Origin of the sequence: Pseudactinotalea suaedae (assembly GCF_009733815.1) — a bacterium.
Taxonomy (GTDB): domain Bacteria; phylum Actinomycetota; class Actinomycetes; order Actinomycetales; family Beutenbergiaceae; genus Pseudactinotalea; species Pseudactinotalea suaedae.
Window position 1 is genome coordinate 55,833 of the sequence record NZ_WNXY01000005.1, and the last position, 57,671, is coordinate 113,503.

Genomic DNA, 57,671 nt, shown 5'->3' on the forward strand with positions numbered 1-57,671 from the left:
CCACGGCGTGCTGCGCATCGTGCTGGAGATCGAGGGCGAGACCGTCACCGAGGCGCGTGCGGGTATCGGCTTCCTGCACACCGGCATCGAGAAGAACATGGAGTTCCGCAACTACACGCAGGGTGTGACATTCTGCACCCGCATGGACTACGTGGCTCCGCTGTTCCAGGAGGCCGCCTACTGCCTCGCGGTCGAGAAGCTGCTGGACATCACCGACGACATCCCCGAGCGCGCGACGCTGATCCGGGTGCTGATGATGGAGCTCAACCGGGTCTCCTCGCACCTGATCGCCATCGGTACCGGCGGCAACGAGCTCGGCGCGACCACGATGATGACGGTCGCGTTCCGTGAGCGCGAGGAGATCCTGCGGATCTTCGAGGCGGTCACGGGGCTGCGCATGAACCACGCCTACATCCGCCCCGGCGGTGTCGCCCAGGACCTGCCGCCCGGCACTCCCGCGCGGATCCGCGAGATGATCCCGAAGGTCCGCAACGGCATCGGCGAGCTCGAGAAGCTCACCCTGGCGAACCCGATCTTCCTCGGCCGGACCAAGGGCGTCGGCTACCTGCCGCTGGCCGGTGCGATGGCGCTGGGCGCCGTCGGCCCGATCGCGCGCTCCGCCGGCCTGCCCTACGACCTGCGCAAGGCGCAGCCGTACTGCGGCTACGAGACCTACGACTTCGAGGTCCCCACCCACACTGACTCCGACGCCTACGCCCGCACGGTCGTGCGGTTCGCGGAGGCGCGTGAGTCGCTCAAGATCGTCGAGCAGGTCCTCGACCGGCTCGAGGCGCAGGACCGCGCCGGCAAGCACCCGGTGATGGTCGCCGACAGGAAGATCGCCTGGCCGGCGCAGCTGGCCGTGGGGTCGGACGGGCAGGGCAACAGCCTCGACCACATCCGCCAGATCATGGGCACCTCGATGGAGTCGCTGATCCATCACTTCAAGCTGGTCACCGAGGGCTTCCGCGTCCCGGCGGGCCAGGTGTTCCAGCAGATCGAGCACCCCAAGGGCATCCAGGGCGTCCACCTCGTCTCCGACGGCGGCACCCGGCCCTACCGGGTCCACTTCCGTGACCCGTCCTTCAACAACCTGCAGGCGCTCGGCATCATGTGCGAGGGAGGCACGATCGCTGACGTGGTCGTCGCCGTCGCCTCGATCGACCCCGTGCTCGGAGGCGTGGACAGATGAACGGTCCGATGACACGTCAGACTTTCCTGGGTTACGCACCCGAGGTGCGTGAACGGCTCGACGGCGATGCTCGCCAGATCGTGTCGCGCTACCCCGAGCCCCGCTCGGCCCTGATGCCGCTGCTGCACCTGGTGCAGTCCGAGGATGGTTACGTCTCGCCCGCGGGGATCGCGTTCTGCGCTGACACGCTCGGGCTGTCCCGCGCGAACGTGTCCGCCGTCGCGACCTTCTACAGCCAGTACAAGCGACGTCCCAACGGCACCTACACGGTGGGGATCTGCACGAACACGCTGTGCGCCGTCATGGGTGGCGACGCCATCTTCGAGCGGGTCAGCGAGCGTCTCGGGATCCACCACGACGAGACCACCGAGGACGGCTCGATCACGCTGGAGCAGATCGAGTGCAACGCCGCGTGCGACTACGCGCCGGTGATGATGATCAACTGGGAGTTCTTCGACAACCAGACGCCGGAGTCGGCGCTCGCCGTGGTCGACGCGATCCTCGCGGGCGATGCCGTGGCCCCGACCCGCGGTGCCGACAAGGTTCCGACCTTCCGTGAGATGGAGCGGGTCCTCGCCGGTTTCGAGGACGGCCACGTCGACGAGGGCGGTGCCGGTGGCGCCGCGACCATGGCGGGTCTGACCCTGTCCCGTGAGAACGGCTGGACCGCGCCCGCCATCGACGCCTCGCACATCGACATGGACGACGAGCCTGTCTCGTCCGAAGAGGCGATCGAGGAGGCGGGCACCGAGCCGGTGGCCGAGACCCAGTCGAGCGCCGAGCGCGAGGAGACGACCCCGGCCGACTCCGACCCCGACACCGTGAAGGCGCCCGACGAGGAGGACGAGTCGTGACCGAGCAGACCGCAGCACCGCTAGCACCTGTGCTCTCGGACATCTGGGATGCCGAGCGCCCGTGGACGCTGTCCACCTACACCTCGCACCACGGCTACGACGCGTGGAAGTACGCGATCCGCCAGGAGCCGGCCAGCCTCGTCGACACCGTCAAGAACTCGGGCCTGCGCGGCCGCGGTGGCGCCGGCTTCCCCACCGGCCTCAAGTGGTCCTTCCTGCCCCCGCCGGACGGCGGCCCGCGCTACCTCGTGGTCAACGCCGACGAGTCCGAGCCCGGGACCTGCAAGGACATCCCGCTGCTGCTGGCCAACCCGCACTCGCTGATCGAGGGCATGGCCATCACCAGCTTCGCCATCGGGTCCCACCACGCCTTCATCTACCTGCGCGGCGAGGTCGTGCACGTGTACCGGCGGCTGCTCGCAGCCGTGCGCGAGGCACGTGAGGCCGGGTTGCTGGGCAGCAACATCCTCGGCACCGGGTACGACCTGGAGATCACGGTGCACGCCGGCGCCGGCGCGTACATCTGCGGCGAGGAGACCGCGCTGCTCGACTCGCTCGAGGGCCGACGCGGCCAGCCTCGCCTGAAGCCGCCGTTCCCCGCGGTCGCCGGCCTGTACGCGCGGCCGACCGTGGTGAACAACGTCGAGTCGGTCGCCTCGGTCCCGGGCATCATCCGGGGCGGTATCGACTGGTTCTCCTCGATGGGCACGGAGAAGAGCAAGGGCCACGGGTTCTTCTCGCTCTCCGGCCACGTCACCCGCCCGGGGCAGTACGAGGCACCGCTGGGCATCACGCTGCGCGAGCTCCTCGACCTGGCCGGCGGCATCCGCGACGGCCACCAGCTGAAGTTCTGGACCCCGGGCGGCAGCTCGACCCCGATCTTCACCGCCGAGCACCTCGACATCCCACTCGACTTCGACTCCGTGGCGGCCGCCGGCTCGATGCTGGGTACCCGCGCGCTGCAGATCTTCGACGAGACCGTCTCCGTGGTGCGCTGCGTGACCCGCTGGCTCGACTTCTACAGCCACGAGTCCTGCGGCAAGTGCACGCCGTGCCGCGAGGGCACCTACTGGTTGCGCCAGGTCCTGCACCGCCTCGAGGCGGGGCAGGGTCGCGAGGGTGACGTCGACCTGCTGCTCGACGTCGCCAACAACATCGAGGGCCGCTCCTTCTGCGCGCTGGGCGACGCCGCGGCGACGCCGGTCAAGAGCGGCATCAAGTACTTCCGTGAGGAGTTCGAGCAGGGCATGCACACGCCTGCGTGGGAGCTCTTCCCCTACGGGGCGAACGCCCTGTTCACCGAGCTGGCCGGAGCCGCCCGATGACCACCACCGCCACGCCCAAGCCCGGCACCCCGGCCGAGGTCGAGGGCATCGCCGTCACGATCGACGGCGTCGAGGTCACCGTGCCCAAGGGCACGCTGATCATCCGCGCCGCCGAGCAGATCGGGATCCAGATCCCGCGGTTCTGCGACCACCCGCTGCTCAAGCCGGCGGGCGCCTGCCGGCAGTGCCTCGTGATGGTCGCGACCCCGGACCGCGAGGGCAACGTCCGCGAGATGCCCAAGCCCCAGGCCTCCTGCACGATGGAGGTCTCGCCCGGCATGGTGGTGAGCACGCAGCGCACCTCGGAGGTGGCCGACAAGGCCCAGCACGGGGTCATGGAGCTGCTGCTGATCAACCACCCGCTCGACTGCCCGGTCTGCGACAAGGGCGGCGAGTGCCCCCTGCAGAACCAGGCGATGAGCAACGGTCGCACCAACTCCCGGTTCACCGACGTCAAGCGGACCTACCCCAAGCCGGTCAAGATCTCGACCGAGATCCTGCTCGACCGGGACCGCTGCATCCTGTGCCAGCGCTGCACCCGCTTCCAGGCGGAGATCCCCGGCGACCCCTTCATCGACCTGCAGGGCCGCGGCGGTGGCGCCCCCGGCGGCGCCGACCACGGCATGCTGCCCCAGCAGATCGGCGCGTACGACGAGGGCGTGCTGGGCTTCGCGGGCATCGACGGCGAGGTGCGCGAGGCCGCCGAGACGGGCCAGATGGTCGGCCCGAACGGCGACCCTGCGCTGCTGTCCGGTATCGCCTACACGGTGGGGACCGCCGAGCTCGACGCGACCGGGCGTCCGTTCGCCTCGTACTTCTCGGGCAACACGATCCAGATCTGCCCCGTGGGTGCGCTGACCTCGGCGACCTACCGGTTCCGCTCGCGCCCGTTCGACCTGGTCTCGACCGAGTCGATCGCCGAGCACGACGCCTCCGGCTCGGCGATCCGGATCGACCACCGGCGCGGTGTCGTGCTGCGCCGGCTGGCCGGTGACGACCCTGCGGTCAACGAGGAGTGGATCACCGACAAGGACCGCTTCGCGTTCACCTGGCAGGCGCTGCCCGACGTGATCCAGACCCCGCTGGTGCGGGACGAGGAGACCGGCGAGCTGGTCGCGGCCAGCTGGTCCGAGGCGATCGCGCTCGCCGCGCGAGGTCTGGCACAGGCCGCCGACGACGGCGGGGTCGGGGTCCTCCCCGGCGGTCGCCTCACGCTCGAGGACGCCTATGCGTGGTCCAAGTTCGCGCGCGTGGTGCTCGGCACCAACGACGTGGACTTCCGCGCCCGTGCGAACAGCCCCGAAGAGGCCGAGTTCCTCGGCCACGCCGTGGCGGGCGTCTCGATGGACGTCACCTTCGCGGGCCTGGAGTCCGCGCCGCACGTGCTGCTCGTCGGGCTCGAGCCCGAGGACGAGGCCGGCACGATCTTCCTGCGGCTGCGCAAGGCGGTGCTGGCGGGCAGGACCTCGGTCAGCACCCTGGCGCCGTTCGCCACGCGCGGGTCGACCAAGGTCCGCGCGGCCCTGGTCACCACCGAGCCGGGTGCGGAGGCCACCACCCTGGCCGCGATCGCGGCGGGCACCGGCGATCACGCCGAGCTGGCCGAGAGCCTGCGGGCCGAGGGCGCCGTCATCCTCGTCGGCGAACGGCTCGCCCAGGTCCCCGGTGGGCTCACCGCGGTGCTGGAGCTGGCGAAGGCCACCGGCGCCCGGCTCGCCTGGGTGCCACGACGCGCGGGCGACCGCGGCGCCGTCGAGGTCGGGCTGCTGCCGGGCCTGCTGCCCGGCGGCCGCCCTGTCACCGACGCCGAGGCGCGCGTGGACGTCGCGAGCGCATGGGGCCTCGACGCCGACGCCGCCCTCCCCGGCGAGATCGGTCGCGACCACGCGGCGATCCTCGCGGACGCCGGGTCCGGCGAGCTCGCGGGCCTGCTCCTCGGCGGCATCGACATCGAGGACCTGCCGGGTGCCGGCGAGTCCGAGCGCGCGGTGCGCGAGGCAGGTTTCGTGGTGCAGCTGGAGGTGCGCACCTCGGCGCTGAGCCGCTACGCCGACGTCGTGCTGCCGGTCGCGCCCCCGACGATGAAGGCGGGCACCTTCCTCAACTGGGAGGGCCGCCCGCGGCCGTTCGGTCAGGTGTTCGCCACCAGCGCCCGCTCGGACGCCCAGGTGCTCGACATGCTGGCCGAGGGGATGGGTGTCGACCTCGGCACCGGTTCGCTCGAGGCCGTGCACCGCGAGCTCAGCGAGCTGGCCGCCTGGGACGGCGCCCGCCAGCCCGCGCCCGCCGTCGAGCCCTCGCCGGCCCCGGTCCCGAGCGCGGGCGAGCACACGGTCGCCACCTGGCGTCTGATGCTCGACGCCGCCCGCGGCCAGGACGGCGAGCCGTACCTGGCCGGGACCGCCCACCGGCCGGTCGTGCGCGTCTCGCCCGGCACGGCGAGCAGTCAGGGTGTCGCCGACGGCGACCGGCTCACCGTGGTCGGGCCGCTCGGCTCGGTCACGCTCCCGGTGCTGGTGACGCCGATGCCCGATCACGTGGTGTGGCTGCCGCTGCACTCGCCGGGCTCGTCGCTGTACCGGATGCTGGGTGTCGGCTCGGGCGGCTCGGTCCGCCTGGCCTCGGCCGAACGTGCGACGAACGGGGAGGTCATCCGATGAGCGCGGTACCGATCGCGGACTTCAGCAACGACACGATCTGGATCACGATCGTCAAGGCCGTCGTGATCCTGGTGTTCCTGCTGCTGTCCGTGCTGTTCGCGATCTGGTTCGAGCGACGTCTCGTCGCCCGCTTCCAGCAGCGGTCCGGTCCGAACTGGAACGGCCCGTTCGGGCTGCTGCAGTCCCTCGCCGACGCGATGAAGCTCCTGCTCAAGGAGGACATCACCGTCAAGGCGGCCGACAAGGTGATCTACCTGATCGCCCCGATCATCTCGGTGTTCTGCGCCTTCATGGTGTTCGCCGTGATCCCGTTCGGCCCTGAGGTCAGCATCTTCGGCGTGGTCACCCCGCTGCAGATGACCGACTTCCCGGTCGCGGTCCTCTACATCCTCGGCATCACCGCGCTCGGTGTGTACGGCATCGTGCTGGGCGGCTGGGCGTCCGGCTCGACCTACCCGCTGCTCGGCGCGGTCCGCTCGACGGCGCAGATCATCTCCTACGAGCTCGCGATGAGCCTCGCGCTGGTGAGCGTCTTCCTGTGGTCCGGCTCGATGTCGACCTCGCAGATCGTCGGCTCGCAGGAGAACACCTGGTGGGCGTTCACGCTGCTGCCCGCCTTCGTGCTCTACGTGATCTCGATGGTCGGCGAGACGAACCGGCTCCCGTTCGACCTCCCCGAGGCCGAGGGCGAGCTGGTCGGTGGCTTCCACACCGAGTACTCCTCGATGAAGTTCGCCTGGTTCTTCCTGGCCGAGTACATCAACATGCTCAACGTCTCCGCGGTCGCCACCACCCTGTTCCTCGGCGGCTACCGGGCACCGTTCGGCATCGGCCTGATCAACGACGGCATGTTCGACACCGGCTGGTGGGGCGTCGTGTGGTTCCTCGCCAAGCTCTGGCTGATCATGGCGTTCTTCGTGTGGGTGCGCGGCACGCTGCTGCGGTTCCGCTACGACCAGTTCATGAACTTCGGCTGGAAGGTGCTGATCCCGGCCGGCCTGGTCACCGTGGTCTTCTACGCCGTGCTCAAGGGCCTGTCCACCGGCCCCGACCCGGTGCTGAGCTTCGGTGGTGAGTTCCTCACCCTCGAGTGGCGACAGCTGCTGCTCGGCGTCGTCGGTGGTCTCGTGGTCATCGCGGTGCTGATGCTGCTGTTCCCGGGCGAGGACGAGGAGAAGCCGGCCAAGGCGGGCGCGAGCGCCCGCGGTGGTGCGGCCAAGGTCGGAGCGGGCAGGTCGGCCACCACGTCCGGCACGAAGCGTCCGGGCACGGACAAGCCCGGCAGGAAGCGCGCCACGGAGGAGCCGTTCGACGCCTTCGCCGGCGGCTTCCCGGTGCCCCCTCTGCCGGGCCAGGAGCTGCCACCGTCACCGCGCCGCGCGCGCGTCACCACACCAGCCGCCGCACCGGCAGCGAGCCCCGCTGCCGGCGCAGGGGAGGACGAGAAGTGAGCGACGAGACCACACCCATGCCGCACGAGCGCGGCGGGACCGACAAGCAGCCCGCCAGCTCTGACGTCGCCAAGCCCGCTCGTGGCGGCCAGGGGATCGGCGAGGTCAAGGGCGTGCACGCCGCCTCCCTCATCCCCGAGCCCAAGAACGCCGTCGAGGCCCTCGTGGCGCCGGTGGCCGGCTTCGGCGTCACGATGGCGACGCTGTTCAAGCCGGTCGTCACCGAGCAGTACCCCCGGGAGAAGGCCCCCGTGGAGCCCCGCTACCACGGGCGTCACCAGCTCAACCGGTACCCCGACGGGCTCGAGAAGTGCATCGGCTGCGAGCTGTGCGCCTGGGCCTGCCCCGCGGACGCGATCTACGTCGAGGGCGCGAGCAACACGCCCGAGGCGCAGTACTCGCCCGGTGAGCGGTACGGCCGCGTCTACCAGATCAACTACCTGCGCTGCATCTTCTGCGGGCTGTGCATCGAGGCATGCCCCACCCGCGCGCTGACGATGACCAACGAGTTCGAGCTCGCCGACCAGACCCGCGAGAAGCTGATCTTCACCAAGGACGACCTGCTCGCGCCGCTGCGCGAGGGCATGCTCGCCGCGCCGCACCCGATGGCTGAGGGCACCACCGACGGCAGCTACTACCAGGGTGAGGTCACCGGCCCGACCGCCGACGAGGTCGAGTGGGTGCGACGCAACCGCCCGGACGAGCCGTCGCTGGAGTCGGCGACCGCCGCCGCGAAGCGCGGCAGCGCCCGTTCCGAGGGCAGCGCGGGGGCAGCGTCATGACCGAGATGACCATCTCGAGCGGTGAAGCGGTCCTGTTCTGGATCCTGGCGCCGCTGATGGTGATGGGAGCGCTGGGGCTGCTGTTCGCGCGCAGGACCGTGCACATCGCGGTCGCTGTCGCCGGCGTCATGGTCGGGCTCGCCGTCATGTACATCGCGAACGAGGCCACGTTCCTCGGGGTCGCCCAGGTCGTGGTCTACACGGGCGCCGTGATGATGCTCTTCGTCTTCGTCATCATGCTGATCGGCGTCGACTCCACCGAGTCGCTCAAGGAGACCCTGACCGGGCAGCGCTGGCTCGCCGCGCTCGCCGGCGTCGGGCTGCTGGTGCTGATGGGTGCCATCACCACCCGGGCCGCGCTGCCGGCACCGGTCGGGCTGGCCGAGGCCAACGCCGACACCAACGCGGTCGGCGTCGCGCGGATCCTGTTCTCGGACTTCATCTTCCCCTTCGAGCTCACCGGGGCGCTGCTGATCACGGCCGCCGTGGGCGCGCTGAGCCTCACGCACCGCGTCCGGCTCGGGGCCAAGTTCGGGCAGAAGGAGATGGCCGCGGCCAAGCTCAAGGCGTACGGCGCCGGAGCCAGCTCCACCCTCATCACCAACCGGCCGAACCCGGGCGTCTACGCGCGGCACAACTCGGCGGACATGCCTGCCGTCGACGCGGCCGGTGAGCCGGTCGAGGCGTCGATCACCACGGTGCTCCGGATCCGCGGGCAGGAGTCGAACCTGCCCAGCGCCGAGGAGCTCGCCGATGCCGGCAGGCCCTACGGCCAGGGCGAGGAGCCTGCAGCCGTGCCCGGAGCTGCCGATGAGCGTAAGGAGCTCGAGCAGTGAGCATCCTCAACTACCTGGTCCTGTCCGGCATCCTGTTCGCGATCGGCGGCACGGCGGTGCTCGTGCGCCGCAACGCGATCGTCGCGTTCATGGGTGTCGAGCTGATGCTCAACGCCGCCAACCTCACCCTGGTGACGTTCGCGCGCATGCACGGAGACCTCACCGGCCAGGTGATCGCCTTCTTCGTGATGGTCGTCGCCGCCGCCGAGGTGGTCATCGGGCTGGCGATCATCGTGTCCATCTTCCGAACTCGCGGGTCCGCGTCGCTCGACGACGCCAGCCTGCTCAAGAGCTGAGGCGCGCATGAGCATCGACCTCGCCGCCATCCTGATCGTGGCGGTACCGCTGGCCAGCGCCGGTGTCCTGCTGCTGCTCGGTCGCCGCAGCGACGGCTGGGGGCACTGGCTCGGGGTGCTGGCCTCGGCCGCCTCCGCCGTGATGGCCTTCGTGATCCTGTTCGGGCTGCTCGGCCGGGGCGCGGAGGACCGCGCCGTGGACGTGCACCTGTTCTCGTGGATCCCCGCGGGTGAGCTGGACGTGGACGCCGGGTTCCTCGTGGACCCGCTCTCGGCGACCTTCCTCCTGCTGATCACGTTCGTCGGCACGCTGATCCACGTCTACGCGGTCGCGTACATGGAGCACGACGACGACCGGCGCCGGTTCTTCGCCTATCTCAACCTGTTCATCGCAGCGATGCTGATCCTGGTGCTCGCCGACTCCTTCGCGCTCCTGTTCGTCGGCTGGGAGGGCGTGGGTCTGGCGTCCTACCTGCTGATCGGGTTCTGGAACCAGCGCACCGAGTACGCGGTCGCCGCCAAGAAGGCGTTCGTGATGAACCGTGTCGGAGACATGGGCCTGATCATCGCGATGGGAGCGATGTTCGCCAGCATCGGCTCGGTCGACTTCGAGACCGTGTTCGCCGCGGCACCCGAGCTGAGCGAGGGCTGGGCGACCGCGATCGGCATCGCGCTGCTCATCGGTGCCTGCGGCAAGTCCGCGCAGTTCCCGCTGCAGGCCTGGCTCGGTGACGCGATGGCCGGCCCGACGCCGGTCTCCGCGCTCATCCACGCCGCGACCATGGTCACGGCCGGCGTGTACCTCGTGGTCCGCTCCGGTGCGATCTTCGAGGCGAGCCCGACGGCGCAGCTCCTGGTCGTCATCGTCGGTGCCATCACGCTGGTGTTCGGTGCGATCGTCGGTTGTGCGAAGGACGACATCAAGAAGGCCCTGGCGGCATCGACGATGTCCCAGATCGGCTACATGATGCTCGCGGCGGGCCTCGGCCCGATCGGGTACGCGTTCGCGATCTTCCACCTGCTCACGCACGGCTTCTTCAAGGCCGGGATGTTCCTGGGCGCCGGTTCGGTCATGCACGGCATGAACGACGAGGTGAACATGCGCGGCTTCGGTGGCCTCAGCCGGTTCATGAAGGTCACGTGGATCACGTTCGGTCTCGGCTGGCTCGCGATCATCGGCTTCCCCGGTCTGTCCGGCTTCTGGAGCAAGGACAAGATCATCGAGGCCGCGTTCGTGGGCGAGGGCTGGCAGCCCTGGGTCTTCGGCATGGTGGCACTGCTCGCCGCCGGCCTGACCGCGTTCTACATGTCGCGGCTGTTCTTCATGACGTTCCACGGCAAGGCCCGGTGGAACGACGGCAAGAACGAGGCTCCCGGCCCGGAGCAGCACCCCCACGAGTCGCCGCTGCTGATGACGGTGCCGATGATCGTGCTGGCGGTCGGCTCGCTCGGGCTCGGTGCGTTCCTGGCCTTCGGCGACCGGTTCTTCCACTGGCTCGAGCCGGTCACCGGTCACGCCGAGCACCACGACCCGGTGATCCCGATCCCGGTCATCATGGGCGCCACCGTCGTGCTGATGCTGATCGGCGTGCTGCTGGCCTGGCGCCAGTACTGGGCCTCCAGCGTCCCGCTGATGCCGCCCACAGGATCGGTGCTCACCCGCGCCGCGCGCCGCGACCTCTACCAGGACTCGGTGAACGAGGCCGTGTTCGCACGTCCGGGCACGCACACGGTGCGCACCCTGACCTACGCGGACACCGCCGTCGTCGACGGGGCCGTGAACGGCCTCGGCGCCGGCGCGGTCGGGCTGGGAGAGCGGCTGCGCAAGTTGCAGAACGGTCACGTCCGCAGCTACAGCGCCGCCATGTCCGTCGGTGTGGTCCTTGTCCTCGTCATCGTGCTCGTGGCGCGGATCTGAGCGGGAAGACCCGGGAGAAACAGATAACTGATGCCTGAGACTCTTCTCGGACAGTCCCCGCTGACCGTCCTGATCCTTGTCCCGGCCGTGGTGGCCGCGCTGGTGTGGCTCGTCCCACCGCTGCGCCGCCTGGCCCGTCCGATCGGCCTGGTGACGAGCGCCCTCGTGCTCGCCGGTGCGATCGCCCTCGCTGTCGGCTTCGACGTGAGCGCCGCGAACGAGACCCAGTTCGCCCAGGTGGCCGACTGGATCCCCGCCTTCGGGGCGAGCTACGCCGTCGGCGTCAACGGCCTCGGCCTGGTGATGGTGCTGCTGGCCACGCTGCTGGTCCCGGTCGTGATCGTCGCGGGGTGGAACGAGGTCACGCTGCCCGCCACCGTGGGCGACGGCGACGAGACCGCCGAGCGGAAGGCGTTGGACTACCGGCGTGCCGGCTGGGTCGCGCTGATCCTGGTCCTCGAGGCGCTGATGATCGCGGTGTTCGCCTCGCGTGACATCTTCCTGTTCTACGTCGTCTTCGAGGCGATGCTGATCCCGGTCTACTTCCTCATCGGCGTCTACGGCGGTGCGAACCGGCGCTACGCGGCGATCAAGTTCCTGCTCTACTCGCTCGCCGGTGGGCTGCTGATGCTCGCCGCGGTGATCGGGTACTTCTTCGTGGGGACCGACCAGGGGCCCCAGGCGTTCCTGCTCGACCAGGCGCCCGGCCTCGACGCCGCCGGGGTGCCGCTGATCACCGAGATGCTGCTGTTCCTCGGCTTCTTCATCGCGTTCGCGATCAAGGCGCCGATGTGGCCGGTGCACACGTGGCTGCCGGACGCGGCGCAGCAGGCGACACCCGGCACCTCGACCCTGCTGGTCGGCGTGCTGGACAAGGTCGGCACCTTCGGGATGATCGTGCTCTGCCTGCCGCTGTTCCCGAACGCCGCGGCCGCCGCGGCCCCGGTGATCATCGTGCTGGCGCTGATCTCGATCCTGTACGGCGGGCTGCTCGCGATCGGTCAGAACGACATGATGCGGCTGATCGCGTTCACCTCGGTGTCGCACTTCGGTTTCATCGTGCTCGGCATCTTCGTGGGCAGCGCGACGGCGGTCACCGGCTCGATGATCTACATGGTCGCCCACGGTGTCTCGACAGCGGGCATGTTCCTCGTCGCCGGGTTCCTGACGCAGCGCGGCGGAACGCAGGACATGGGTGCCTACTCGGGCATGCAGAGGATCACCCGCGTCATCGCCGGGACCTTCCTGGTGTCCGGCCTGGCGTCGCTCGCGCTGCCGGGTCTGTCCGGCTTCGTGCCGGAGTACCTGGTGCTGCTCGGGACGTTCGAGGTCGCGCCGTGGATGGCGATCGTGGCCGTGCTCGGCGTCGTCCTGGCCGCGCTCTACATCCTGCTCGCCTATCAGCGCGTCTTCACCGGTCCGCCGTCGGCGAACCATGCCGGCATGCCGGACCTGAACGGTCGTGAGAAGGCCGTCATGGGTGTGCTGATCGCGGCGATGCTCGTGCTCGGCTTCTATCCTGCGCCCGTCCTCGACCTGCTCACGCCGCTGAGCGAGACAGTCGCCGCACTCGTGACCGGAGGGGTTGCCTGATGTTCGTCGCGCCGCACATCGAGTGGGCTGCCCTCTCGCCGGTCCTGATCCTGCTCGGGGCCGCCGTCATCGGCGTCCTCGTCGAGGCGTTCGTCCCGCGCGGCTCGCGCCGTCTGGTGCAGGTGGTCGTGGCCGCGCTCGCGCTCGGCGGCGCTCTGGTCGCCGTCACCTGGCGCTGGACCGTGGTGCAGCAGGACGGCCCCAGCTCGCTGGTGGCCGGGGCTCTCCGCGAGGACGCACCGGCGCTGCTGTTCCAGGCGATCCTGCTGATCCTCGCGCTGCTCGCGCTGCTGGTGATCGCCGACAGGGCACGCGGCGAGGACGCGTTCACGCCCACCGCCTCCGCGATCCCCGGGTCGGAGTACGAGGGCCAGGCCCGGCGCGCGGGTCTCGCGCAGACCGAGGTGTTCCCGCTGACGATGTTCGCGGTCACCGGCATGCTGGTGTTCCCCGCAGCCGCCGACCTGCTGACGATGTTCATCGCGCTCGAAGTGCTCTCGCTGCCGCTGTACCTGCTCGCGGGGATGGCCCGCCGCCGTCGTCTGGTCTCGCAGGAGGCGTCGCTGAAGTACTTCCTCCTGGGCGCGTTCTCCTCCGCGTTCTTCCTCATGGGGCTGGCGCTGCTGTACGGCTACGCGGGTTCGGTCCACCTGGCCGACATCGCGACGGCGGTGCCGCTGGTCTCCGGCATGGACGGCCTGCTGCTCGCCGGCAGCGCGCTCGTGATCATCGGGCTGCTCTTCAAGGTCGGTGCGGTGCCGTTCCACTCCTGGACCCCTGACGTGTACCAGGGCGCGCCGACGCCGATCACCGGGTTCATGGCGGCCTGCACCAAGGTCGCGGCGTTCGCGGCGCTGCTGCGGTTCGTCTACGTGGTCACGCCCGGGCTCGGCTGGGACCTCGCGCCGTTCCTGTGGATCGTCGCCATCCTCACCATGGTGGTCGGCACGGTGCTCGCGATCGTGCAGACCGACATGAAGCGCACGCTCGCCTACTCCTCGGTGGCGCACGCCGGGTTCCTGCTGCTCGGGATCATCGCGCTCGACGAGCGCGGCATCTCCGGGATCCTCGTCTACCTGCTGGCCTACGGCCTGGCGACGGTCGGGGCGTTCGCGCTCGTGACGCTCGTGCGGACCAAGGACGCCGAGGGCAACCTCGTGGGCGAGGCGGGGCACCTGTCGGAGTGGGCCGGTCTGGGCCGGCGCAGCCCGGTGCTGGCCGTGTGCTTCGCGCTGTTCCTGCTCTCGTTCGCCGGTATCCCGCTGACCGCGGGGTTCACCGGGAAGTTCGCGGTGTTCGGCGCGGCGGTCGCCGGCGGCGACTGGCCGCTCGTCGTGATCGCCGTGCTGGCCTCGGCCGCGGCGGCGTTCTTCTACGTGCGGATCATCGTGCTCATGTTCTTCACCGAGCCCGCGACGGGTGAGGACGGCTCCGCGACCACGGTCGTGCGCAGCGAGGGTCTCACCGCGGTGGCGGTCGTCGTGTGCGCGGTCGGCACCGTGCTGGTGGGTGTGGTGCCGACCGCCGTGCTGGCGGTGGCGGCGCAGGCGTCGAAGTTCTTGCTGTGACATCCCCCCTGCCGCTGGGCGACGACCGGCTCGAGGAGGAGATCCTCGGCGAGCTGGAGAGCATCGAGCGACGCCTGATCGAGGCGGCAGCGAACGCCAACCCGCTGGTGCAGACGCCGACCCGTCACCTCATGGAGGCGGGCGGCAAGCGGCTGCGGCCGGTGCTGGTGCTGCTCACCTCCCACTTCGGGTCGGGCATCAACGAGGAGGTGCGCACGGCCGCCGTCGCCACCGAGCTGACCCACCTGGCGACGCTGTATCACGACGACGTCATGGACGACGCGCCGCTGCGCCGGGGCGCCCCCAGCGCGCAGCAGCTGTGGGGCAACTCGGTGGCGATCCTCACGGGCGACCTGCTGTTCGCCAAGGCCTCGCAGATGGTCTCCGCGTTGGGGCCGGTCGCGGTGCGCATCCAGGCGGACGCGTTCGAGCGCCTCGTGCTGGGCCAGCTGCACGAGACGCTCGGTCCGGGGGAGGGCGAGGACGCGGTCGCCCACTACATCGGCGTGCTCTCGGACAAGACCGGCTCGCTGATCGCAGCGGCCGCGAAGTACGGGACGCTGTTCTCCGGTGCCGACGAGCTCTCGGGTCGCGCCTCGATCGCCTACGGCGAGAAGGTCGGTGTCGCCTTCCAGCTCGCCGACGACGTCATCGACCTGATCTCCGACGCCGAGACCCTCGGCAAGGAGCCCGGCACGGACCTGCGCGCCGGCGTCGCCACGATGCCGGTGCTGCTGCTGCGAGCCCGCGCCGCCGCGGGGGACGTCGACGAGGTCGGCGCCGGCATCCTGCGCGACCTGGACTCCGACGACGAGGACGTGCGCGCCTCCACGCTCGAGCGGCTCCGCCGGCACGAGGTGCTGGAGGAGACCCGCGTGCTCGCACGCCAGTGGGCCACGGACGCCGTCACCGAGCTCGAGACCCTCCCCGACTCCGCCGCCCGGCGCGCCCTCATCGCCTTCGCCGACATCGTCGTCGACCGCCTCGCCTGACTCCCCTTCCGGTTTCAACGCACTTTCGCCCCCCCCCCTTCGGTTTCAACGCACTTTCGCCCCCCTGCCGGTTTCAACGCACTTTCGCTCCCTGCCGGTTTCCACGCACCGAGAGCATGTCGGGGGTGGGTGGGAGGCTGGTGCCGTGACGACGATGCTGCGGGTGGTCGAGGTCGCGGAGGAGGTGGCCGCGACGTCCTCGAAACGCGCCAAGGTCGCCTCGTTGGCCGGGCTGCTGAGGGAGCTCGAGCCCGATGAGGTGGTCCCCGCGGTCGGGATGCTGGTCGGGCGTCCGAGGCAGGGGCGGACCGGGGTGGGCTGGCGCACCCTCAGCAGCGTGCGTGGCGAGCCCAGCCCGACGGCGACCCTCACGGTCCTCGACGTCGATCTCGCCCTCCAGGCGCTCGCCCAGGCCGGTGGGAGCGGCTCCGCCGCGGTACGGACCGAGACGCTGCAGGCGCTGCTGGCAGCGGCCACGTCCGCCGAGCAGGACTTCCTCACCCGCGTGCTGCTCGGTGACATGCGCACCGGGGCGCTGGACGCCGCCGTGCTCGATGCCGTGGCGGCAGCGACCGGGATCGCGGCGACCACCGTGCGTCGCGCCGCGATGCTCACGGGCGCGGTCGCGGAGACCGCGCGACTCGCGCTCGCCGGCGCCGATCTCGGCGCGATCGGCCTGACGCCCGGCGTCCCGGTGCTGCCGATGCTGGCCGGCACCGCGGCCACGGCCTCCGAGGCGGTGGCGACCGCGGGCGAGGCCTCGGTCGAGGCCAAGCTCGACGGTGCCCGGCTGCAGGTGCACCGCACCGGCGGCACCGTGCGGGCCTACACCCGCAGCCTCGCCGACATCACCGACCGCGTCCCCGAGGTGGTCGCGCTGGTCGAGTCCTTCCCCGGTGGTGACCTGATCCTCGACGGCGAGACCCTCCGGCTCGGTGAGGACGGCAAGGCGAAGCCGTTCGCCGAGACGATGAGCAGGTTCGGCCGCCACACCGAGGTGGCCGGGCAGCCGGCCTCGCACCTGTCCACCTTCTTCTTCGACATGCTCCACGCCGATGGCGAGGACCTCCTCGGAGTGCCACTGGGCCGCCGTCGGGAGCTGCTGGCACAGCGGGTGGGCGCGCACCTGGTGCCGGGTGAGGTGACCGATGACCCGGAGGTGGCCGAGCGCGTCCTCGCAGAGGCGCTGGCTGCCGGGCACGAGGGCGTGGTCGTCAAGGGGATCGACTCCACCTACGAGGCCGGTCGCCGCGGCAAGCGGTGGCTGAAGGTCAAGCCGGTGCTGACGTTCGACCTGGTGGTGCTCGGCGCCGAGTGGGGTTACGGCCGCCGCACCGGCTGGCTGTCGAACCTGCACCTCGGAGCGCGGGACCCCGAGGGCGAGTTCGGCGAGGCCGGTGGTTTCGTCATGGTCGGCAAGACGTTCAAGGGCCTGACCGATGCGCTGCTGCGCTGGCAGACCGAGTACTTCCCGACGATCGCGCGCCCCGGCCCCGGCACACCCGGGGTGGTCATGGTGGAGCCGAGCACCGTCGTCGAGATCGCGATCGACGGCGTGCAGCGCTCCACCCGTTACCCGGGCGGGGTGGCGCTGCGGTTCGCGCGCGTCAAGCGGTACCGCACCGGCGCGCACGCCAAACCACCCGCGGAGGCCGACACGATCGACTCGCTCCGAGCGTTGCTGCGCTGACCTCGGCCGGTCCCCGGCGGTCAGGACCGATGGGGAGCTCTGCCCTCGACCCCGATCCGGGCACCACCTAGCGTGGCGGGCGAGATGGCGGCGACGGAGGGCCAGGCGCAGTGACAGCAGGGACCTCGAGGCCGGAGACGTCGGCGTCGGCGCTGGGGCGGCTGCGAGCCGACGTCGAGGGTGTGGTCGAGGTGCTGGCAGCAGGCCGCGCCGCACTGCCGGCGCTCGCGATGGGTACCGACGCCGAGAGCCTCGTGCACGTGGGCATGGACCGGCACGGCACGGTCGTGCGCCTGGATCTCGACCCGCAGTGGCGACGCACGCTGCCCAGCGACGGGCTGGCCGGCGCGGTCTCCGACGCGCTGCAGCAGGCCGCCCAGGTGCGGACCGGCGACTGGGCTGCCGCGATCGCCGCAGCCGTCCCCAGCGGGTCGAGCACGGCACGTCACCTCGGCTCCTCCCAGCAGCGCGTGCGCGGGCCCCAGCCTCCGATGGCCGGGCCGGTCCGAGTTCGCCGCGAGGGCTACGCCCCGGTGGTCACCATCGCCCCCGGCTGGGCCGGCACGGCCGACGACGGCGCGGTCCACGAGGCGCTGCTGGCCGCGCTGATCCCCACGCCGCCGGTACGCCCACGCGCGCCGAGCGCGCGTCCCGGCGAGGTGGTGGACCTGGCGCTGGAGGCGCGAGAGTCGCTGCTCGAGGCTGCCACGGGCCTGCCGGGATTCATGCGCGGCCCGATCCAGGACGCCGTCGAGCGTGTGCACGACGACGTCGCACAGGCCCTGACGCTGCCGCTGGCGAGCGAGGGGCTCGCCTCGGGCGAGCTCGGCGCCTACGCGTCCCGGTTGCACGAGTGCCTGTGGCTGGCGGACCGGCCGGCGGGGTTGCCCGAGGCGTCGGAGGTGTGGGCGGCAGCGGCAGCGGGACTCGCGGACGGGTTGGCCACGGCGCGCAGACCGTCGCGGCCGATCCTCGCGCGCCTGCGGCGCCGCGCCCCGGTCTGACGGCTCGGCGTGATCGCCACCCAGCGGGCGCTACGGAGCGTCTGTGGCGGCCCTCGGCGTGACCTGGAAGAGGTGCTCGGGGATCCCGGTCATGGCGATCGTGCGCGGTGTCGGCTCGCCCTGGCCGCTGGCGATCACCGACCCCCACTCCTGCGGGTGGACGCTCGTGCCTGACTCGAGCGCTGTCCGGAGGTCGTCGAGGCGATCGGGATGGATGCGCACGAACGCGTAGATCTGCGCACCCTGCTCGTTACGGCCCTCGAGGAGCAGCGTCTCGTCCTCGAGCGACCAGGGTGGCAGCCACACCGGCGGCGCCGGTGGCTCGCCCTCGTTCAACGCCTCGGCGAGATCGCGGTACATCCTGGCCCGCAGGTGCTCGCCGCCGAGCACGTCGTCCGCGGTGGTGACGAGCCGGTCCGCGACCTCGCGCGCCAGGCTCGCCGCGCCGGCCCGCCAGGCGACGTGGGCCAGCGTGGCGAGCGCCTCGAGCGTCAACGGGTGCCGCGGGCCGTGCCGGGTGCTCGCGAGGTGGGCCGAGCTCTGGCTGAAGAAGATCGCGTGCTCCAGGTCGTCGGTGCTCGCGTAGCACTGCGCGAGGTTGGTGCGCGCGGTGTCGAAGCTGGCGCTGGCGGGGTCGACGCTGCCGATGTCGGCGACCAGCTCCTCCAGCAGCCCGACCGCTTCCTCGGTCCGGCCGAGCTCGTCGAGGGTCATCGCGATGTTGTTGCGCGTGATCCACAGCTCGGGGGAATCAGGCCCGTGCTCGGCGGTCAGGATCTGGCGCACCGTGCCGAGCAGCTCGAGTGCGCGGTCCGGATGACCGCTCTCGCTGAGGGCGAGCGCGAGTGCGTTGAGGTCGACGGCGTACGCCACGCCCAGGTCACCGGCCTCGGCTCGTGACTCCACGACCGAGGTGAGGACCTCGATCGCCTCCGGGATGCGGCCCAGCCGGTCCAGGGTCTCGCCGAGCAGGCGGCGGTCGTTCAGCCGCGCGGTCCGGTCCGGCCGCTCCGGCGCGCTCGCCAGCAGCGCGGCCACGGTGCGGAGGCTGTCGACGTCGGGCTGCTCGCGCGCCTCGTCGACGAGCAGGTCGAAGGACTGCCAGACGCCGTCGGTCCAGTCGACGAAGCCCTCGGAGGCGAGCGAGACCAGCACCTGCGCCTGCCACCGCCGGGCACTGGGTGACAGCGCGGGGGAGCGGGGGTGCAGGTGCCCGGCGAGCGCCTCGTGCACGGCCTGTCGACGTCGGCGTCCCAGGCTCTCCTGCGCGGCGTCGGCGGCGATGGCGAGCTGAGCCGGCTCGTGGAAGCGGCGCAGCCACTCGTCCACCCGGCGGACCCAGGCGTAGGCGTTCGTCTCGTCACCGGCCTCGGTGAGGACCACCCGGACGGCGTCGTCGAGCCACGGCAGGGTGGCGATCGCGGCTGCCACCACGTCGGGATCCCAGCTCCCGTCCCGGAACAGGTTGCCCACCATGCGCGGCGTGGTCATCGCCGCCAGCATCAGCGCCTCTCGCGTCGGCTCCGGGAGCTGGTTCCACACCACGCGGTACAGACCCTCGACGTCCCGAGGCAGCTCGTCGACGTCCTCGGCCTGCAGGTCGCCGTCGGCGACCGCCTCCCTGATGCTGCGGACCGAGCAGGCGACCTCGATGGTCAGGGGCGTGGTGAACCGCGAGGTCAGCAGCCTGCGGTCGCCGGCGCTCGCCTCAGGGAGCAGATGCGCCACGAGGTCGAGCAGGGCGTCCTGCTCGAGGTCGGGCAGGTCCTGCGGCTGCTGCAACCGGTGGACGCGTGCGGCCGGGACCTCGGCGAGCAGCCGTGCCGCGGGGACGTCCGGACGGTCCAGGAGGCCGGGCCATGCCGTGGCGACGACCAGCACAGGGCCGGTCGGGCTGGACAGGACCCGGGTGAGGAGCTCGACCAGGGAGGCATCGCCGTCGTGCAGGTCCTCGACGACGATGACGACCGGGAGACCCACCCGCGCGAACGAGCCCAGGCTCGTGGCCAGCTCGGTCACGAGATCGGTGCGGTCCTGGCCGCGGACGTCGACCTCGGGGTGCGCGCGGTTCTCGGCCGACCATCGTTGCTGCTGGCGCCAGATCACGCCGCCGGCCCACATCAGGAAGCCGAGACCGGGCACGGCGGACCCGAGGACCGCCTCGGCGGCGCGGCCGATGCCCTCCTCGCGCAGCAGCGTGCCCAGCTCGGCGGCGTCCTCGCCGCGCAGCAGCCTTCCGGCCTTCGCCGCGGGTCCGGCGAGCTCCCGCCAGCGCCGCTCCAGCGCAGGCGCGTGTGCCTGGACCTGGATCAGGTCCTGGGCCAGTGCCTGCACCGGGGTCCCGCTGCGGTGCGCGCCGGCGGTGATGCCCCACCAGAACCAGTGCGGGAGCGCACCCGCCGGGGGTGCGAAGGTCGCCGGGTACAGGCGCTTGCGGCGGCCCTCGAGGCTGAGCTGCTCGTTTCCGGTGGCGCCGAGCAGCGTGGGTGGCCAGTACGCAGGCTCCGGCTGCTGGGCCGCGAGCCTGCCGTACATCTCCTGCAGCAGCCGCGTCTTGCCCCAGCCTGTGCCCGCCTCCAGCGTGACGAGCCTGGGCCGGTTCGCCGCCGCCGTCTCCGCGACGTGAGCCAGCAGCCGAGCGACCAGGCGCTCGCGGGCACGCCCCACGAAGGGCAGCGGCGCGAGGTCCATGTCGAGACTCTAGTGAGCCGGGTGCTGCGGCGAGCCCGGGTCAGGCAGGCGGCGGACCCAGGGGTCGCGCGAGCCTGGCCGCGCGGGAGCTGCGCACGATGTCCACGCTGAGCACCACCAGCGCACCCCAGACGAAGGCGAAGCCCCACCAGCGGGCGGGCGACATCTGCTCGCCGAGCACCAGCACCCCGGCGATGAGCTGCATGACCGGGGTCAGGAACTGGGTCATCGCGACGGTGGCGAGGGGGAGCCGGCGGGATGCCGCCGCGAACAGCACCAGCGGGATCGCTGATGCGACGCCGCTGCTCACCAGCAGCAGCGCGTGGCCGAGCGAGCCGCCGATCCCGACGTCGAGCCCGAACGTCGAGCCACCGCTCGCGACCAGGTAGGCCAGGTAGCCGAGCGCGGGCAGCAGCAGCACCACGGTCTCGATCGACAGACCCGAGATCGCGGTCACGCGCGAGCCGACCTGCTTCTTGGTCAGCCCGTACAGACCGAAGGTGGTCGCCAGGCCCAGCGCGATCCACGGCACGGTGCCGAGCCCGACCGACATCACCACGATGCCGGCGCCGGCGATCGCCAGCGCCGCCCACTGCAGCGGCCGCAGCCGCTCCCGGAGCACCACGACCGCCAGGCCGGCGCTGACCAAGGGGTTGAGGAAATACCCCAGCGAGGCGTCGACCACGCGGCCGATCTCGATGGAGATCACGAAGATCAGCCAGTTCCCGGCGAGGAACATCGCACCGAGAGCGAGCCGCCCCACCAGCCGGCGGTCCGCCGCGAGCCGCCACGTACCGCGCAGGGTTCGTGTGAGCGCCAGCACCAGCACGCACACCAGGAACGTCCACACCACCCGGTGCGCGCTGATCTCGACCGCGCCCGCAGGCGCGAGCAGCGACAGGAAGAGCGGGAACATGCCCCAGAGGCCGAACGCGCCGAGCGCCGCGGCCAGGCCGCGGCGCTCCTGCGAGACTGAGACATCCATCTCGCGGAACGGTACGCCCTCCGCGGGTGCCGATGAGCGCCGAGAACGCGTGCCTAGACTGGTCCGCGGGCCAGGCCCTTCGCCCCAGTCCACCGTAGAGAGAGAAACGTGTCCGAGCCGCTGCGCGTGGCCGTTGTCGGAGCCGGCCCCGCCGGCATCTACGCGGCCGACATCCTGAGCAAGACCGACCTCGACGTCTCGATCGACCTGTTCGAGCGGCTTCCAGCCCCGTACGGGCTGGTCCGGTACGGCGTCGCGCCCGACCACCCGCGGATCAAGCAGATCATCGTGGCGCTCTACAAGGTGCTGCAGCGCGGTGACATCCGGCTGATCGGCAACGTCGACTTCGGCACCGACATCACCCTCGACGAGCTGCGGAAGCACTACGACGCCGTGATCTTCGCCACCGGCGCGATCCGCGACGCCTCGCTCGACATCCCCGGTATCGACCTGCCCGGCTCCTACGGCGCCGCGGACTTCGTGTCCTGGTTCGACGGGCACCCGGACGTTCCGCGCACGTGGCCGTTGGAGGCCACGCAGGTCGCGGTGCTGGGCAACGGCAACGTGGCGCTCGACGTCGCGCGGATCCTCGCCAAGCACCCCGACGACCTGCTCCCGACCGAGATCCCGGCGAACGTCGAGGAGGGGCTGCGGTCCAGCCCGGTCACCGACGTGCACGTGTTCGGCCGCCGCGGCCCTGCTCAGGTCAAGTTCTCGCCGCTGGAGCTGCGCGAGCTGGGTCACGTGCCCGACGTCGACATCGTGGTGTACCCCGAGGACTTCGACTTCGACGACGGCTCGGAAGAGGCGATCCGCTCGTCCAACCAGACCAAGCAGGTCGTCAAGACGCTGACCGACTGGACGCTGCGAGACCCCGGGGAGCTGACCGCCTCGCGGCGGATCCACCTGCACTTCCTGCACCGGCCCGCCGAGATCCTGGGTACCGACCGGGTGACCGGGCTCCGCACCGAGCGCACCGAGCTCGCCGGCGACGGCACCGTGCGCAACACCGGCCGGTTCGAGGAGTTCGAGGTGCAGGCGGTCTACCGCGCGGTCGGGTACTTCGGCTCCCCGCTGGCCGACGTCCCGTTCGACCATGCCGCGGGTGTGATCCCGAACGCCGGCGGTCGCGTCCTGGACGAGCACGGCGAGCACGTGCCCGGCGTCTACGCGACCGGGTGGATCAAGCGCGGCCCCGTCGGCCTCATCGGCCACACGAAGTCCGACGCGCGGGAGACGATCGAGAACCTGGTCGAGGACGCGACAGCCGAGGGCGGCGCGACCTTCCGCTCCGCCGTCGTCCGCGATCCCGAGGCGATCATCGACCAGCTGCGTGAGGCAGGCGTGGCCTACACGACCTGGGAGGGCTGGGAGGTCCTTGACGCCCACGAGCGCGCCCTGGGTGAGGCTGCGGGCCGCGAGCGGATCAAGGTCGTCCCGCGCGAGGAGATGACCGACATCTCGCGCTCCGCGCTCGTCTGAGGCAGGTCGCGTGCGCCGCCACCATCACAACGGTCTGAAGACCTTCGGCCTCTTCGCCGTGATGTGGGCGGTGCTGCTGGGCGCCGGCGCGCTCCTCGCGATGACCACCCGCAGCCCCGGCATCATCTGGCTGTTCGCCGCGCTCGGACTGATCGGTACGTTCGTCTCGTACTGGCGCTCGGACACGATCGCGGTGCGCGCGATGAACGCGTTCCCCGTGAGCGAGGCCGAGGCGCCGGTGATGCACCGGATCGTGCGCGAGCTGGCGGATCGGGCCAAGCAGCCGATGCCGCGCCTGTACGTCTCGCCCACGGACGCCCCGAACGCGTTCGCGACCGGCCGCAGCCCACGGCGGGCCGTGGTGTGCTGCACCTCGGGCATCCTGCAGATCCTCGACGAGCGGGAGCTGCGCGGGGTGCTCGCCCACGAGCTGATGCACGTGTACAACCGCGACATCCTCACCTCCTCGGTCGCCGCCGCGATGTCGGGGCTGCTCACCTCGGCGGCGCAGTTCCTGCTGCTCACGGGCGGCAGGAGCCGTGGCGCGAACCCGCTCGCGCTGGTGGGGACGCTGCTGATGGCGCTGCTCGCACCTCTGGGGGCGGCCGTGATCCAGATGGCGATCTCGCGGACCCGGGAGTTCGACGCCGATGCCGGCGGGGCAGCCCTGTCCGGTGACCCGCTCGCCCTGGCCGACGCGTTGCGCAAGATCTCCGACGGCGCACACGCCCGGCCGCTGCGACCCGAGGGCGATCTCGTCACGGTCGCACCGATGATGATCGCGAACCCGTTCCGGGGTGCCGGCCTGGCCCGCATGTTCGCGACGCACCCGCCGATGAGGGAGCGCGTCGCGCGTCTCGAGGCGCTGGCGATGCGCTGAGCGACGGACCTACCCGACCCAGCGCTGCGGTGAGAACGCCACCGGCACCGGCGGCGCCTCGCCGTCGGCGAGCTGAGCTGCCCAGCCGCCCACGTGCGGGCCGACCGTGAGGCCCTGCGCCCCGAGACCGGTCGCGAGCACCAGACCGGGGAGGTGCTCGAACGCGCCGATCGTGGGCACGCCGTCACGGCTCATCGGGCGGAGCCCGGAACGGATCTCGAGCCAGCGGGCGGCGGCGATCCCGGGAGCAAGGCGGCGCGCCCTCTCGAGCATCGCGTGCAGGGCGCCGACGGTCGGGGCCTCCTCGAAGCCGCTGTCGTCCTCGCGCGTGGGTCCGAAGACGAGGCGGCCGCCTCCGAAGCACAGCAGGTAGGTGGGGTCGAAGCCGCCGGCGATCGGCAGCGGCGTCGCGCGGTCGATGCGGGCGTGCGCGATCTGCCCACGTTGGGGGTAGATGCCGCCGGACAGCCCATGAGGGGACAGCAGCCGCTCGGTCCAGGCACCGGCCGCGAGCACCACGGCGTCGGAGGCGATCACGTCGGCGTCCACCCGCACCCCACGCAGCTGGTCGCCGGACACCAGCAGCTCGGCACTCCCGACTCGCTCCGTCGCGCCCAGGATGCGTGCTCGACGGCGGAGCGCCGCCGTCAGCGCCCGCCCGTCCACCTGGGCGACCTCGGGGAGCAGCAGGGCGGCCTCGACGGTGCCCAGCAGCGGATGCAGGCTGCGCACCGCCGCCTCGTCGATCAGCTCCGGTGCCCCGATCCCGACGGCGCCGAGCTCCGCCACCTGCGCCTGAGCCCGCCGGAGCACCTCTGGGAGCTGTGCGGCCTCGACGTCGTCGGCAGCGACCAGCAGCTTGCCGACCACCTCGTGCCCGGGCTCGAGCCCCGCGTCGCGCAGCCTCGGCAGCAGGGCGGCATAGGTCCGCATCGCCGCGAACATCGTGGCGGCCCAGTCCTCGCCCATGTCGCGGCGGGTGAACGGCGTCGCGATGCCGGCGCCGGCATCGGTGGCGCGGCCGGTCCGGGCGTCGTCGACCACCACCACCCGGCGTCGAGGGTCTCGCTCGAGCAGCTCGAGCGCGGTCGACCATCCGACGATGCCGCCGCCGATCACGACCCGGTCCGCCACGTCCACACGACGAGCGTACGGGCGCCGTGTGCGACCAGGACCCATCGCCTGCGGCGGCGCCGCCCTACGCTGGCGGCGTGACGCGGCAACCGCTGGTCGGGCACGTGGAGGCGAAGGCCCTGCACGTCATGAGCCTCAACATCCGACGGCCGGTCCCGACCCGACGCCGTGCCGACCGGTGGCAGCAACGCGCTCCACTGCTGCAGGAGCTGCTGCGGTCGGAGCAGCCGGCGCTGCTCGGCGTGCAGGAGGTGGTGCCGGAGCAGATGGCGGTGCTGCAGGAGGCGCTCGGAGGCCGGTACCGCTCCGCCGGGACCGGGCGGGGTCGCACGGGCGACGGCGAGGCGTGCCCGATCTGGTGGGACGAGGACCGCGTGGAGGTGCTGGGCTGGCACCAGCGGGCGCTCTCGGACCGTCCGACGGTGCCGGGCTCGATCTCCTGGGGCACCCCCCGGATCGCCGTCACCGCGACGGTGCGCGACCGGACGACGTCGGCGCGGGCCTTCGTCGTCAACACCCACCTCGACCATCTCTCAGGCCGGTCACGCGTGCGTGCGGCCGTCGCGATCCGTCAGCTGATCGCGAGGCAGTCGCTGCCGGCGATCGTGACGGGCGACCTCAACGCCGGCGCCAGGTCGGCGTCCGTGAGGGCGTTCCTGGCCGGTGGCACGCTCGTCGACGCCTGGGAGGCGGCCAGCGCCAGGCTGACCCCCGCGTACGGCACGTTCGCGAGCTACCGTCCACCGCGACCAGGAGGTCGCCGCATCGACTGGATCCTCGTCAGCCCCGACGTCGAGGTGCTCGCCGCGGGCATCGACGGTCGTCAGGTGAGCGGTGGCTGGGCGTCCGACCACCTGCCCGTGCACGCCGTGGTGCGGCTGCCTGAGGGAGTGGCGGCGTGATGGTGCCGTCACGCCGGCGCCTCGCCATGCTCCTCACGGTCGTGCCGCTCGCCGCGGCGCTCGCGGCGTGCGCCGCGGCGCCGGTCCCGACGGGCGACGACGACATCACGGTCGTCGATGACGCCGAGCAGGCGAACCTCGTGCTCTACGTCAGCAACCAGTCCTTCGAGCACGATCGCGTCGACATCATGGTCAGGATCGACGGCGTGCTCGTGGTCGACCAGAGCTTCGCCGTCGAGGGGCAGCACAACTGGCTGGAGTTCCCGATCGAGCTTCCCGCCGGTGAGCACACGCTCGAGGCGACCTCCGGCACCGGCGTCGGGCTGTCCGAGCCGGTCACGGTGCCCGACGGCGAGAAGCGCTGGGTGGTGCTGGACTACTGGTACTACCCCGACAGGGGCGACGGCTCAGACGTCGTCGATCCCAGCTTGACCCTCACCGTTCACGAGGAGCAGGTGGGATTCGCCTGAACCACGTCAGCGCCGGCGCGCCAGCACGATCAGCTCGTCGCTGGTCGCGGTGACGGGAGAGCGGTCCCAGTCGCCCCAGAGGTTCTCGACGGCGAAGCCTGCCTCGTGCAGGCTCGTCCGGATCTCGTCCTCGCTCCGGAAGCGCAACGTCTCCGCGTGCTCCAGATGGGTGCCGTCGGGGAGGTCGGTGTGGCCCACGTGGGTCTCGACGAACGACGACGGGGTTCCCACGACCTCGACGATCTCGCCCCACGCGGTGAACACACCGCCGTCAGGGTGCTCGTGGGTGATCTCGGTGTGCTCACGGGTCCAGCGGGCGGGCCAGTCACGGTCGGGCTGGCGGGACTCGAACGCGAGGTGACCGCCGTCTGCCAGGGCGCGGTGCACCTGGGCGAGCGTGGTGGCCCAGGCCTGGTCCTCGACGAAGTACTGCGCGACGTGCCCCATCATCACGACGAGATCGGCGCTGCCGGAGGGGATGTCCGCCGCGGTGCCGTGGATCCAGGTGGGGAGGTCGCCGTCCTCACGGGTGCGGGCCACGTCGAGCATGGCGGCGGCGGGGTCCACGCCGACCGCCTGGAACCCGCGCCGGGCGAGGTCGACCGCGAACACGCCGGTCCCGCAGCCGAGGTCCACGACGGTCCGCGCCCGGACCTCGGCGGCCAGCGCCAGATAGAAGTCGTGATCATGACGTCCGGCGCACTCGGTGTCGTAGGTGGCGACGGCGCGAGGGTCCTCGGTCCACAGTGAGCTCACGGAGCCAGCGTGCCGGTGGGGCGAGGCCAGGTCCAACAGAAATCGGGGTCCTGGCCGCGCCGGCCCGGCGGGTTCAGCGGTAGTTCACGTACTGCAGCGCGGCGTCGATCTCGTCGTCGGCCTCGGCCCGCTTGAGCAGCGCCTGCACGGCCTGCAGGTCGTCACGGGACTTCGAGCTCACGCGGACCTCGTCGCCCTGGATCTGGGTCTTGACGCCCTTGGGGCCCTCGTCGCGGATCAGCTTGGTGATCTTCTTCGCAACCTCGGAGGTCAGGCCCTCCTTGATCGTGCCCGCGAGCTGGTACTCCTTGCCGGAGGCCTGCGGCTCACCCTCTCCGAGGTCGAGCGCCTTGAGGGAGACGCCGCGGCGGAACAGCTTCGACTCGAACACGTCGACGATCGCCTTGACCCGCTCCGCCGAGTTCGCCTTCATCAGCACCGACTCGCCGGACCAGGCGATCGAGGCGCCCACGTTGCGGAAGTCGTACCGCTGCGCGATCTCCTTGGCGGCCTGGTTCAGGGCGTTGTCGACCTCCTGGCGGTCGACCTTGCTCACGATGTCGAACGAGCTGTCAGCCATCTCTCGGCTCCTGTTCTGGTGGCGGGGTGGTCCCCTCGCGTTCGGGGACCGGTGTCTGGCTTGCTATCCTTCCATCCGGTCGTTCGCGACCATGGCGGGTTACCCGAGTGGCCAAAGGGAGCTGACTGTAAATCAGCCGCGTTACGCTTCGGGGGTTCGAATCCCTCACCCGCCACCCCTCGAACCGTCCGCTGCTGCGGGCGGTTTCGTCGTCTGTGGGCCGTGCCCACCTCGGTCTCGACGCTCGCGCCGGGGCCTGCGGGGGAGGGGGCGCGTGACGTCGCTCACGCCGATTTCGCACGAGCGCGCAGGAGGCTGTACCCTCGTTCCTCGTTGCCCCGATAGCTCAGTCGGTAGAGCGTCTCCATGGTAAGGAGAAGGTCTAGGGTTCGATTCCCTATCGGGGCTCTGAGCCCGCGGTCCCGCCGCGGGCCCTGCGGCGGGGTAGCTCAGACGGTCAGAGCGCACGACTCATAATCGTGAGGTCGCGGGTTCGATCCCCGCCCCCGCTACCCGAACAGCGACATCAACGTGGCCCGAGCAGCGGCCGCGCACGAGCAGAGGAACACCAGTGGCCAGCAAGTCCGCGGACATCCGCCCGAAGATCACCCTCGCCTGCGAGGTGTGCAAGAGCCGCAACTACATCACGAAGAAGAACCGTCGGAACACCCCCGACCGGCTCGAGCTCGCGAAGTACTGCCCGCGCTGCAACCTCCACCGCAGCCACCGCGAGACCCGCTGACCCAGCGTCGTCCCTGACGTGGTCGACCTCAGCCGCGTCGGCGCCGTCTTCACAGGAACGGCGCCGTACGCCGTCTCGCGCGCGAAGATCACCGAGTTCGCCGACGCGGTCGGTGCCCGGTCCCCGCTGCACCACAGCCCGGAGGCGGCGGTCGAGGCCGGCTACAGCGACGTCGTCGCGCCCCCGACCTTCGCAGTCGTGATCGCCCAGCGCGCCGAGTCCGAGTACATCGCCGACCCCGCGTCCGGCATCGACTTCTCGCGCGTGGTGCACGCCAACGAGGGCTTCACCCACACGCGTCCCCTGGTCGCCGGAGACCTCGTGAGCACCGCGGTCCACGTGGACGGCCTGACCGAGCGGGCCGGCATCACCATGGTCACCACCCGTACCGAGATCACCGACGACGGCGGAGCGCACGTCGCGACCGTGGTCTCCACCCTCGCTGTGCGCGGGGAGAGCGCGTGAGCCTGGGCGCCGACACCGAGGTCGGCACCGAGCTGTTCACGCAGACCCGCGTGCTCGACCGCGCGCGCCTGGTCCGCTACGCAGGCGCCTCCGGCGACTTCAACCCGATCCACTGGAACGAGCGGTTCGCCACCGAGGTCGGCCTGCCCGGCGTGATCGCGCACGGCATGCTCACGATGGGGGTCGCAGGCGCGGCGCTGACCGACTGGCTCGGCGACCCCGGGCGGCTCGTGTCCTACGGCTGCCGTTTCACCCGCCCGGTCGTGGTCCCCGACCCGGGCGAGGTCGAGGTGGTGGTGCGCGCCGTCGTCGGGTCGCTCGACGCCGAGGCCGGCACCGCCCGCATCGACCTCACGGTCAGCGTCGACGGCAGCACCGTGCTCGGAAAGGCGCAGGCCCACGTCACCGTGGCCTGATGGTCCGGGCGCTCCTCGCTCACCCGCAGGTGGCTCAGCGCCCACATGCGTGCAGCGCCGGTGCGTTTCGGCCCACGCCAGCGCCTCCGGTGGGCGCTGAGTCACCGCTCTTGCAGGGAGGTGGGCGCTCAGTCACCGCTCCTGCAGGGATGTGGGCGCTCAGTCACCGCCATATGGCGGAGGGGTCAGGTCGTCGTCCCGACCCGGAGCTCGACGTCGACCGAGAGCGACTTCGCGGTGCCGCCCGCGGCGAGGGTGAGCGCCGCCTCCGCGGCGTGCCTGCCCATGTCGGCGATGGGCTGCACGAGCGTGGTGAGCGTGTCCTCGCCCAGCCACGGCAGGTCGATGCCGTCGAAACCGGCGACGGCGACGTCCTCAGGAACCCGCAAGCCCGCCTCGCGCGCGGCGATCAGCAGCCCGGCGGCGATCAGGTCGCTAAACCCCACCAACGCCGTCGGGCGGGAGGCGAGCAGGGCGCGGCCGGCGGCGATGCCCTCCTCGACCAGCGAGGCACACTGCCAGATCGCGACAGGCTCCACACCGGCCGCACGCAGGCCGTCGAGCCTGCGCGCCGTGATCGGCGCGGCAGGACGCCGCGTGGTGCCGGCGTCCACAGGGCCCGGCTGCGCGCCGCTCTGCCACGGCAGCGTCGCGACCGCCACCCGGGTGTGCCCCCGCTCTCGCAGGTGCTCCCCGAGCATCTGCATGCCTTCCTTGTCGCGGGCGCGCACCGACGCGCCCTGCCGCCCGGTGCCGCCGATCTGCACGGTCGGCAGCCCGCGTGCTCGGAGCGCCTCGATGGTGCGCGTCGAGGTCACCGCTCCGGCCATCAGCACCGCTGCGTCCATGGCGCCGTGCGTCAGCAGACTGCCCGGTGCCTCGTCCGAGCCGCTGGCCGGCAGCATCAGGGTTCCGTAGCCCTGGGTCGCGAGGGTGGTCACGATGCCGTCGAGGAACTGGATCGAGACCGGGTCGCGGAAGGAACGCCGTACCGCTGACCCCATCACCACGCCGATCACGCCCGAGCGCCCGCGCCGCAACGACGCCGCCACCGGGTCGGGCCCGTGGTAGCCGAGCTCGGCGGCCGCGGCGAGAACCTTCTCGCGGGTCGCCGACGAGATCGGTCCCGCGCCCGAGAACGCCAGGGACGCCGTCGACAACGAGACCCCGGCGGCGCGCGCGACGTCGGTCAGGGTGGTCGCACTTCGGCCCACCGACGGCTCCTTCCGGTCGGGCGAATCAGCCTAGCCCAGCGGGGATACCCTAGATCCTGAGGCTCGAATCGATTCGCCGACGGCGCTGCCGGCCTCGCTGTCCTCCCACCACCTCTCGGGGAACGATGTCCACCACTGCCACCGGCGCACGCGTGCGCCTCGCCGCCGCGTGCGTCTTCGGCGTCTTCGTGCTGAGCGGGCTCACGTTCGCGAGCTGGGCCTCGAGGCTCCCGGCCGTGCGTGACGCTCTCGATCTCGCGCCTGACGCGATGGGTCTCGTGCTGCTCGTCGGCGCCATGGGTTCCCTGCTGTCGCTCCCGCTGACCGGCCGGATCGTCTCGACGATCGGGTCGCGCAGCACGGTCGTGGCGGGCGCCCTCACCACGGCGATCGGCATGGGCGGCGCCGTCGTCGCCGTGACGCAGGGCAGCATCGTCGGCGTGGCTGCGGGGCTGTTCGTCGCGATGATGGGCATCGGCTCGTGGGACATGGCGATGAACTTCGCCGGCACCGTCGTGGAGCGGGCCCTCTCGCGCTCGATCATGCCGTGGTTCCACGCGGGCTTCTCGGTCGGTGCGGTGCTCGGAGCGGCCGGTGGCACGCTCGCGAGCGGCAACGACATCGGCCTGCCGCTGCACCTGGGCATCACGCTGGCGGTCGTCGTGGTCGCCGTCCTGCTCTGCGTGCGCGGTCTGCTCCCCGACGTCGAGCCGCAGCCCGACGGCACGACCGAATCGGCCCCCGCGCCCGGCTTCGCCCGGACCTGGCTGGAGCCCCGCACGCTGCTGATCGGCCTGATCGTGCTGTCGGCGGCCCTGACCGAGGGTGCCGCCAACGACTGGCTGGCGCTCGCGGTCGTCGACGGCTTCGACGTCCCCAACAGCACCGGCGCGCTGGGCTTCACCGTGTTCGTGATCGCGATGACGGTGATGCGGTTCGCCGGGACCTGGCTGCTCGACCGGTTCGGGCGGCTGCTGGTGCTCCGCCTGTGCACCGGGTTCGCGATCGTGGGGCTCGCCATCTTCGGGCTCGTGCCGAACCTGCCGATCGCCCTGCTGGGTGCCGTGCTGTGGGGCTTCGGCGCCGCGCTGGGATTCCCGGTCGGCATGAGCGCCGCCACCGACGAGCCGCAGCGCGCCGCCGCGCGGCTGTCGGTGGTCTCCACGCTCGGCTACACCGCCTTCCTCATCGGCCCGCCGCTGCTGGGGCTGCTGGCCGACCACGTCGGCTACCGCGCGTCGCTGCTCGCGGTGCTGGTCCCGCTGGTGGTGAGCCTGCTGGTGCTGCCGGCTGCGGTGCCACGTGCGCCCGTGGACGCCGAGGCCACCGATCCGTCGTGACTACCCTGGCCCGATGAGCCGCACCCTCGCCGACCTCACCACCCTGCGGGTCGGCGGCCCGGTGGGCCGCCTCGTGGAGGCGAGCACCGAGGAGGAGATCGTCGAGACGGTCGTCGCCGCCGACGAGGCCGGAGAGCCGCTGCTCGTCCTCGGTGGCGGGTCGAACGTGCTGGCGGCCGACGCCGGGTTCGCCGGCGTCGTGGTGCGCGACGCCCGCCAGGAGATCGCCGTCGAGTCCCAGGACGCGTGCGGTGGCGCCGCGTTCTGGGCCAGCGCCGGCATGCCGTGGGACAACCTGGTGCTGCGTGCGGTCGCCGAGGGCTGGGCCGGCGTCGAGGCGCTCTCGGGCATCCCGGGCAGCACCGGCGCCACGCCGGTCCAGAACGTGGGCGCCTACGGGCAGGAGGTGGGCGACGTCGTCGCGATGGTGCGCACCTGGGACCGGCAGGAGAAGCGGTACCGCACCCTGGCGCACGGCGAGCTGGGGCTGGGCTACCGCACCTCGATCCTCAAGGAGTCGCTGCGCGATCGCACGAACGCCTGGTACCCGACGCCCCGCTACGTGGTGCTGCGGGTGATGTTCCAGATGCGGCTGGCCACCCGCTCGACCCCGATCCGCTATCCCGAGCTCGCCCGTGCCCTCGACGTCGAGGTAGGGGAGCGGGTCGACGCCGCCGAGGTCCGCTCGGCGGTGCTGGCGCTGCGCGCCGGCAAGGGCATGGTGCTCGACGCCGACGATCCCGACACCTGGAGCGCCGGGTCGTTCTTCACCAACCCGGTGCTGCCCGAGGGATCCGCGCTCCCCGAGGGTGCCCCGCAGTGGCCGGCCGGCCCCGGCCTGGTCAAGACGAGCGCGGCCTGGCTGATCCAGCGAGCGGGCTTCGACAAGGGCTTCGCGGTGCCCGGGGGTGGTGCCGCCTCGCTGTCGACCAAGCACGCGCTCGCGATCACGAACCGCGGCGGTGCGCGCGCCGCGGACCTCCTCGCGCTCGCGCGCACGGTCCGCGACGGCGTCCGCGACGCCTTCGCGATCACCCTGGAGCCGGAACCGGTCCTGATCGGCCTCGCGCTCTAGCGACCGGCCGCGCTCAGTGCGGGCCTCTCAGGGTGTCGGGCGCGCCGCGGCGCGCTCGACGGCGTCGAGGACCGCATCCTGGACGGACCGGATCCCCAGCACGCGGAAGTGGCCGCGCGGGCGCACCCGGACGTTGGTGGCGCCGACCAGCTCGCTGCCCTCGGGCACGTGCGGGTCCCAGGAGGCGTAGACCGAGGTGATCCGGTCGTCCACCTGTCGCTGACCCGCGAAGGCGCGCAACGCCGTCGGGCTCATCGCCCGCACCGATGCGAACGGCACCAGACCGGCGTACCTCGAACCGCCGAACGGGGTGTTGATCGCGACCATGCCGAGCACACGGGGGGCGGGCCCGCCCCGATCGGCGCGGCGGAGCTCGTCCAGCATCAGCTGCTTGCCGATGAGGCCGCCCTTGGAGTGGGCCACGATCACGGCCCCGTCGACCTCCGCGGCCGCGATCGCGGTGCTCACCCGGCGCGCCAGCGCGGCGACCGGCCGGCTGTTGAACCCCAGGTCGACGACGTGCACCGGGTGACCGGCCTCGGCGAGCCGCAGTCCCAGCGGCTCCAGGAACCGCCAGGACTCGAAGATCCCCGGCAGCAGCAGCACCGGCACACCGCGGGCGTCCGGGGTCTGCTGCGCCCACGCCGGGCGCCGCCGCAGCAGGCTGCGCACCTGCCACCGCAGCACGAACACGTAGTCCGCGGCCCAGGCGACACCCCGGATCGCGATCTCGAGCAGCCGGCCGATCACGGCGCCGTCGACCCCAGGCCCAGGCCCAGGTGCGCCAGCGTCAGGTCGGCCACCGGCTGCCAGTGGTCGTAGACCACGTTGTGGGCCGCCCCGGCGATCAGCTCGTGCCGTCCACGCGGCAGCAGCGCCAGCATCTCGGCCACCCAGGGGGCCGGCACCACGGTGTCGTGCTCGCCGGTGATCAGCAGCGTGTCGGCCTTCACCTGCGGCAGCTTCTCGCGCATCGGGTACCGCATCATGGCGGGCAGCACCTCGATGAACCAGGCCGGACCGCACCGCAGGTAGGCGCGGGAGGCGAGCAGCCGCACGCGGCCGCTCTCGTGCGCGGCCGACTGGAAGAACCGCCACGCCTGCTGACGCACGGTCGGCTCTGCGGGGTTCACGACCGGCCCGACCAGCACCGCGTGGCTGGCCAGCTGGTACCGCGTGAGCAGATCGATCACCACCTGGGCGCCCATCGAGTGCCCGATCAGCACCGGGTCCTGGACGCCCTCGGCCTCGATGCCGGCGCGCACGATGTCGGCGAACCCGGCGATCGTGAGCGGTCGCGCGGGTCGCGGGAGGCCGCCGAACCCCGGCAGGTCGAGGAGCAGCACGTTGCCGTGCTCGTGCAGCGCGTGCGCCAGCGGCTCGAAGTAGTCCGAGGACACGCCGATCCCGTGCACCATCACGAAGGTGCGCTCGCTCGTGCTGCGCAGCTCGCGCACGCGCATCCGGGCGCCGTTGTACCGGACGGTGCGTCGCGTCATCCGCAGCCTGCGTGCCACGCGGGTCACCCTATGTCGGCGTGCCCGGGTCGGGCTGAGCCAGCCAGTGCTCGACGGCGGAGCGCATCCGTTGCTTGCTCGACTCGCTCGCGCGGCTCGCGTCGATCGAGGACCGTGCCAGCGACGCCAGCTCGGGATCGGTGAGGCCGTGGACGTCGCGCGCGAGCTCGTACTGCGCGAGCAGCCGCGACCCGAAGATCAGCGGGTCGTCGGCGCCGAGCGCGAGCCTGGCGCCGGCATCCAGCAGCCGCCGCAGGGGCACGTCGGCCAGGGTGGGGTAGACGCCCAGCGACACGTTCGACGTGGGGCACACCTCCAGTGCCACGCCCGCGTCGACGACCCGGCGGAGCACGCCCGCGTCCTCGCTCACGCGGACGCCGTGGCCGATCCGGTCCGGGTGCAAGGACGCCAGCACCTCGGCCACGTGGTCGGCGCCGAGCAGCTCGCCACCGTGCGGGACCGAGGCCAGCCCCGCGCGGCGCGCGATGGCGAACGCGGGGGCGAACGCCGTCGTCACGCCTCTGCGCTCGTCGTTGCTGAGCCCGAACCCGATGACGCCGTCCGGGTCGGCGTGGAGGGCGGCGAGGCGCGCGAGCGTGCGCGCGTCGAGCGGGTGCCGCATCCGCGAGGCCGCGACGATCACGCCGACCTCGATGCCGTGCCGCTGAGCGGAGGTCCGGGCGGCGTCGACCACGAGCTCGAGCGCGGGCGTCAGGCCGCCGACGTAGGGCGCATAGGAGGTCGGGTCGACCTGGATCTCCAGCCGGACGGAGCCCTCGGCGGCGTCGGCTGCGACCGCCTCGTCGACGATCCTGCGCATCACGGTCTCGGAGCGGACCACGGCCCGCGCCGCGTCGTACATCCGCTGGAACCGGAACCAGCCGCGCTCGTTGGCCGGGAGCCGTACCGGGTCGCCGTCGACCACGGCGTCGAGCAACGACTCCGGAAGGCGCCGCCCCTGCTCCCGCGCGAGCTCGACCAAGGTCGTCGCCGCCATCGACCCGGTGAAGTGCAGGTGCAGATGGGCCTTGGGGAGGGTGCGCAGGTCTCGGGCCATCGCTCCATCCTTCCCTCGACGCGGCCGGCGACGCGACGTTCCATGAGAGACCTCTCATCCTGGTCTCATCCGGACCGCGCCCCGGCATGGTGGAGTACGAGCGTGACCACGTCTGCGCCCGCACGCCACGCCGCCCCCACGGGGTTCGGCGAGGACGCGGACCTGGCGCTCCTGACCGGCGCCGAGTCGGTCGAGATCGTGCGGGCGGCGCTCGTCGGGGAGGGCGAGGCCCCGCAGGACCTGCGGGTCGCCGTCGCCGCGGTCCACCACCGCCCCGGTGCGGGCGTGAGCGTCTGCTACGACGTCACCCACGCCGCTGCCCCCGAGGGTGAGGTGCTCGTCGCCAGCACCGCGCCGGTGGCACGCTCCGACCGCACCGCGGCCGTGGCCGTGCTCGACGACGGCGTCCGGACCCTGCGCGTCTGGCGGCGTGCCGACGACCCGGCGCTCCCCGGGCTGCGTGCGGCGCTCGACCCCCGCGTCGTCGCGGGCTGGCTCGGTCGCGCCGAGCTCCCGGCGCTCAGGGTGCTGTCGTACCGGCCGACGCGCCGGGCGGTCGTCGTCGCCGAGCTCGCCGACGCGACCTGCTACCTCAAGATCGTCCGGCCGCGTCGAGCCGCCGAGCTGATCGCCCGGCACGAGGCGCTGCGGGGCTCGATGCTCCCGGCGCCCGCGATGCTCGGGGAGCCCGAGCCCGGCGTCGTGCTGCTCGCGGCGGCACCGGGGCGTTCGCTCGCGCAGGCTCTCGCCACGGGTGATGCGGCGCAGGTCCCGGCTCCGGAGCAGGTGCTGGCCGCGCTGGACTCGCTGCCGGCACCGGTGCTCGAGCTGCCGCTGCGTCCCTCCTGGGTCGACCGGCTCGACTTCCACGCGGCCGCCGCGCGCAGCGCGCTGCCGGCGCGCGCCGACGAGATCGACGACGTGGCGAGCCGCGTCGCCGACGTGCTCGCGGCGGTGCCGGTCGCCGCCGTCGTCCCCACGCACGGTGATCTCAACGTGGCCAACCTGTTCGTGGAGGATGCCCGCCCGGCCGCCGTGATCGACGTCGACGCGCTGGGCCCCGGCCGCCGCGCCGACGACCTCGCCACGCTGCTCGCGCACCTGCTGGTGCTGCCCGCGCTCGCGCCGCACATCTACACCGAGGTGCCCGCGGTCGTTCACCGCTGGTATGCCGCGTTCGCCGCCTCCGTCGACCGGACCGAGCTCGACGCCCGAACCGCCGCCGTGCTGGTCTCGCTGGTCGCGGGAGCGAGTCCCGAGCAGGCCAACGCCCGGCTGGATCTCGCCCTGGCCGCGCTCGAGCGCGCCGACGCGGGGGAGCGGTCATGAGGTCGCGGACCCTCTGGATGGTGACCGGAGCGCTGGGCATCGTCGGGGTCTCCGGGGTGGCGATCGTCAACGCCGCAGCGCCGGACGACGTCTCGGGCGGTGGAGCGGTCGTGAACGAGACCGGCACCGACCCTGCGACCGGCTCGAGCTCGAGCTCGAGCTCGAGCTCGAGCACGGCCGGCCCGACCGCCCCGCCCACCGCCACACCGACGGTGCCGACCTCCCCGAGCGCCAGCGAGGGACCCACCGACTCACCGACCTCGACCGCGGCACCCACGCCTGCCGCGCCGTCGGCGCCCTCGCCGGTGCCGGCCGACTCGCCCGCCTCGGCACCGGCCGACTCGCCCGCCTCGGCGGCGAGCGCCGACAGCGGCGGATGAGAGACCTCTCACCAACCTGAGAGCTCTCTCATGGAGGCCTCCCGGAGGTCTCACCCACGATCGCGAGGCTGATCGCATCAGCCACAGGCCAGCGCCACACAGAGCAGGAGCAGCACCATGAACAAGCGGACCGCATGGATCGTCACCGGCGCCCTCGGAGTCGTGGGGGTCAGCATCGGCGCGATCGCAGCCGCAGCCGACGCCTTCGACCCCTCCTCGGGTGACGGAGCGGTGCTCCAGGCTCCCTCGGAGACCAGCACCGAGCCGACGGCCGACCCGACCACACCGCCGACGACCGACCCCACCACCGACCCCGGACAGGTCGCCTCCGACTCGGCGACGACCGCCGTGTCCGCGGTCTCGACCGCCTCGCCGGCCTCGCCGGCGACCGCCGTCAGCCCAGCCAGCCCGGTCAGCCCGGTCAGTGCGCCATCGCCTGCCAGCCCTGCGACCCCGCCGTCGCCCGTCAGCCCGGCCAGCGCGCCCTCACCCGTGAGCGCGGCGTCACCGGCCTCGCCCGCGAGCCCCGCCTCGGCCGCGTCGGCCGACTCCGGCGACTGAGGACTCCGCACGGCCCTCGTGCGGAACGAGCAGAGCGACCCCGGGACCCCCGCCCGGGGTCGCTCTGTGTCGACCGGGATGAGGAACGTCTCACGGACCTGAGAGGTCTCTCACGGCGGCCTCCCAGGCCTCTCACCCGCCGTCGAGAGTGTTCTCGGTGTCAGCAACCAGGGCGCCAGCGCCCACTCGGACAAGGAGCACGAACATGAACAAGCGCACCGCATGGATCGTCACGGGAGCCCTCGGGGCCATCGGCATCGGCGCCGGGACCGTGGCCGCTGCCGCGGACTCCTTCGACCCCGCCGGCGAGGGCGCGGTCGTCCAGGCCGCGGCCAAGGCCCTCACCGCCGGCCCCTCGGCGGCGGACCCGACCGTCCTCGCCGCGGCCGACCCCTCGCAGATCGCCTCCGACAGCGCGACGACCGCGGTGACCGCCGTGTCGCCCGTGAGCGCGCCGTCCCCGGTCAGTCCTGCGACCCCCGCCTCGCCGGCGAGCCCGGTCAGCCCGGCAAGCCCGGTCAGCCCGGTCAGCGCGCCGTCGCCCGTGACGCCCGTCAGCGCGCCCTCGCCGGTCAGCCCGGTGAGCGCGCCGTCGCCGGTCAGCCCGGTCAGCCCGGCCAGCCCCGCCAGCGCCGCGAGCGCCCCGTCGCCGGTCTCGCCCGCCAGCCCTGCGTCGGCGGCCTCGGCACCCTCGGCCGACTCCGGCGACTGACCTCGTGGAGGCGACCTCGGCCGGTCCCGGGCTCCCCGCCCGGGGCCGGCCCCCGCACGTGGTGGCCGAGCACGGCGGCACCGCCCACAGCGACGGATCGCCCACCGAGGAGATCCCGCCGGTGCCCGGTGCACGCCGGCTCCCGGCGACCGCCGAGACCACGGAGCCCCCCGCCGTCCTCGATACTGAGGCGATGAGCGGCGAGCCGGTGACGCACGAGGGCGGCGCGCGCCGTCGTCGCCTCGGCGGCCGGCAGGGCTGGAGCGTCCGCACCCGTGTCCTCACGGCGCTGACCGTGCTCAGCGGGCTCGCGCTGCTCGTGGCCGGGACCACGGCGTACGTGCTCGAGCGAGACCGGCTCGACGACCTCATGCGGGACAGCCTGGAGCGCAGCAGCGCGGAGTTCCGCACGCTCGCCAGCGAGGGGGTCGACCCGAAGACGGGTGCGCCGTTCCAGAACGTCACCGAGCTCCTGCTGGTCGCCCTGGGCCGCATCGTGCCCGGTCCCAACGAGGGTATGGCGGGCTTCGTGGAGGGTGTGCACACCTACAACGCGCCGGCCGAGTACAACTACCAGATGCAGCGAGACCGCGAGCTGATCGCGCTGCTCGGGCCGCTCACCGAGGAGCGTGCCGAGCTGCTGAGCACCGCGCCGGACGAGGCGAGCCTGATTCGGGTCATCGAGACCGAGCAGGGCTCCTACAGGGTGGCGATCGTCCCCGTGGTGGGCCCGGCGGGGGACACCGGCGCGTTGGTGCTCGCCTTCGACCGCACCGCCGAGCACGCCGGGCTCGCCCGCAACTACACCACCTACGCGCTGGTGGCCCTCGGCGCGGTGCTGCTCATCGGAGCGCTCGGCTTCCTCATCGTGAGCGACCTGCTGAAGCCGGTCGCGCTGCTGCGCAGCGCTGCCTCCCAGATCAGCTCCTCGGACCTCTCGCGCCGCATCGAGGTGGTCGGCAACGACGACCTCGCGGTGCTGACGAGCACCGTCAACGGCATGCTCGACAGGCTCGAGCACGCGTTCTCCTCCCAGCGTGAGCTGCTCGACGACGTCGGTCACGAGCTGCGCACACCGCTCACCGTGGTGCGTGGCCACCTGGAGCTGATGGAGGTGAGCGACCCCGAGGACGCCGCCGCGGTGCGCGCGATCGCGCTGGACGAGCTCGACCGCATGAACTCCCTGGTCGAGGAGCTGATCACGCTCGCCAAGTCGCGTCGCCCCGACTTCGTCAGCCTGCAGCGCACCGACGTCGCCGTGCTCACGGACGAGATGCTGACGAAGTCGCGCCCGCTGGGGGTGCGGCGCTGGACGCTGGACTCGCTCGCCGAGGTCGAGCTCGACCTCGACCCGCGCCGGATCACGCAGGCCTGGCTGCAGCTGGTGAGCAACGCCGTCAAGTTCTCCGAGGACGACAGCACGGTCGCTCTCGGCTCCTCGGTCGACGACACCTCGGTGCGGCTGTGGGTGCGTGACGAGGGCGTGGGCATCGCACCGGCCGACCAGCACCGCGTGTTCGAGCGGTTCGTGCGTGCCGACGGCACGGCCGAGGGCTCCGGGCTGGGGCTGACCATCGTCCGCTCGATCGCGCAGGCGCACGGCGGCGACGTCGAGCTCGAGTCCGCGCCCGGCCGGGGCAGCACCTTCACGATCGTGCTGCCGCGCACCGCGGCGAACTCCGAGCGAGGCGATCTCGAGACCATGATCGACGGCGACCCCCTGAAGGAGCCAGTGCAGCCATGAGCCAGATCCTGATCGCCGAGGACGAGGGACGCATCGCCTCGTTCGTCGCCAAGGGGCTGAAGGCCGCCGGGTACTCGCCGGTGCACGTCAGCACCGGGCGCGACGCGATCGACCTCGCCTCGACCGGCGACTTCGACCTGCTGATCCTCGACCTGGGGCTGCCCGACATCGACGGCTTCGACGTGCTCGACGTGATCCGCAGCAGCGGTGTGACGATGCCGGTGATCATCCTGACGGCCCGGAGCTCGGTCACCGACACCGTGGCCGGCCTCGAGGGCGGTGCCGACGACTACATGGCCAAACCGTTCCGTTTCGAGGAGCTGCTGGCACGGGTGCGGCTGCGGCTGCGCAGCGAGGCAGCACCCGGCGGCGAGACCAACGTGATCAGCCACGCCGACCTCTCGCTCGACCTGCGCACCCGCAGGCTCAAGGTCGGCGCGAGCGAGGTCGACCTCTCGGCGCGGGAGTTCACGCTCGCGGAGACCTTCCTGCGCAACCCGGGCCAGGTGCTCAGCCGCGAGCAGCTGCTGTCGAGGGTGTGGGGCTACGACTTCGACCCGGGCAGCAACGTGGTCGACGTGTACGTGCGCTACCTGCGCAAGAAGGTCGGAGCACAGCGGATCGAGACGGTCCGCGGCATGGGCTACCGGCTGGTCTGAGCGGCCCGTTCGACCCGAGCGGGCTGGGCAGGTACACTCGACGGCGGTGGTTTCCTCCGCCATGCTCGTCGCTGCCCGGCATCCGCTGGTTCGACGGCGTGGAGGTAGGGGATCGTCGTAGGGCAGTGGCGCAATTGGTAGCGCACCGGTCTCCAAAACCGGCGGTTGTGGGTTCGAGTCCCTCCTGCCCTGCCAGGTCCCGATCGCGAGGTCGCTCCGAACGCGTCCCGCAGGGCCCGATCGCCCCGCCGATGTTGCATCGGCAGGCGCCGCACCCCCGTCCAGTGAGGAAGTACGAGTGAGCAGGTCCACCGACGCGTCGAAGGGCACACCCGACGACGACGAGGGTCGGCTCGGCGACGACCGCGACGAGCTCACGGACGAGGCGAGCCAGGCTCACGGCGCCGATGAGCCCGAGGACTCCGGGTCCGAGGACCTGGACGACGTCGAGGACGAGGCGAGCGACGCCGTCGACCAGGACGAGTCCGACGAGGACTCGGACGCCGACGCCGAGCAGGCTCTCGCAGCGAGCACGACGTCGGCCTCGGTCGCCAAGCGCCGCTCGAGCGTCGAGAGCGCACGCAGCGGCGGCAGCAAGGCGGCCGCAGCGCGTCCCACGCAGCGGCCGGTGGCGAAGAAGGAGGAGCGCCGCGGCCCGATCGCGGCGATCGTGCTCTTCGTCCGCCAGGTGATCGCGGAGCTCCGCAAGGTGGTCACGCCGACCACCAAGGAGCTCGGCACCTACTCGGCCGTCGTCATCGTGTTCGTGCTGATCGTCATGGCCTACGTCGGAGTCCTGGACTTCGCCGTCGGCAAGCTCGTCCTCTGGGCGTTCGGCGGCTGAGCGCCGCCCACCATCAGCACCACCCACATCAGTTAAGGAAGCAGGTCACCGTGTCCGAGCAGCCCCTCGACAAGCCCGACGAGGCGTCCGAGGTCGACGATCTCGAGACCGCGCCGGCCGTCGACGCCTCCGACGAGGCCCCCGAGACCGACACCACCGAGACCGACCAGACCGAGCCTGCCGAGGCCGAGGCCGATGAGGTCGAGGTCGAGGAGGTCGAGGAAGACCCGATCGACGCCTTCCGCCGCGAGCTGCGGATGCTCCCGGGCGACTGGTACGTCATCCACTCCTACGCGGGGTACGAGAACCGCGTCAAGGCCAACCTCGAGTCGCGCATCCAGTCCCTCAACATGGAGGACTACATCTTCCAGGTCGAGGTGCCGATGGAAGAGGTCGTCGAGATGAAGAACTCGGTGCGCAAGGTCGTCAAGCGCGTGCGCATCCCGAGCTACGTCCTCGTCCGCATGGAGATGACCGACGAGTCCTGGGGTGCGGTGCGGCACACGCCCGGCGTCACCCAGTTCGTGGGCGCCTCCCACTCCCCGCCGCCGCTCACGCTCGACGACGTCATGAAGATGCTCGCGCCGACGATCGAGGCCAAGACCCCGGCTCAGCGCGGGGGTGGCGCGGCAGCGGCCGCGGCGCCCATCGAGGTCGACTTCGAGGTCGGCGAGTCGGTCACCGTCACCGACGGCCCGTTCGACACGCTGCCCGCCACGATCTCCGAGATCAACGCCGAGGGCCAGAAGCTCAAGGTGCTCGTCTCGATCTTCGGCCGCGAGACCCCGGTCGAGCTGTCGTTCAACCAGGTCGCCAAGATCTAAGACCTCCCGGACTCGTTCCGGATGCCGGACCCAGGCGCCGTCTGGATCCATGCAACCGGGTCATCGCCCATGGCGTAGGCCCATCACCCAGGAGAAGCACATGCCCCCCAAGAAGAAGGCCGTCGGCCTCATCAAGCTCCAGATCCAGGCCGGCGCGGCCAACCCCGCACCGCCGATCGGCCCCGCGCTCGGTCAGCACGGCGTCAACATCATGGAGTTCTGCAAGGCCTACAACGCGGCGACCGAGTCGCAGCGCGGCAACGTCATCCCCGTCGAGATCACCGTCTACGAGGACCGCTCGTTCACGTTCATCACCAAGACCCCGCCGGCAGCCGAGCTGATCAAGAAGGCCGCTGGCGTGCAGAAGGGTTCGGCGACCCCGCACACCTCCAAGGTGGCGAACCTGACCAGCGCCCAGGTGCGTGAGATCGCCGAGCAGAAGATGACCGACCTCAACGCACGCGACCTCGACGCCGCCGCCAAGATCATCGCCGGCACCGCCCGGTCGATGGGCATCACCGTCAAGGACTGAATCACCGCGCCCGGCACCCGCCGGACGCACGTGGGTCATCACCCCGACCGGGGGAGATGACCCGTGGGAGGGCCGCGTAGGCCCGGACCACGACTGCTCACAACCAAGGAGAAGCAGATGACTACGCGCAGCAAGCAGTACCGGTCAGCGGCCGAGCCGATCGACCGCGACCACGCCTACAGCCCGCTCGAGGCCGTGCAGCTCGCCCAGAGCGGTGCGAAGACGAAGTTCGACTCGACGGTCGAGGTCGTGTTCCGCCTCGGCGTCGACCCCCGCAAGGCCGACCAGATGGTGCGCGGCACCGTCAACCTCCCGCACGGCACCGGCAAGACCGCCCGCGTCATCGTGTTCGCCAACGGCGACCGCGCCGAGCAGGCGCTGGCCGCCGGTGCGGACGAGGTCGGCGGCGACGAGCTCATCGAGAAGGTCGCCGGTGGCTACACCGACTTCGACGCGGCCGTCGCCACCCCGGACCTCATGGGCAAGGTCGGCCGCCTCGGCCGCGTGCTCGGTCCGCGTGGCCTCATGCCGAACCCGAAGACCGGCACCGTGACGATGGACGTGGCCAAGGCCGTGTCCGACATCAAGGGCGGCCGGATCGAGTTCCGCGTCGACAAGCACGCCAACCTGCACTTCATCATCGGCAAGGTGTCCTTCGACACCACGAAGCTGCTGGACAACTACGCGGCGGCTCTCGACGAGGTCCTGCGCCTCAAGCCGGCGTCCGCCAAGGGTCGCTACATCACCAAGGCGACGCTGTCCACCACGATGGGCCCCGGCATCCCGCTGGACGCCACCCGCGTGCGCAACCTCGCCGACGAGGACGTCGCCTGACGTCCTGCACCCAGGCGCGCCGCAACGGGGCCGCACCCCTCGAGGGTGCGGCCCCGTTCGTGCACCCGCCCCAGGGCCGGCCCGAGCGGATTTGGTGAGCGCGGCGGGCTCGGTTACAGTGATGGCTGCCCAAGACCGCCGGCTGCCCGTCACCAGACGGGATGAAGTCCACAGATGTGGAGCCTGCGCAGGTGAGAGTTCGTGCTTCACGCCAGTGAGATCCGAGCCCCATGCCTGCGCATGGGGCTCTTGTCATGTGTGGGCCCGGCGGCACGAACATCGAAGGAGGGCCCATGGCACGGTCTGACAAGGTGGCAGCAGTCGCCGAACTCACCGAGCGGTTCAAGAACTCCTCGGCTGCCGTCCTCACCGAGTACCGCGGGCTCACGGTGACCCAGCTCAGCCAGCTGCGCAGCCAGCTGGGCGCCGACACGCAGTACGCGGTCGTCAAGAACACCCTGACCGCCATCGCGGCCAAGGACGCCGGCGTCGACGTGTTCGAGGGGGACCTGCAGCTCTCCGGTCCGTCCGCGATCGCGTTCATCGGTGGCGACCCGGTCGAGGCGGCCAAGAGTCTTCGCGACTTCGCGAGGACCAACCCCAACCTGGTGATCCGCGGTGGCGTGATGGACGGCAAGTCGCTGTCCGCCGCCGAGGTGACCCGACTCGCGGACCTCGAGTCCCGCGAGGTGCTGCTGGCCAAGGCGGCCGGTGCCATGAAGGCGAAGCTCTACCAGGCTGCCTACATGTTCACCGCTCCCGCGAGCAAGGCTGTCCGCACCATCGAAGCCCTGCGCGAGAAGCAGGCGTCAACCGGCGAAGCCGCCTGAGGCTCCGCATCCACCACCCTGCGCTTGCCTGCGCACGCCTTTGCTCGCGGTGACACACCGCAAGCAGAACCAACAGGAAGGAACGCCATCATGGCGAAGCTCACCACCGACGAGCTCATCGAGGCTTTCAAGGACCTCACCCTCATCGAGCTCTCCGAGTTCGTGAAGCAGTTCGAGGAGACCTTCGAGGTCACCGCTGCTGCCCCGGCCGCCGTGGCCGTGGCCGCCGGCCCCGCCGGCGGCGGCGCCGCCGCTGAGGAGGCCGAGGAGCAGTCGGAGTTCGACGTCGTCCTCGAGGCCTTCGGCGACAAGAAGATCCAGGTCATCAAGGAGGTCCGCGCTCTCACCTCGCTCGGCCTCAAGGAGGCCAAGGACCTCGTCGACGGCGCCCCCAAGCCCGTCCTCGAGGGCGTGGCCAAGGACCAGGCCGACAAGGCCAAGGAGCAGCTCGAGGCCGCTGGCGCCACCGTCACCATCAAGTGACGACCGCCTGACGCTTCACCTCTTCCCGGCCCTGCCGGGATCGCGACGGACCCGCACCTGCTGGTGCGGGTCCGTTCGTCGTCTGGGCGCCGGCCACCCCTCCTCGAGCTCGAGATCGGACATCGACGGCGAGACCGCACCGCGCGACGTGCGATGTGGCCGTGCAGCTCCGATCTCGGCAATCGAGGGACCCGGCCGCGCGCGGCGCTCGGCGCCTCGCCGAGATCGGCAGTGGCGCCGAGGCCGGGGCAGGGGTATGGTTGCCGCGTCGTGTGGCCCTGCTGAGGTTTCGCAGGGCGAGTGTGATGTGGTTGTCGCAGTGGTGAGCAGTGAGTGCTACACGGTGAGAAGTCGTGCGAGTGTCGCGGGTTCCAGATCGTCCAAGGGCGGGCGGTGGACAAGTAGTTGCGCATGCCCTATAGTTGGTCTTTGCCTTGTGCTCTGACCCCGTTCTGCCTGTCAGCCGGTTGCGGCACCGCTCTTTGACCCACCAGATCCTCGGTGTGTCCGGGTGCCGACTCGGCTGGGCTTGACCGGGGCGGTTCCGCACGCGCACGCCACACGACGCCGGGAAGGACCCCTCTTGGCTGCCTCGCGCACCTCTAACGCTCCCACTGCCACCCAAATCGCTAACCGCACCGCTTCACGTCGCGTCTCCTTCGCGAAGATCCACGAACCACTCGCCGCACCCGATCTGCTCGGTCTTCAGACCGAGAGCTTCGACTGGCTCCTCGGCAACGACGCGTGGCGAGCCCGCGTCGATGTGGCGCTCGCCGCCGGCAACAACGCCGTGCCGACCAAGTCCGGCCTCGAGGAGATCTTCGAGGAGATCTCCCCGATCGAGGACTTCGGCCAGACGATGTCGCTCTCCTTCCGGGACCACCGGTTCGAGCCGCCGAAGTACTCGGCGCAGGAGTGCAAGGAGAAGGACTTCACCTTCTCCGCTCCGCTGTTCGTCACCGCCGAGTTCGTCAACTACACGACCGGTGAGATCAAGTCGCAGACGGTCTTCATGGGCGAGTTCCCGCTCATGACCGAGCGCGGCACGTTCATCATCAACGGCACCGAGCGCGTCGTCGTCTCGCAGCTGGTCCGCTCCCCGGGCGTGTACTTCGACCGCACCCCGGACAAGACGTCCGACAAGGACATCTTCACCACGCGCGTGATCCCCTCGCGCGGCGCCTGGCTCGAGTTCGAGATCGACAAGCGCGACGCCGTCGGCGTCCGTGTCGACCGCAAGCGCAAGCAGTCGGTGACGATCTTCCTCAAGGCGCTCGGCATGACCGAGGGCGAGATCCGCGAGGCGTTCGCGGACTACCCGGCGGTCATCGAGACCCTCGAGAAGGACAACGTCCACACCCAGGACGAGTCGCTGCTCGACATCTACCGCAAGATCCGCCCGGGCGAGCCGCCGACCGTCGAGGCCGCCACCGCGCTGCTCGACAACTTCTACTTCAACGGCAAGCGCTACGACCTCGCCAAGGTCGGCCGCTACAAGATCAACAAGAAGCTCGGCGTCGACAAGCCGCTGAGCGACTCGACCCTGTCCGTCGAGGACGTCGTCGCCACGATCAAGTACCTGGCCGCTCTGCACAAGGGCGACACCACCTTCAGCGGTGTCCGCGACGGCAAGTCCGTCGAGCTGCCCGTCGAGCCCGATGACATCGACCACTTCGGCAACCGCCGCATCCGTGCGGTGGGCGAGCTCATCCAGAACCAGGTCCGCACGGGCCTGTCCCGGATGGAGCGCGTGGTCCGCGAGCGGATGACGACCCAGGACGTCGAGGCGATCACGCCGCAGACCCTGATCAACATCCGCCCGGTCGTGGCCTCGATCCGTGAGTTCTTCGGCACCAGCCAGCTCTCGCAGTTCATGGACCAGAACAACCCGCTCGCGGGCCTGACCCACAAGCGTCGCCTGTCGGCGCTGGGCCCCGGTGGTCTGTCCCGTGACCGCGCCGGCATGGAGGTCCGCGACGTCCACCCGAGCCACTACGGCCGGATGTGCCCGATCGAGACCCCTGAGGGCCCGAACATCGGCCTGATCGGCTCGCTCGCCACCTACGCGCGGATCAACCCGTTCGGGTTCGTCGAGACGCCGTACCGCAAGGTCGTCAAGGGCAAGGTCACCGACGACGTCGAGTACCTGACCGCCGACGACGAGGACCGCTACGTCATCGCTCAGGCCAACGCCGTGATCGACGACAAGGGTCGCTTCGTCGAGGAGAACGTCCTCGTGCGCACCCGTGGCGGCGAGGCGATCGACGTGCCCGCCGAGAACGTGGACTACATGGACGTCTCGGCACGCCAGATGGTGTCGGTCGCGACCGCGATGATCCCGTTCCTCGAGCACGACGACGCCAACCGCGCGCTCATGGGGGCCAACATGCAGCGTCAGGCTGTGCCGCTGGTGCGCAGCGAGGCTCCGCTGGTCGGTACCGGCATGGAGCGGCGCGCCGCTGTCGACGCCGGTGACGTCATCATCGCCCGCAAGCCCGGCGTGGTCACGGAGGTCTCGGCCGACGCGATCGTGGTCGCCGAGGACGAGGGTGGCAGCTACACCTACCGGGTCGCCAAGTTCCGCCGCTCGAACCAGGGCACCTCCTACAACCAGCGCGTGCTGGTCGACGAGGGCGCCCGGGTCGAGGTCGGCTCGGTGCTGGCCGATGGTCCCGCCACCGACGAGGGCGAGCTCGCTCTCGGACGCAACCTGCTGGTCGCGTTCATGTCGTGGGAGGGTCACAACTACGAGGACGCGATCATCCTGTCGCAGCGCCTCGTGCAGGACGACGTGCTGTCCTCGATCCACATCGAGGAGCACGAGGTCGACGCCCGCGACACCAAGCTGGGCCCGGAGGAGATCACGCGGGACATCCCGAACGTCTCCGACGAGGTGCTGGCCGATCTCGACGAGCGCGGCATCATCCGCATCGGTGCCGAGGTCGGCGCAGGCGACGTGCTGGTCGGCAAGGTCACGCCCAAGGGTGAGACCGAGCTGACCCCGGAGGAGCGGCTGCTCCGCGCGATCTTCGGTGAGAAGGCGCGCGAGGTCCGCGACACCTCGCTCAAGGTCCCTCACGGTGAGTCGGGCACGGTCATCGCCGTGCGCGAGTTCAACCGCGAGGACGGCGACGAGCTGCCCCCGGGCGTCAACCAGCTGGTCCGCGTCTACATCGCGCAGCGCCGCAAGATCACCGATGGTGACAAGCTCGCCGGCCGTCACGGCAACAAGGGCGTCATCTCCAAGATCCTGCCCGTCGAGGACATGCCGTTCCTCGAGGACGGCACCCCCGTCGACATCATCCTCAACCCGATGGGTGTGCCCGGCCGTATGAACGTCGGCCAGGTGCTCGAGACCCACCTCGGTTGGGTGGCGAAGCAGGGCTGGGATGCCGACCCGAAGGCCGACTGGGCCAAGAAGCTCCCCGAGGAGACCTTGACCGGAGAGCCCGGTGTCCCCGTGGCCACCCCGGTGTTCGACGGTCTCCAGGAGGAGGAGCTCAAGGGTCTGCTCGACTCGACCCGCGTGACTCGTGACGGCGACCGCCTGATCAACAGCACCGGCAAGGCGAATCTCTTCGACGGCCGCTCCGGCGAGCCGTTCCCCGAGCCGATCGCCGTCGGTTACATGTACATCCTGAAGCTGCACCACCTGGTCGACGACAAGATCCACGCGCGTTCGACCGGTCCGTACTCGATGATCACGCAGCAGCCGCTGGGCGGTAAGGCCCAGTTCGGTGGCCAGCGGTTCGGCGAGATGGAGGTGTGGGCGCTCGAGGCATACGGAGCGGCCTACGCCCTTCAGGAGCTGCTGACGATCAAGTCCGACGACATCCCTGGTCGCGTCAAGGTGTACGAGGCGATCGTCAAGGGCGAGAACATCCCCGAGCCAGGCATCCCTGAGTCGTTCAAGGTGCTGGTCAAGGAGATGCAGTCGCTGTGCCTGAACGTCGAGGTGCTCTCCTCGGACGGCACCATGATCGAGATGCGTGACACCGACGAGGAGGTGTACCGGGCCGCCGAGGAGCTCGGTATCGACCTGTCCCGTCGCCCCGACGCCAGCAGCGTCGAGGAGATCTGAGAGCAATCCGCAACCTGTCGTGGGGCGCCCCCCCGGGGCCCCCCCCCGCGCGCCCAAACCCAACCCACACACAGACAAAACCCCCCCCCCCCGCTTGGGTTTGTTATTTTTTTCCCCACCCCCCCCGCGCGCCCCCCCCCCCCCCCCCCCCCCCACGCCGGATCGCTCACTCCAACCATCCTCGAAGACTCCACCCACGGCCACAGGTCGAAGGAAGTAGGGAAACAAGTGCTCGACGTCAACGTGTTCGACGAGCTCCGTATTGGTCTGGCCACCGCGGACGAGGTCCGTACGTGGTCCCACGGCGAGGTCAAGAAGCCGGAGACCATCAACTACCGCACGCTCAAGCCCGAGAAGGACGGCCTCTTCTGCGAGAAGATCTTCGGCCCCACCCGGGACTGGGAGTGCTACTGCGGCAAGTACAAGCGCGTCCGCTTCAAGGGCATCATCTGTGAGCGCTGCGGCGTCGAGGTGACCCGGAGCAAGGTGCGTCGCGACCGGATGGGCCACATCGAGCTCGCCGCCCCGGTCACCCACATCTGGTACTTCAAGGGCGTCCCGTCGCGGCTGGGCTACCTGCTCGACCTCGCCCCGAAGGACCTGGAGAAGGTCATCTACTTCGCGGCCTACATGATCACCGAGGTCGACGACGAGGGCCGACGCGAGGACCTCCCCAGCCTCCAGAACGAGATCGACCTGGAGAAGGGCGAGATCGCCAAGCAGCGCGACCTCGACATCGCCAAGCGTGGCGAGCGGCTCGAGGCCGACCTCGCCGAGCTCGAGGCCGAGGGCGCCAAGGCTGACGCGCGCCGCAAGGTCAAGGACTCCGCGGAGCGCGAGATGGCGCAGCTGCGCAAGCGTGCTGACGCCGACATCGAGCGCCTCGAGCTGGTCTGGAGCCGGTTCGTCAACCTCAAGGTCGCCGACCTCGAGGGCGACGAGATGCTGTACCGCCAGCTGCAGGACCGCTACGGCAACTACTTCAAGGGTGCGATGGGCGCCGAGGCGATCAAGCGTCGTCTCGAGACCTTCGACCTCGCTGCCGAGTCCGAGAACCTGCGCGAGATCATCCGCAGCGGCAAGGGCCAGCGCAAGACCCGCGCCCTCAAGCGGCTCAAGGTCGTCAACGCGTTCCTCACGACGACCAACAGCCCGCTGGGCATGGTCCTGGACTGCGTCCCGGTCATCCCGCCGGACCTGCGCCCGATGGTGCAGCTCGACGGTGGCCGGTTCGCCACCTCGGACCTGAACGACCTGTACCGCCGCGTCATCAACCGGAACAACCGCCTCAAGCGGCTGCTCGACCTCGGTGCGCCGGAGATCATCGTCAACAACGAGAAGCGGATGCTCCAGGAGGCCGTCGACTCGCTGTTCGACAACGGTCGCCGCGGTCGTCCGGTCACCGGCCCGGGCAACCGGCCGCTGAAGTCGATCTCCGACATGCTCAAGGGCAAGCAGGGCCGGTTCCGTCAGAACCTGCTCGGCAAGCGCGTCGACTACTCGGGCCGCTCGGTCATCGTGGTCGGCCCGCAGCTCAAGCTGCACCAGTGCGGTCTGCCCAAGCAGATGGCGCTCGAGCTGTTCAAGCCCTTCGTCATGAAGCGGCTGGTCGACCTCAACCACGCGCAGAACATCAAGTCCGCCAAGCGGATGGTCGAGCGTGCGCGCTCGGTCGTGTGGGACGTGCTGGAAGAGGTCATCACCGAGCACCCTGTGCTGCTGAACCGTGCGCCCACGCTGCACCGTCTGGGCATCCAGGCGTTCGAGCCGCAGCTGGTCGAGGGCAAGGCGATCCACCTGCACCCGCTGGTGTGTGGTGCGTTCAACGCCGACTTCGACGGCGACCAGATGGCGGTGCACCTGCCGCTGTCGGCCGAGGCGCAGGCCGAGGCCCGCATCCTCATGCTCAGCTCGAACAACATCCTCAAGCCGAGCGACGGCCGCCCGGTGACCATGCCCACCCAGGACATGATCATCGGCCTGTTCCACCTCACCACGGGTCTTCCGGGTGTGGTCGGAGAGGGCCGGACGTTCACCTCGCCCTCTGAGGCGATGATGGCGTTCGACGCCGGTGACCTGCACCTCAACGCGCAGATCTCCGTCCGTCTGGAGGACCTGGTGCCGCCGACGGAGGGCTTCGAGGCTCCCGAGGGCTGGACCGAGGGCGACCCGATCGTCTTCTCGACGACCCTCGGCCGTGCGCTCTTCAACGAGCTGCTGCCGGTCGACTACCCCTACGTCAACACGGTGGTCGACAAGAAGGTCCTCTCGACGATCGTCAACGACCTCGCCGAGCGGTACCCGAAGGTCGAGGTCGCTGCCTCGCTGGACGCGCTCAAGGAGGCCGGCTTCCGCTGGGCCACCCGTTCGGGCGTGACCATGGGCATCTCCGACGTCGTGGCGCCGGGCGCCAAGGCCGAGATCCTCGCCCGTTACGAGGAGAAGGCCGCCAAGGTCCAGGGCCAGTACGACCGCGGTCTGATCACCGACGACGAGCGTCGTCAGGAGCTCATCGGGATCTGGACCCAGGCCACCGACGACGTCGACACCTCGATGCGGGAGAACTTCCCCGAGCAGAACTCCATCTTCCGCATGGTCACCTCCGGTGCCCGCGGAAACTGGATGCAGGTTCGTCAGATCGCCGGTATGCGCGGTCTGGTGGCGAACCCGAAGGGCGAGATCATCCCCCGTCCGATCAAGTCGAACTACCGAGAAGGCCTCTCGGTGCTCGAGTACTTCATCGCGACGCACGGTGCCCGTAAGGGTCTGGCCGACACCGCGCTGCGTACCGCCGAGTCGGGTTACCTGACCCGTCGTCTGGTGGACGTGTCGCAGGACGTCATCATCCGTGAAGAGGACTGTGGCACCGAGCGTGGCCTCACGCAGCCGATCATCGAGATCGGGCCCGACGGCGTCGCTCGCCGTCACGACAAGGTCGAGACGAGCGTGTACGCCCGTACTCTGGCCGGTCAGGCCGTTGCTGCCGACGGCACCGTTCTCGGGGAGTCGGGTGACGACGTCGGTGACGTCCTCATCGACAAGCTGATCGCCTCCGGCGTCGAGACCGTCAAGGTGCGCTCCGTGCTCACCTGCGAGTCCCGGGTCGGTACGTGCGCGAAGTGCTACGGCCGATCGCTCGCCACGGGCGAGCTCGTCGACATCGGCGAGGCCGTCGGCATCATCGCGGCGCAGTCGATCGGTGAGCCCGGTACCCAGCTGACGATGCGGACGTTCCACTCCGGTGGTGTGGCCTCGGCCGACGACATCACGCAGGGTCTGCCCCGCGTGACCGACCTCTTCGAGGCTCGCACCCCGAAGAGCGAGGCGCCGATCGCCGAGATGGCGGGTCGTATCGCCATCGAGGACACCGACCGGGCACGTCGCATCACGCTCACGCCGGACGACGGCACCGAGGAGATCGCCTACCAGGTCAGCAAGCGCTCGCGCCTGCTCGCCCAGGACGGCGACCACGTCTCGGTCGGGCAGCAGCTCGTCTCGGGTGCGGTCGACCCGAAGAAGGTGCTCCGGATCCTCGGCCCCCGCGCGGTGCAGAAGCACCTCGTGGACGAGGTCCAGGAGGTCTACCGCTCCCAGGGTGTGGACATCCACGACAAGCACATCGAGGTCATCGTGCGGCAGATGCTGCGTCGCGTGACCGTGCTCGACTCGGGTGACTCCCGCCTGCTGCCTGGCGAGCTGGCCGAGCGTGGCCGCTTCGAGGACGAGAACCGTCGCGTGGTGTCCGAGGGTGGTACCCCGGCCGCCGGTCGACCGGAGCTCATGGGCATCACGAAGGCCTCGCTGGCGACCGACTCCTGGTTGTCCGCGGCGTCGTTCCAGGAGACCACGAAGGTGCTGACCGAAGCCGCCATGAGCGGACGCTCGGACTCCCTGCTGGGTCTGAAGGAGAACGTGATCCTGGGCAAGCTGATCCCGGCGGGCACCGGTCTTCCCCGGTACCGCAACGTCCGGGTGGAGCCCACCGAGGAGGCGAAGGCGGAGATCTACCCGAGCTTCGGCTACGACGAGATCGACTACGGTCCGGTCTCCGAGGGCGCCGACGCGATCGCGCTCGAGGAGCTCGACCTCGGAGGGTTCAGCGACTACCGCTGACCCACCGCTTCACGAAAGCCCCCGGCCCTCTTGGGTCGGGGGCTTTCGTGTGTCGAGCTGGGTGCCGTGCCGGGAGGTGTGTGCGCGAGGCCGACCATCCGCGCGTCTTCGCTCGTTCCTCGCTCTCGCCGCGCTCCCGCCAGGCCCATCCAGCCTCGCGCACACACCTCCCGGCACGGCTGGGCCCGTCGCCTCTGTTCCCGGTCGCCTCTGGCCGGACAGCTCTGCTCCGGTCACGCTCGCCGGGTCATCTCCAGCAGGGGAACGTCACACGGTTGCGGCGGCCGCCACCGCGGCGGCGACCAGGCTGGGGTCGGTGTGCCAGACCGTGCCCTCGCCGCCCGGGCCGCCCTCCGCGCGGCGCCGGGCCGAGAGGTGGATCGCGTCGCAGCCGGCGGCCGCCAGCTTGGCGACGTCCCCGGGGCGCACGCCGCCGCCGGCCATGATCCGCAGCCGGCCCGCGGCCGCGCGTGCCAGGTCGCTCAGCTCGGCCGCCGCCTCCACGGCGTGCGCGCGGCCGCAGGAGGTCAGCACCAGGTCCACGCCCGCGGCCGCCAGCACCTCCAGCGCGGCGCGCCGGTCGGCGACCGCGTCGAACGCCCGGTGGAACGTCACCGTGCGGCCCTGCGCCGCGTCCACGAGCGCACGCAGGTGCCCGGCGTCCACCGTGCCCTCCCGGGTGAGGGCGCCCACCACCACGCCGTCGGCGCCGGCCGCGACCGCGTGCGCGACGTCGGCGCAGGTCAGGTCGATCTCGGCGGAGGTGTAGAGGTAGCCGCCCGGGCGGGGCCGCACCAGCACGTGGAGCCACCCCGAGCGGTCGGTGAGCGCACGGACCGACTCGATCGCCGCCATGCTCGGCGTCAGGCCACCCACCTCCAGGGCCGAGCAGAGCTCGACCCGGTGGGCTCCGCCGTCGAGCGCTGTCGCAGCTCCGGCGACGTCCTGGACACAGATCTCGACGGCGATCATCGCGACGTCCTGCCCGGCTCGGGGGAGCGGCGGGTACGGAGCAGCCGATATCCGGCGCCGAGCAGGAGCACGGCCGCACCGGCGAGCACCGCCGCCGGCGGGAGGCTGACCGCGACCGCCAGGCACCCGATCACCCCGAGCACCTGCATGGGGCGTGGCCAGCGGCGCTGCTCACGAGGCTGGCGCAGTGCCGCCAGGTTGGTGACCGCGTAGTAGACGAGCACGCCGAAGGAGGAGAACCCGATCGCCCCCCGCAGATCGGTGGCGAGCACGATCACCACGACCACCAGTCCCAGCAACAGCTGTGCCCGGGCCGGGACCTGGTGGCGTGGCTCCACAGCCGCCAGCGACCGGGGGAGATCGCCCTCCCGCGCCATCGCCAGGGTGGTGCGGCTCACGCCGGAGAGCAGCGCGAGCAGGGCACCCAGAGCGGCAGCCGCCGCGGCGACCCGCACCGCCGGCGCCAGCCCCGGCACCGGCAGCATCGCCGCGAGGTCGGCCAGGGGAGCGGTGCTCTGGGGGAGAGCGCCGCCGAGCGTGCCCAGCAGGGCCACGGCGACCAGACCGTAGAGCACGAGCACGCCGGCCAGGGCGATCAGCACGGCCCGGCCGATCGCGGCGGGTGTGCGCACCTCCTCGGCGAGGGTGGCGATGCGCGCGTACCCGGCGAACGCGAAGAACAGCAGACCGGCACCCTGGAGGATGCCGTACAGCCCGGTCGGAGGGGTCAGCGACGTGGCCGCCGGGACCGCCGTCACCGAGGTGGCGACCAGCAGCGCCACCAGCCCCAGCAGGGCGATCACCAGGAGCACCCGGGCCACCTGCGCGGTGCGCGTGATGCCCCGCACGGCGGCGAGCGTGAGGGCCGCGACCGCGGCGGCTCCGACCACGCGCTGCACCATCGGTTGGCCCGGCACCACGTAGGCGGCGAACGTCAGGGCCATCGCCGCGCACGACGCGGTCTTGCCGATGACGAAACCCCAGCCCGCCGTGAACCCCCACCAGGGACCCAGCACCCGGTTCCCGAACACGTAGGTGCCCCCGGAGGCCGGGTGGTGGGAGGCCAGCTGGGCCGATGACGTCGCGTTGCACAGGGCGACCACGGCCGCGATCCCGAGCGCCACCAGGAGCGCGTCGCCCGCGGCGGCGCTCGCGGGTCCCCACACCGAGAAGATCCCGGCGCCGATCATGGCGCTCAACCCGACGACCACGGCGTCGCCGGTGCCGATCCTGCGTGCCAGCGCGGGCTGCGGCGAGTCGGTCACGGGGCACAACCTAGTGGGCTTGCGTGAACGGTCGGGGTTGCGTCGGACGGCGGGCGCGAGGGGTCGTCGCCCGGTCCGACGACGCCGGTGGATGCGGTCTCAGCCGCCGGCTCGCTGCGTGGCGTAGAGGCGGCGGACCACGTCCTCGACGTCCGGTTCCTCGATCGTGAGGTCGCGCAGCGGTGCGCGGCCGGCGACCTCCGCGAGCACCGCGGCGGCGGTCGAGCCGGGCAGCAGCGCCAGGCGCTGGCGCAGCCCGTCGTGCTCGGTCGCCAGCAACCGGGTGCCGGGCAGGTCGGCGAGCGGAGGCGTCGGCTCCTCGAGATCGAGGACGATCACGCGGTCGGCCCCCACCCGGCGCACGAGCCCGGGAAGGTCACCGGCGTAGGCGACGCTGCCGCGGTCGACGACGACGATCCGGTCGGTCAGGCGCTGCACGTCGTCCATGTCGTGCGTGGTCAGCAGCAGCGTGGTGCCGTGTGCGGCACGCTCGGCCACCAGGAACGCGCGCAGCCGCTCCTTGCTGAGCACGTCGAGCCCGATCGTGGGCTCGTCCAGCACCAGCAGGCGGGGGGAGTGGAGCAACGCAGCGGCGATCTCACCCCGGATCCGCTGCCCGAGCGAGAGCTGCCGGACCGGGGTGTCGAGGAACGCCTCCAGGTCGAGCGCCTCGATCAGCTCGTCGAGGCGCTCGCGGTGCCCAGGGCCGAGCCGGTGGATCGCGGCGAGCACACGGTAGGACTCGCGCAGCGGCAGGTCCCACCACAGCTGCGAGCGCTGCCCGAACACCACGCCGATCTCGCGGGCGAGCGCGCGCCGGGACCTGCGCGGGTCGTAGCCGCACGTGCGCACCGTGCCCTGGGAGGGCGAGAGGATCCCGGTCAGCATCTTGATCGTCGTCGACTTGCCGGCACCGTTCGCCCCGATGTAGCCGACCGCCTCACCCGCGACGATGTCGAGATCGAGGTCGACGACGGCGCGGACCACCCGCTTGGTCCGCCGCCAGCCCCCGGAGCGGACGACGAAGTCGCGGGTGAGACCGCGCGCGTGCACGATCTGCTCGCCCGCCGTGGGTGTCGTGGTCATGATCCTGCTCCCGTGTAGTGACGAAGCCCCGCCCGCCAGGCCAGCAGCGCGACCCCCCAGACGGCCAGCGCTGCCAGCGGGGTCAGCCAGCCCCACCACGCCGGAGTCCAGGCAGGCCCGGGCAGACCGAGGATCAGCAGCGTCGGCAGGTAGGCGGTGAACGCCGCGGGCACCACGAAGGTGAACAGCACCCGCATCGGCAGCGAGAAGATCGAGGTGGGGAAGGTGGCGGCGTAGTTGCTGCCGTACGTGAACGCGTTGGCCATCTCGCTGCCCTCGATCAGCCAGAACTGGATGCCGGCCGCGACCACGAAGAGCCCGCAGAAGATCGCTGTGCCGGCGATCGGTGTGATCAGCAGCAGCGTGATCACGGCCGGTGTGAAGTCGATCGGGTTGACCACCAGCGCGACCACGAGCACCCCCAGCGCCAGTGCGCTGCGGCCGAGCCTGCGCAGCTGGATGTCGCTCGTGACCAGCTGCGCGAGCACGGGCAGCGGGCGGAGCAGGAACGCATCGAGCGTGCCGGTGCGCAGGTAGGTGGGTATGCGGTCGATG

At 71.3% G+C, this 57,671-nt stretch carries 50 protein-coding genes and 4 tRNA genes (2 of these 54 cut by a window edge); 40 read left to right on the forward strand and 14 right to left on the reverse strand.

Going from position 1 to position 57,671, the window contains the following annotated elements; genetic code table 11:
- The 14 genes from GPA04_RS10155 to GPA04_RS10220 all read left to right on the forward strand — a co-directional run.
- Window positions 1–1,192 carry the 3' portion of an NADH-quinone oxidoreductase subunit D gene (locus GPA04_RS10155; RefSeq protein WP_156223979.1) on the forward strand. 173 nt of this gene lie to the left of the window's left edge, so only the last 1,192 of its 1,365 coding nucleotides appear in the window; its start codon lies beyond the left edge, outside the window; its stop codon occupies window positions 1,190–1,192.
- Between the two features lie 8 nt (window positions 1,193–1,200).
- Complete coding sequence (nuoE, locus tag GPA04_RS10160; RefSeq protein WP_241680723.1) at window positions 1,201–2,046, forward strand: NADH-quinone oxidoreductase subunit NuoE; 846 nt, start codon at window positions 1,201–1,203, stop codon at window positions 2,044–2,046.
- Window positions 2,043–3,371 (forward strand): NADH-quinone oxidoreductase subunit NuoF, encoded by a 1,329-nt coding sequence (gene nuoF, locus GPA04_RS10165; protein ID WP_156223981.1) that lies wholly within the window; start codon window positions 2,043–2,045, stop codon window positions 3,369–3,371. Before nuoE ends, nuoF begins: the two co-directional genes overlap by 4 nt.
- On the forward strand, window positions 3,368–6,031 hold the full coding sequence (locus tag GPA04_RS10170) for an NADH-quinone oxidoreductase subunit G (RefSeq protein ID WP_156223982.1): 2,664 nt from the start codon (window positions 3,368–3,370) through the stop codon (window positions 6,029–6,031). The genes nuoF and GPA04_RS10170 overlap by 4 nt, the downstream gene beginning before the upstream one ends.
- On the forward strand, window positions 6,028–7,482 hold the full coding sequence (gene nuoH, locus GPA04_RS10175) for an NADH-quinone oxidoreductase subunit NuoH (protein WP_156223983.1): 1,455 nt from the start codon (window positions 6,028–6,030) through the stop codon (window positions 7,480–7,482). Before GPA04_RS10170 ends, nuoH begins: the two co-directional genes overlap by 4 nt.
- Complete coding sequence (gene nuoI / locus GPA04_RS10180; RefSeq protein WP_277754298.1) at window positions 7,479–8,264, forward strand: NADH-quinone oxidoreductase subunit NuoI; 786 nt, start codon at window positions 7,479–7,481, stop codon at window positions 8,262–8,264. The genes nuoH and nuoI overlap by 4 nt, the downstream gene beginning before the upstream one ends.
- Window positions 8,261–9,100 (forward strand): NADH-quinone oxidoreductase subunit J, encoded by an 840-nt coding sequence (locus tag GPA04_RS10185; protein ID WP_241680724.1) that lies wholly within the window; start codon window positions 8,261–8,263, stop codon window positions 9,098–9,100. The genes nuoI and GPA04_RS10185 overlap by 4 nt, the downstream gene beginning before the upstream one ends.
- A complete protein-coding gene (nuoK, locus tag GPA04_RS10190) occupies window positions 9,097–9,396 on the forward strand; it encodes an NADH-quinone oxidoreductase subunit NuoK (RefSeq protein ID WP_156223984.1) in 300 nt (99 codons plus the stop codon). Before GPA04_RS10185 ends, nuoK begins: the two co-directional genes overlap by 4 nt.
- A 7-nt stretch (window positions 9,397–9,403) precedes the next feature.
- A complete protein-coding gene (gene nuoL, locus GPA04_RS10195; protein ID WP_156223985.1) occupies window positions 9,404–11,314 on the forward strand; it encodes an NADH-quinone oxidoreductase subunit L in 1,911 nt (636 codons plus the stop codon).
- A 30-nt stretch (window positions 11,315–11,344) separates the two neighbouring features.
- Complete coding sequence (locus tag GPA04_RS10200; protein WP_156223986.1) at window positions 11,345–12,907, forward strand: NADH-quinone oxidoreductase subunit M; 1,563 nt, start codon at window positions 11,345–11,347, stop codon at window positions 12,905–12,907.
- Window positions 12,907–14,475, forward strand: a complete 1,569-nt coding sequence (gene nuoN, locus GPA04_RS10205) for an NADH-quinone oxidoreductase subunit NuoN (RefSeq protein ID WP_170299355.1) — start codon at window positions 12,907–12,909, stop codon at window positions 14,473–14,475. The genes GPA04_RS10200 and nuoN overlap by 1 nt, the downstream gene beginning before the upstream one ends.
- Entirely contained in the window at window positions 14,472–15,467 is a 996-nt protein-coding gene (locus GPA04_RS10210) for a polyprenyl synthetase family protein (RefSeq protein WP_156223988.1), read from the forward strand. The genes nuoN and GPA04_RS10210 overlap by 4 nt, the downstream gene beginning before the upstream one ends.
- A gap of 154 nt (window positions 15,468–15,621) precedes the next feature.
- Window positions 15,622–17,157, forward strand: coding sequence for an ATP-dependent DNA ligase (locus GPA04_RS10215; RefSeq protein WP_156224121.1), 1,536 nt, complete (start codon window positions 15,622–15,624; stop codon window positions 17,155–17,157).
- Window positions 17,158–17,267: 110 nt separating this feature from the next.
- Entirely contained in the window at window positions 17,268–18,161 is an 894-nt protein-coding gene (locus GPA04_RS10220) for a hypothetical protein (RefSeq protein WP_156223989.1), read from the forward strand.
- Between the two features lie 30 nt (window positions 18,162–18,191).
- Here GPA04_RS10220 and GPA04_RS10225 read toward each other — a convergent pair whose 3' ends face one another.
- Together GPA04_RS10225 and rarD are read right to left on the reverse strand one after the other, a co-directional pair.
- Entirely contained in the window at window positions 18,192–20,852 is a 2,661-nt protein-coding gene (locus tag GPA04_RS10225) for a tetratricopeptide repeat protein (RefSeq protein WP_156223990.1), read from the reverse strand.
- 40 nt (window positions 20,853–20,892) lie between these two features.
- Window positions 20,893–21,837, reverse strand: coding sequence for an EamA family transporter RarD (gene rarD, locus GPA04_RS10230; RefSeq protein WP_156223991.1), 945 nt, complete (start codon window positions 21,835–21,837; stop codon window positions 20,893–20,895).
- Window positions 21,838–21,945: 108 nt separating this feature from the next.
- Here rarD and GPA04_RS10235 point away from each other — a divergent pair, with 108 nt between their 5' ends.
- On the forward strand, window positions 21,946–23,319 hold the full coding sequence (locus tag GPA04_RS10235) for an FAD-dependent oxidoreductase (protein WP_156223992.1): 1,374 nt from the start codon (window positions 21,946–21,948) through the stop codon (window positions 23,317–23,319).
- 10 nt (window positions 23,320–23,329) lie between these two features.
- The gene (htpX, locus tag GPA04_RS10240) at window positions 23,330–24,199 is read left to right on the forward strand and encodes a zinc metalloprotease HtpX (protein WP_156223993.1); all 870 of its coding nucleotides are present in this window, start codon (window positions 23,330–23,332) and stop codon (window positions 24,197–24,199) included.
- A 9-nt stretch (window positions 24,200–24,208) separates the two neighbouring features.
- Here htpX and GPA04_RS10245 read toward each other — a convergent pair whose 3' ends face one another.
- A complete protein-coding gene (locus tag GPA04_RS10245) occupies window positions 24,209–25,339 on the reverse strand; it encodes an NAD(P)/FAD-dependent oxidoreductase (RefSeq protein WP_162458582.1) in 1,131 nt (376 codons plus the stop codon).
- A gap of 71 nt (window positions 25,340–25,410) precedes the next feature.
- Here GPA04_RS10245 and GPA04_RS10250 point away from each other — a divergent pair, with 71 nt between their 5' ends.
- Window positions 25,411–26,235: an endonuclease/exonuclease/phosphatase family protein gene (locus GPA04_RS10250; protein WP_241680725.1), complete on the forward strand. Its 825-nt coding sequence runs from the start codon at window positions 25,411–25,413 to the stop codon at window positions 26,233–26,235.
- On the forward strand, window positions 26,232–26,705 hold the full coding sequence (locus GPA04_RS10255) for a hypothetical protein (protein ID WP_156223995.1): 474 nt from the start codon (window positions 26,232–26,234) through the stop codon (window positions 26,703–26,705). Before GPA04_RS10250 ends, GPA04_RS10255 begins: the two co-directional genes overlap by 4 nt.
- A gap of 6 nt (window positions 26,706–26,711) precedes the next feature.
- Here the strand turns inward: GPA04_RS10255 and GPA04_RS10260 are convergent, their stop codons facing one another.
- Window positions 26,712–27,461 carry a class I SAM-dependent methyltransferase gene (locus GPA04_RS10260; protein ID WP_162458583.1) on the reverse strand — a complete coding sequence of 250 codons (750 nt, stop codon included), beginning with the start codon at window positions 27,459–27,461 and terminating at the stop codon, window positions 26,712–26,714.
- A 73-nt stretch (window positions 27,462–27,534) separates the two neighbouring features.
- Window positions 27,535–28,041: a YajQ family cyclic di-GMP-binding protein gene (locus GPA04_RS10265; protein WP_156223997.1), complete on the reverse strand. Its 507-nt coding sequence runs from the start codon at window positions 28,039–28,041 to the stop codon at window positions 27,535–27,537.
- Between the two features lie 93 nt (window positions 28,042–28,134).
- On the opposite strand from GPA04_RS10265, the gene GPA04_RS10270 reads away from it, so the two are divergent.
- The 6 genes from GPA04_RS10270 to GPA04_RS10295 all read left to right on the forward strand — a co-directional run bounded on the left by GPA04_RS10270 (window position 28,135) and on the right by GPA04_RS10295 (window position 29,664).
- Window positions 28,135–28,216: transfer RNA gene (locus GPA04_RS10270), tRNA-Tyr, on the forward strand.
- Window positions 28,217–28,376: 160 nt separating this feature from the next.
- Window positions 28,377–28,449, forward strand: a tRNA-Thr gene (locus tag GPA04_RS10275).
- A gap of 30 nt (window positions 28,450–28,479) precedes the next feature.
- Window positions 28,480–28,553, forward strand: a tRNA-Met gene (locus GPA04_RS10280).
- A 59-nt stretch (window positions 28,554–28,612) separates the two neighbouring features.
- Complete coding sequence (rpmG, locus tag GPA04_RS10285; protein ID WP_156223998.1) at window positions 28,613–28,783, forward strand: 50S ribosomal protein L33; 171 nt, start codon at window positions 28,613–28,615, stop codon at window positions 28,781–28,783.
- Window positions 28,784–28,801: 18 nt separating this feature from the next.
- On the forward strand, window positions 28,802–29,248 hold the full coding sequence (locus GPA04_RS10290) for an FAS1-like dehydratase domain-containing protein (RefSeq protein WP_156223999.1): 447 nt from the start codon (window positions 28,802–28,804) through the stop codon (window positions 29,246–29,248).
- Window positions 29,245–29,664, forward strand: coding sequence for a MaoC family dehydratase (locus tag GPA04_RS10295; RefSeq protein ID WP_156224000.1), 420 nt, complete (start codon window positions 29,245–29,247; stop codon window positions 29,662–29,664). Before GPA04_RS10290 ends, GPA04_RS10295 begins: the two co-directional genes overlap by 4 nt.
- 185 nt (window positions 29,665–29,849) lie before the next feature.
- Here GPA04_RS10295 and GPA04_RS10300 read toward each other — a convergent pair whose 3' ends face one another.
- Window positions 29,850–30,878: a LacI family DNA-binding transcriptional regulator gene (locus GPA04_RS10300; RefSeq protein WP_156224001.1), complete on the reverse strand. Its 1,029-nt coding sequence runs from the start codon at window positions 30,876–30,878 to the stop codon at window positions 29,850–29,852.
- A gap of 125 nt (window positions 30,879–31,003) precedes the next feature.
- On the opposite strand from GPA04_RS10300, the gene GPA04_RS10305 reads away from it, so the two are divergent.
- Window positions 31,004–32,218, forward strand: a complete 1,215-nt coding sequence (locus GPA04_RS10305; protein WP_156224002.1) for an MFS transporter — start codon at window positions 31,004–31,006, stop codon at window positions 32,216–32,218.
- Between the two features lie 13 nt (window positions 32,219–32,231).
- Window positions 32,232–33,293 carry a UDP-N-acetylmuramate dehydrogenase gene (locus GPA04_RS10310; RefSeq protein ID WP_156224003.1) on the forward strand — a complete coding sequence of 354 codons (1,062 nt, stop codon included), beginning with the start codon at window positions 32,232–32,234 and terminating at the stop codon, window positions 33,291–33,293.
- 27 nt (window positions 33,294–33,320) lie between these two features.
- Here GPA04_RS10310 and GPA04_RS10315 read toward each other — a convergent pair whose 3' ends face one another.
- From GPA04_RS10315 to GPA04_RS10325, 3 genes are read right to left on the reverse strand one after another with little or no spacing between them, the layout of a single operon-like run.
- Complete coding sequence (locus GPA04_RS10315) at window positions 33,321–34,043, reverse strand: esterase/lipase family protein (RefSeq protein WP_194238950.1); 723 nt, start codon at window positions 34,041–34,043, stop codon at window positions 33,321–33,323.
- Window positions 34,040–34,810, reverse strand: a complete 771-nt coding sequence (locus tag GPA04_RS10320; protein WP_156224004.1) for an alpha/beta fold hydrolase — start codon at window positions 34,808–34,810, stop codon at window positions 34,040–34,042. The genes GPA04_RS10315 and GPA04_RS10320 overlap by 4 nt, the downstream gene beginning before the upstream one ends.
- Before the next feature lie 10 nt (window positions 34,811–34,820).
- Window positions 34,821–35,867 carry an adenosine deaminase gene (locus tag GPA04_RS10325; protein ID WP_156224005.1) on the reverse strand — a complete coding sequence of 349 codons (1,047 nt, stop codon included), beginning with the start codon at window positions 35,865–35,867 and terminating at the stop codon, window positions 34,821–34,823.
- Between the two features lie 102 nt (window positions 35,868–35,969).
- On the opposite strand from GPA04_RS10325, the gene GPA04_RS10330 reads away from it, so the two are divergent.
- Complete coding sequence (locus GPA04_RS10330; protein ID WP_156224006.1) at window positions 35,970–37,196, forward strand: aminoglycoside phosphotransferase/kinase family protein; 1,227 nt, start codon at window positions 35,970–35,972, stop codon at window positions 37,194–37,196.
- Entirely contained in the window at window positions 37,193–37,576 is a 384-nt protein-coding gene (locus GPA04_RS10335) for a hypothetical protein (protein WP_156224007.1), read from the forward strand. The genes GPA04_RS10330 and GPA04_RS10335 overlap by 4 nt, the downstream gene beginning before the upstream one ends.
- 77 nt (window positions 37,577–37,653) lie before the next feature.
- Here the strand turns inward: GPA04_RS10335 and GPA04_RS10340 are convergent, their stop codons facing one another.
- On the reverse strand, window positions 37,654–38,148 hold the full coding sequence (locus GPA04_RS10340) for a hypothetical protein (protein ID WP_156224008.1): 495 nt from the start codon (window positions 38,146–38,148) through the stop codon (window positions 37,654–37,656).
- Between the two features lie 194 nt (window positions 38,149–38,342).
- On the opposite strand from GPA04_RS10340, the gene GPA04_RS10345 reads away from it, so the two are divergent.
- From GPA04_RS10345 to GPA04_RS10400, 12 genes are all read left to right on the forward strand, one after another.
- Complete coding sequence (locus GPA04_RS10345; RefSeq protein ID WP_156224009.1) at window positions 38,343–38,849, forward strand: hypothetical protein; 507 nt, start codon at window positions 38,343–38,345, stop codon at window positions 38,847–38,849.
- A 4-nt stretch (window positions 38,850–38,853) separates the two neighbouring features.
- Complete coding sequence (locus tag GPA04_RS10350) at window positions 38,854–40,593, forward strand: sensor histidine kinase (protein WP_241680726.1); 1,740 nt, start codon at window positions 38,854–38,856, stop codon at window positions 40,591–40,593.
- Entirely contained in the window at window positions 40,590–41,252 is a 663-nt protein-coding gene (locus tag GPA04_RS10355; protein ID WP_156224010.1) for a response regulator transcription factor, read from the forward strand. Before GPA04_RS10350 ends, GPA04_RS10355 begins: the two co-directional genes overlap by 4 nt.
- Window positions 41,253–41,371: 119 nt before the next feature.
- A tRNA-Trp gene (locus GPA04_RS10360) sits at window positions 41,372–41,447 on the forward strand.
- Window positions 41,448–41,550: 103 nt separating this feature from the next.
- Entirely contained in the window at window positions 41,551–42,096 is a 546-nt protein-coding gene (gene secE / locus GPA04_RS21510) for a preprotein translocase subunit SecE (RefSeq protein ID WP_366464589.1), read from the forward strand.
- A 50-nt stretch (window positions 42,097–42,146) separates the two neighbouring features.
- Window positions 42,147–42,920 carry a transcription termination/antitermination protein NusG gene (nusG, locus tag GPA04_RS10370; RefSeq protein WP_156224011.1) on the forward strand — a complete coding sequence of 258 codons (774 nt, stop codon included), beginning with the start codon at window positions 42,147–42,149 and terminating at the stop codon, window positions 42,918–42,920.
- A gap of 100 nt (window positions 42,921–43,020) precedes the next feature.
- The gene (rplK, locus tag GPA04_RS10375) at window positions 43,021–43,452 is read left to right on the forward strand and encodes a 50S ribosomal protein L11 (protein ID WP_156224012.1); all 432 of its coding nucleotides are present in this window, start codon (window positions 43,021–43,023) and stop codon (window positions 43,450–43,452) included.
- Between the two features lie 117 nt (window positions 43,453–43,569).
- A complete protein-coding gene (gene rplA / locus GPA04_RS10380; RefSeq protein WP_156224013.1) occupies window positions 43,570–44,286 on the forward strand; it encodes a 50S ribosomal protein L1 in 717 nt (238 codons plus the stop codon).
- 293 nt (window positions 44,287–44,579) lie between these two features.
- Window positions 44,580–45,116 carry a 50S ribosomal protein L10 gene (gene rplJ, locus GPA04_RS10385; RefSeq protein WP_156224014.1) on the forward strand — a complete coding sequence of 179 codons (537 nt, stop codon included), beginning with the start codon at window positions 44,580–44,582 and terminating at the stop codon, window positions 45,114–45,116.
- Between the two features lie 90 nt (window positions 45,117–45,206).
- Window positions 45,207–45,599 (forward strand): 50S ribosomal protein L7/L12, encoded by a 393-nt coding sequence (gene rplL, locus GPA04_RS10390; protein WP_156224015.1) that lies wholly within the window; start codon window positions 45,207–45,209, stop codon window positions 45,597–45,599.
- A 583-nt stretch (window positions 45,600–46,182) separates the two neighbouring features.
- Window positions 46,183–49,680 carry a DNA-directed RNA polymerase subunit beta gene (gene rpoB / locus GPA04_RS10395; protein ID WP_156224016.1) on the forward strand — a complete coding sequence of 1,166 codons (3,498 nt, stop codon included), beginning with the start codon at window positions 46,183–46,185 and terminating at the stop codon, window positions 49,678–49,680.
- Window positions 49,681–49,908: 228 nt separating this feature from the next.
- On the forward strand, window positions 49,909–53,793 hold the full coding sequence (locus GPA04_RS10400) for a DNA-directed RNA polymerase subunit beta' (RefSeq protein ID WP_156224017.1): 3,885 nt from the start codon (window positions 49,909–49,911) through the stop codon (window positions 53,791–53,793).
- Window positions 53,794–54,060: 267 nt separating this feature from the next.
- Here GPA04_RS10400 and GPA04_RS10405 read toward each other — a convergent pair whose 3' ends face one another.
- The 4 genes from GPA04_RS10405 to GPA04_RS10420 form a co-directional block, all read right to left on the reverse strand.
- Window positions 54,061–54,765: a copper homeostasis protein CutC gene (locus tag GPA04_RS10405; protein WP_156224018.1), complete on the reverse strand. Its 705-nt coding sequence runs from the start codon at window positions 54,763–54,765 to the stop codon at window positions 54,061–54,063.
- A complete protein-coding gene (locus GPA04_RS10410; protein ID WP_156224019.1) occupies window positions 54,762–56,030 on the reverse strand; it encodes an APC family permease in 1,269 nt (422 codons plus the stop codon). The genes GPA04_RS10405 and GPA04_RS10410 overlap by 4 nt, the downstream gene beginning before the upstream one ends.
- 99 nt (window positions 56,031–56,129) lie before the next feature.
- Window positions 56,130–57,116, reverse strand: coding sequence for an ABC transporter ATP-binding protein (locus tag GPA04_RS10415; protein ID WP_156224020.1), 987 nt, complete (start codon window positions 57,114–57,116; stop codon window positions 56,130–56,132).
- On the reverse strand, window positions 57,113–57,671 hold the 3' portion of the coding sequence (locus tag GPA04_RS10420) for an ABC transporter permease (RefSeq protein WP_156224021.1). It continues 287 nt past the right edge of the window; the window shows 559 of its 846 coding nt (coding positions 288–846); its start codon lies beyond the right edge, outside the window; the stop codon is at window positions 57,113–57,115. Before GPA04_RS10420 ends, GPA04_RS10415 begins: the two co-directional genes overlap by 4 nt.

What these genes read in the sequence shown, in the direction of transcription:
- nuoE (WP_241680723.1), top strand. Translation starts at nt 1,201, where the DNA reads ATGACACGTCAGACTTTCCTGGGTTACGCACCCGAGGTGCGTGAACGG.
- GPA04_RS10170 (WP_156223982.1), top strand. Translation starts at nt 3,368, where the DNA reads ATGACCACCACCGCCACGCCCAAGCCCGGCACCCCGGCCGAGGTCGAG.
- nuoH (WP_156223983.1), top strand. Translation starts at nt 6,028, where the DNA reads ATGAGCGCGGTACCGATCGCGGACTTCAGCAACGACACGATCTGGATC.
- GPA04_RS10185 (WP_241680724.1), top strand. Translation starts at nt 8,261, where the DNA reads ATGACCGAGATGACCATCTCGAGCGGTGAAGCGGTCCTGTTCTGGATC.
- nuoL (WP_156223985.1), top strand. Translation starts at nt 9,404, where the DNA reads ATGAGCATCGACCTCGCCGCCATCCTGATCGTGGCGGTACCGCTGGCC.
- GPA04_RS10200 (WP_156223986.1), top strand. Translation starts at nt 11,345, where the DNA reads ATGCCTGAGACTCTTCTCGGACAGTCCCCGCTGACCGTCCTGATCCTT.
- nuoN (WP_170299355.1), top strand. Translation starts at nt 12,907, where the DNA reads ATGTTCGTCGCGCCGCACATCGAGTGGGCTGCCCTCTCGCCGGTCCTG.
- GPA04_RS10215 (WP_156224121.1), top strand. Translation starts at nt 15,622, where the DNA reads ATGCTGCGGGTGGTCGAGGTCGCGGAGGAGGTGGCCGCGACGTCCTCG.
- GPA04_RS10225 (WP_156223990.1), bottom strand. Translation starts at nt 20,852, where the DNA reads ATGGACCTCGCGCCGCTGCCCTTCGTGGGGCGTGCCCGCGAGCGCCTG.
- rarD (WP_156223991.1), bottom strand. Translation starts at nt 21,837, where the DNA reads ATGGATGTCTCAGTCTCGCAGGAGCGCCGCGGCCTGGCCGCGGCGCTC.
- GPA04_RS10265 (WP_156223997.1), bottom strand. Translation starts at nt 28,041, where the DNA reads ATGGCTGACAGCTCGTTCGACATCGTGAGCAAGGTCGACCGCCAGGAG.
- GPA04_RS10305 (WP_156224002.1), top strand. Translation starts at nt 31,004, where the DNA reads ATGTCCACCACTGCCACCGGCGCACGCGTGCGCCTCGCCGCCGCGTGC.
- GPA04_RS10310 (WP_156224003.1), top strand. Translation starts at nt 32,232, where the DNA reads ATGAGCCGCACCCTCGCCGACCTCACCACCCTGCGGGTCGGCGGCCCG.
- GPA04_RS10325 (WP_156224005.1), bottom strand. Translation starts at nt 35,867, where the DNA reads ATGGCCCGAGACCTGCGCACCCTCCCCAAGGCCCATCTGCACCTGCAC.
- GPA04_RS10335 (WP_156224007.1), top strand. Translation starts at nt 37,193, where the DNA reads ATGAGGTCGCGGACCCTCTGGATGGTGACCGGAGCGCTGGGCATCGTC.
- GPA04_RS10345 (WP_156224009.1), top strand. Translation starts at nt 38,343, where the DNA reads ATGAACAAGCGCACCGCATGGATCGTCACGGGAGCCCTCGGGGCCATC.
- GPA04_RS10355 (WP_156224010.1), top strand. Translation starts at nt 40,590, where the DNA reads ATGAGCCAGATCCTGATCGCCGAGGACGAGGGACGCATCGCCTCGTTC.
- rplK (WP_156224012.1), top strand. Translation starts at nt 43,021, where the DNA reads ATGCCCCCCAAGAAGAAGGCCGTCGGCCTCATCAAGCTCCAGATCCAG.
- rplA (WP_156224013.1), top strand. Translation starts at nt 43,570, where the DNA reads ATGACTACGCGCAGCAAGCAGTACCGGTCAGCGGCCGAGCCGATCGAC.
- rplJ (WP_156224014.1), top strand. Translation starts at nt 44,580, where the DNA reads ATGGCACGGTCTGACAAGGTGGCAGCAGTCGCCGAACTCACCGAGCGG.
- rplL (WP_156224015.1), top strand. Translation starts at nt 45,207, where the DNA reads ATGGCGAAGCTCACCACCGACGAGCTCATCGAGGCTTTCAAGGACCTC.
- GPA04_RS10405 (WP_156224018.1), bottom strand. Translation starts at nt 54,765, where the DNA reads ATGATCGCCGTCGAGATCTGTGTCCAGGACGTCGCCGGAGCTGCGACA.
- GPA04_RS10415 (WP_156224020.1), bottom strand. Translation starts at nt 57,116, where the DNA reads ATGACCACGACACCCACGGCGGGCGAGCAGATCGTGCACGCGCGCGGT.